Here is a 57,671-nt window from a genome sequence, read left to right on the forward strand (position 1 = left end):
ACGGCTATTACATTCCGTTCGCGCAGATGCGCCGCGCTGCCCAGGTGTTCCGCCAGTCGAGCAACAACAGCCAGGCGTACACGGCCGAGCAGAAGAAGGGCGTGGATGGCTTCACCCACACCTACGAGGCATTGGCTAAGCTGATGATGCTCAACATGCAGGGTGAAAACGGCATCCGCATCGACCTGGATGACCCGCTGAAACCCGGCAAGTTCGTGTCGCAGACGGAGGCTCTGGCCAATATCCGTCAGCTGCTCGATCAGGCCGTTCCGGAGCTGGACGCTGCCGGTGCCACCTTCGGCTTCCCATTGTCGTCGGGCTACGCCGGCTTCAACACGCCTGCTACGTTCAAGCGCTTCAACCGCGGCCTGGCGGCCCGGGTGGCTCTCTACCAGAAAGACTATGCTGGTGCCAAGACGGCGCTGGCAGCCTCCTTCCTGGACGCGGCCGGCAGCCTGACCGTTGGTCCTAAGCTGACGTTCAACCCCGCTATTGCCGGTGACGCTGGCAACCCTTACTTCCAGGTGCCAAGCAATACCGGTTCTACGGTAATCGGGGTGCCCGACAACGTAGTGGCGGAAGCTGAAACGGGTGATGCCCGTTTGGCTAAAATTGGCCGTCGCACGGCTGCCCGTGTAACGGGTGGCATCTCGCAAATCAACGAAGCCCGTGTATTCGCTACCAATACCAGCCCGCTGGATATTATGCGCAATGAGGAGCTGATTCTGATTTCGGCTGAAGCCAAGGCAAATACCAACGATCTGCCCGGCGCGTTGGCCGACGTAAACGTCATTCGCACGCGAGCCGGCAGCCTGCCAGCGCGCACCCGCGCCTTCGCCGACGTAGCTGAGGCTACCGACGAAATCCTGCGTCAGCGCCGCTACTCGCTGTTTTATGAAGGTCACGCCTTCGTGGACCTGCGTCGCACGGGCCGTCTGCGGCCGAATGTGGTGGCTTCCGCTGCTACCACTTTCCCGTACACGCTGGCCTTTAGTAGCACGATTGGCACCAGCGCTTACCGTCTGATTGCGGCCATGCCGCGTCCGGCTGCTGAGAAAGCCTGGGACAGCGTGAACCCGTAATCTGGAGCTGATTTCAGCAAGTAAAAAAGGGTCCTGCGTACTACGCAGGACCCTTTTTTGTGTGAATACTACAGGCAGCGGCCCGACTGGACAGCGCTTTGGCAACGGCTTTAGTTGGCCATCAGGTAGCCCCGGATATACTCGTCCAGGTCGCCGTCGAGCACGTTCTGCACATCGGTGCGCTCGATGCCGGTGCGTAGGTCTTTGATGAGCTTGTAGGGATGCAGCACGTAGTTGCGGATCTGTGAACCGAAGTCGATGCGCTTTTTGCCGGCCTCTACGGCGTCGCGGGCGGCGTTGCGCTTGTCCATCTCAATCTGGTAGAGGCGCGATTTGAGCATACGTAGAGCATGCTCCTTGTTCATGAGCTGGCTGCGCTCGATCTGCACGGCAATGATGATGCCCGAGGGCGCGTGCGTGAGGCGCACGGCAGTTTCCACTTTGTTTACGTTCTGCCCGCCCGCACCACCGGCCCGGAACGTGTCCCAGCTGATATCGGCGGGGTTGATTTCGATCTTGATGGTGTCATCAATCACCGGGTAGGCGAAGATGGAGGCAAAGGAGGTGTGGCGCCGGCCGCTGCTGTCGAAAGGCGACATGCGCACTAGGCGGTGGACGCCTATTTCGCTTTTCAGGTAGCCGTAAGCGAAGGGGCCGTCGATTTCCAGCGAAGCTGACTTGATGCCGGCACCCTCGCCGGGCTGATAGCTGAGCTGACGCACCGTGAAGCCGTGCTTTTCGCCCCACATGATGTACATGCGCATGAGCATCTCGGCCCAGTCCTGGCTTTCGGTGCCGCCGGCGCCGGGGTTGATGTCGATGACAGCCGACAGCTGATCTTCTTCATCGGAGAGCATGCGCTTGAATTCCAGCTGCTCCACGGCCTGCTGCGCGGCGGTGAACTCCTGGGTCATTTCCGCCTCCGTGGCCTCGCCTTCGCGGTAGAAGTCGTAGAGCACCTCCACGTTGCTGACGGATTGCTCCACGGCCTCGTAATCGTCGGTCCAGACTTTCACCGACTTGATGTCGCGCAGGATGGATTCGGCTTTCTTGGAGTCTTCCCAGAAGTCGGGAGCGGCGGCCTGGGCCTCGGTGGCTAGGACCTGTTCTTTGCGGTTATCGTAGTCAAAGATACCTCCTCAGGGCCTCGGCGCGGCCCTTCAATTCCTTTACCTGGTCGTGGGTCATTGGAAAGGTTAAATGGTGAGAGTTGAATGCACAAAGGTCAGGAAAATAAAACGGCCAGCCTCTGGCAGGAAGCTGGCCGTTTGAAACGGAAAAACCGGTAAGGCTGCCGCTGTGCTATACCGTTACCATCCAGCCGTGGCCGTCAGTCGCCTGGCCGGTGCGGATGGCCTGCAGGGCCTCGCTGACGCGCAGGGAGAAGGCATCGGCTGCGGGCTTGGGCAGCTCGTGGTCGTGGCCCTGATAACCGATGACGGCAATGGGAGCAATGGTGGCGGCGGTGCCCACGCCAAAGGCTTCCTCCAGCTTGCCGTCGGCTAGCGCCTGCATCACCTCTACGGCAGATAATTTGCGCTCCTCTACCTGCATGCCCCAGTCGCGGGCCAGCTGCAGTACGCTGCGGCGCGTGATGCCGTCGAGGATGGAGCTGCTCAGGGCCGGGGTCACCACCTTGCCATCGATGACGAAGATGGCGTTCATGGTGCCCGATTCCTCTACGTAGCGGTGCTCGGAAGCATCGGTCCAGATGAGCTGGTTGTAGCCTTCCTGCTGGGCAAGCTTGGTGGGGTACATGGCGGCGCCGTAGTTGCCGGCGTTCTTGGCGAAGCCCGCGCCGCCCTCTGCGGAGCGCACGTACTTCTCCTCGAAGCGCACGCGCAGCGGCTTGTTGTAGTAGAGGCCAACCGGGCAGGTGAAGATGACGAAGCGGTACGACTCGGAGGGGCGCACGCCGATGAACCCATCGGTGGCGTACATGAAGGGCCGGATGTAAAGGGCGCTGCCTGGCGAATTGGGCACCCACTCGGAATCGAGGCGGATGAGCTGGGTGAGGCCCTGCATGAACAGCTCCTCGGGCAGCTGGGGCATGCACATGCGTTCAGCGGAGGCGTTGAGGCGGTGCAGGTTGTCGAGCGGGCGGAACAGGGCAATGTCGCCGCCGGCATTCTTGTAGGCTTTCATGCCCTCGAAAATGGCCTGCCCGTAGTGTAGCGCCGAGTTGGCGGGGCTCACCGTCATGTCGCCGTAGGGCAGCAGCTGGGGTTCCTGCCATTCGCCGTCGCGGTAATCCACCACGAACATATGGTCGGAGAAGATTTTGCCGAACTCAATATGTTCGGGGTCCAGGTGTTCGAGGCGCGAGGCCGTGGTACGCTGGGTCCGGATGGTGAGGGTTTCGAGCATGGAAAAGGGAGGGTAAAGGGAAGGGGATGGGGGAATTTGGGCAGGTAAGCGGGGCGTGGTACTTGAAAAACGCAAGCGGTACGGGAGTAGTTGCCAAGACGGGCGGTATGGCCGGAAGTTGCACCAAAGATGGGGGAAAGGCGCAACTCCCCGCGGCTACATGCGCGGCTTCCAGCTAACTTCTTCGGCGCCAAGGTCGTGGCTCATCTGGCGGCTGAGCACGAACAGGTAGTCGGAGAGGCGGTTGAGGTACATCACCACCAGGTCGGCCACAAACGAGTCTTCGCGCAGGTGAATCACCAGCCGCTCGGCGCGGCGGCACACGCAGCGCGCTACGTGCGCAAACGACACCGACTGGTGCCCGCCGGGCAGAATGAACACCCGGAGCTCAGGCAGGTGGGCATTCATGGCGTCCATTTCGGCTTCCAGCAGCGTCACGTCGGCCTCGTGCAGGTCCGGAATCTTCATCTTCGACTTCTCGGGGTCAGAAGCCAGCGACGAGCCGATGGTGAACAGGCGGTCCTGGATTTCCTTGAGCAGGTCGCGGCGGGCGGCATTCACGTCCTGGTCGCGGAGCAGGCCGATGTAGGAATTCAGCTCGTCGACGGTGCCGTAGCAGTCGATGCGGAGGCTGGACTTGGGCACCCGGGTGCCGCCGATAAGGGAGGTCAGGCCCTGGTCGCCGGTCTTGGTATATATTTTCATGAAGCTGACTTAAGGAAGCGCACCGGCAGGCCAGCGCGGGGTTTGTCGAAAGAAAGAAGGCCTTTCAGCGGCGCTTGTTCCGGGTGAAGGGATAACAGGCAACCAGCAAAAAGGCCTTGCTCTCGACAAAAATACTAGGTTTTACTTGGCAATCTGCGCATGGTGGGTGGCCACATCGAGGTTCTCCAGGTCCGACTCCACCAGCCCGTCGCGCAGGCGCACAATGCGGTGGGCGTAGCGGGCAATGTCCTCTTCGTGGGTCACCATGATGATGGTGTTGCCTTTCACGTAGAGAGCCTCGAACAGGTCCATGATTTCGTGACTGGTCTTGGTGTCGAGGTTGCCGGTGGGTTCGTCGGCCAGGATGATGCTGGGGTCGTTGACGAGGGCCCGGGCAATGGCCACGCGCTGGCGCTGGCCGCCGCTTAACTCGTTGGGGCGGTGCTTGGCGCGCTCGGCCAGACCCACGCTGCGGAGCGCAGCCATAGCCTTTTCCTCACGGTCGGACTTGCTGTAGCCGGCGTAGATGAGCGGCAACGCCACGTTATCGAGCGAAGTGGCGCGGGGCAGCAGGTTGAAAGTCTGGAAAACGAAGCCGATTTCCTTGTTGCGCACGTCGGCCAGCTGGTTGTCGCTCATGCGGCTCACGTCCTTGCCGTTGAGGATGTATTGCCCGCCCGTGGGCGTGTCGAGGCAGCCGACGATGTTCATGAGCGTGGACTTGCCGGAGCCGGAAGGCCCCATGAAGGCAACATACTCACCGCGCTGAATAGTGATGGTAACCGAGCGCAGGGCATGGATTTCCTCGGTGCCCATCCGATACATCTTCGAGATGTCGTGGGTGTCGATAACGGGGTTCAGCATAGCCGGGCCGGGTTAGTTCCAGGGAGCGGCCGCCGCTGCCTGAGCGGCAAGGCGGGCGTCGTACAGTATACGAAAGGTAGCATATTCGGCGGGGGAAAGCAACGACCGCAGTTTGGCGAGCGAAGTAGCAGCGTATTCGGCCAGCCCCGCCGGAATGGCAGCCAGCGCGTAAGCCTTCAACAACGGTACAGACTCCGGGTTTACCTCCAGGGCTGCCTGCAGCGCGCCATAAGCGCCCAAATAATCTTTCTGCCGGTCATAAAACGCTGCTGCCGCCAGCACGCCCGGCTCCACAAAGGGCGCTTCCCGCAGCAAGCGGCGGTAGAGCTGGGTGGCCTGCCGGGTCTGGCCGGACTGGTCGGCCAGGGCTGCCTGGTAGGCGAGGCGGTAGGGCTGATGCGCCGGCGTGAAATGGCCATTGGTCACGAGCTGGCGCAGGCCGGCCGTGTTCTGCTGGCGCAAAAGCAGGTCGCCGCGCACCACGTTCCAGGTAGAAGCTTCCGGGGTTTGCTGGGCTGGGGCCGGGGCAAAACGCGCTACCGCCTGCGCGGCCGCGGCCAGCTGGTCGGCCTGCAACGCGCGGGGCAGTTGCGCCAGCAGTGCGGTTTCGCGCAGTTGGCCTTCGGGCAGCCGTTCGGCGGCAGCCAGCAGGTCGGCGGGGGGCAAGGTATAACCGAGCAAAGCCAGATACTGCGCCTGCACAGCCGCCGGAGCCGCGGCGTATGGTTGCGGGTAGGAGAGGGCCAGCACCTGCTGCAGCTGCCGGGCCGGACGGTGCAGGGCGGTATCAGGAGTGGCCAGCACGGCGGCGGTTGCAGCCCGTGCCGAGTCCGGCTGTTGGTTGAGGGCCAGGGCGTAGGCGCGGTTCAGCTGGGCTTCGGGGTAGCCGTTGCGGCTGGCGTCGGCAAAACTGGTAGCCGCCGAGCCGTACGTGCGCTGCTCCAGCAGCCACAGGGCCTGCAGGTTCTGGTAGTAGGCGGCGCTGGGCGTGTTGCCGGCCAGCAGCGGGGCCAGCGTGGTGCGGGCCGGTATCGGCTGGCCGCCATAGTGCTGCGTGAGGCCCCGCAAAAACGTCAGCTGCTCGAAGTAGTCGGCGTTACTTGGGCGCTGCACCAATTGCGTAAGGACCGGCAGGTAGCTGGTGTCGGCCTGCTGCACCCGCCGGAGCGAGGCGTGGTAGAGGCGCGCAAACTCAGCTACCGTCAGGTTGGCAGCGGGTGAGGGAGCGGGCAGCGCAGGCAGGGCCCCCGCAGTGCGCGGCGACTGTTGAGCCAGCAGCAACAAGTTGCTCTGCCAAGCGGCATCATCCGTGGTCTTGGCTTCCTGCGCCAGCTTGGCGGCATCCGCAAACTGGGCGTTCTGCAGTAGGAAGGCCAGGCGGTTGGTGCTCACCACCGCGCTGCCGGGGTCGGCGGCTTCGGCCCGGTTGAGGTACCAGTTCACCGAGTCGGAGAGGGTGGAGCGGGAGTAGAGGTGGGCGAGGTCGTTGTTGAGGCGCGGGCTGGTGGGGGCGTTTTTCAGGCCCTCGCGCAGCACGGCCAGCCGGTCGAAGAAGTCGTTGGGCTCGTTGTAGAGGGCGGCCAGGCGCAGGGAAATCTTTTCGGAAGGCCGGCGGCTAAGGGCCCGGCGCAGGATGTTGATTTCATTCTGGCGCTGCAGCCGGAACCGATAGAGGGCCGCGCGGCCCAGGCTGGCCTTGTGGTTGTGCTCGTCCAGAATGTCGCTCTCGGCATAATAGCGCTCAGCCAGCAGCGCTAGGGCGTCGCGGTTGGGCTCCTGCTCGCTTTGCAGGCGGGTCAGGTCGCCGAGGTTGTTGTAGTAGCCGGCCTGCACCTGGTACAGCGTGGCGAAGTTGTTGCGGAACTCCACGGCCCCCACGCCACCCAGCAGCAGCACATACACGGCAAACAGCGGCAGCCGGCGCGGCTCATACACCACACGGTACACGCGCAGCCGCTGCCGGATCAGGGGCCCGAAGTTCACGAGCACATACAGCAGATAGGCCGCGCCGCCCACAAACAGCACCAACGCCGTGAAATGGCGGGCGGCCAGCAGCAGCGGGTCGTTCGCGGTGGCAAAAGCGTAGCCCAGGGCCGCAGCCGCCAGCAGCACCAGCACCGGATACAGGTAGAGGGCGCCTTCCCGATACGGTAGCCAGTCGGACGCGGCGGCGGCGCGGCGCGGCAGGCCCAGCCAGCCGATAACCACGGCTGGCAGCAGCAGCACCAGCGGGTCGAGGTGCAGGCCGGGCAGCAGCAGCAGGTCGCCGTCGTTCCAGATGTATAGGCCCAGCATGCCCACGTACAGCACACTGGCCGCCACAAAAGGCAGCAGCCCGAAGCGGCTGGCAGGATTTTCGGCCTGGGTATTGAACCACAGCAGGCCGTTGATATTCTCAAACGCCACCCACACCACCAACAAGGCCACCAGAATGGCGCCGCCATTTGTGAAGAAGCTGGCCAGGTGCAGCGCCGTGGCATCCAGCGGCAGCTCGGAGCGCTGCACCAGCAGCAAACTCACGGCCAGCACCAGCCCGGCAAACAGCAGCAGCCGGCGACCCAGCGGCACTTCCGGCCAGAAAGCGTGGAAGGCGTAGGCCGGCAGCACGAAAGCCGCCAGCATCAGCACCAAAAAATACTGCTTCTGCGAATCAAAAATGCCCAGCAAGTCGGCATTCAGCGACATCAGCAGGAAAATCAGCCCCGCCATGGCCGCCACAAACGTGGGGCGCGGCAGCGCGCTGGCCGCCGCCAGAAAGTACACCAGTGCGCCGGCCAGCAGCAGCAGCAGGCCATACGCGGCTTCCGGGCGTACGTAGGGTCCCACCAAATCGTGGGTTTGGGTGAGCAGGTAGCCGTTGACGCGCACCGGCAGCTCGGCCAGGCCCGCCGCTACCGACGTCAGCACGGTGGGCACGGGCTTGAGCTGGGCTATGGCCTGCACGGGCAGGGCCAGGTCGTCGCCGGTGAAATAGTGGTAAACTGCCAGCAGCACCGCTACGGCTGCCAGGGCCGCCAGCGGCAGCCAGAGGGCGCCGCGCCCCGAAGTGGGGCGGGCAGCAGAAGAAGAGGCCGACACCAAACGCTATTCCAGAACTTTCGGTACGCGGAAATAATCGGAGTCCTTGCGCGGGGCGTTGCGCAGGCCTTCCTGGTGGCTCACGGAGTTGTGCGCCTCATCGGGCCGCAGCACGTTGATTTCGTGCGACAGATGCACCAGCGGCTCCACGTCGGTGGTGTCGAGCTGGCGGAGCTGGTCCACCCAGTTCAGGATCTTGTTCAGGTCGCCGAGCATCTGCTCCTCCTTGGTTTCGTCGAGTTCGAGGCGGGAAAGGTGGGCCAGTTGGCGCAGGGTGGCTAAGTCGGTGCTCACGGAGGAAATTAAAAATTAGAAAGTAAAAATTAAGAATTGGTGGAAGCCAATTCCTGGGTTTGCGGCGTCTTTGCGCCTGATTTAGGTGCCGGGCCGGAAGGTGCCGCCGGAAACTGCCGCCACGTGCTCGGCTCCGGAATGCCCCGGGCGTCGGGGCGGAAGCCGCTGGCGATGGTGTCGTAGGCTTGCTGCCGGAGCCGGGGGGCATCGGCGGCGGTGAGGCCGGTGGTGAAGATAGGCGCGTGCAGCGTGATGGCCAGCGGCGAGTAGCGCACCCGCAAGCCTCCAACGTCGGGCATGAAGCGGTGGTTCAGTGGCATCGTGACGGGCACCAGCGGCACGCCGGCCGCAATGGCCAGCTGAAACGCGCCGTCTTTGAACTCGCCCATCTCCTCGCCGGGCTTTTTGGAAATCGAGCCTTCCGGAAAGATAACCACCGAGCGGCCGGCTTCCAGCGAGCGGCGCGCCTGCACCATGGCCCGGCCCCGGCTCATGGCATTGTCGCGATCGACGGTGATGTAGGCGCGCCCGAAAATGGGGCCCCACACCGGCACGCGGGCCAGCGAGAGTTTGCCCATGATGTTGAGCCAGCCCGGAATGGTGCGGAACAGCAGCGGAATATCGATGTAGGAGCTATGGTTGGCCACGTACACGCAGGGCTGGCCGGCGGGCAGCGGGCTGTGGCGCACCACTTCCACCGGCATGCCCCACATCCGGATGAACAGCCGGCTCCAGGCGCGGTTGAGGCTGTGCAGGTGGCGGTGCCCGGCGGGCCGGCGGCTCAGGGCCCACTGCAGCGGGTAGGTAACCACAAACGGCATCACAAACCAGAACGTCGCCCAGGTGGTGTACAGCCGATGACCAAGATAGCGCAGAAAGTGCCGCATGGCTGCAAAGGTAGGAACTTGGGTAGGTTCTGTCATCCTGAGTGAAGCGAAGGACCTTATCACGCCGGAGTAGTCCTCGTTACAACGCTTTGTGCTGGTGTGACAAGGTCCTTCGCTTCACTCAGGATGACAGGCCATTTGCTAAGCCTTCCTTCCCGCCAGCACCTTTTCCGCTTTCAGCAGGCCGGCCACGCTCACGGCGTCGGTGATGCGGTTGTCCATCACCATCTGCACGGCCTCGGCGAGGGGCAGCTTCCAGAGGCGTAGGTCTTCGGTTTCTTCGGGTTCCAGCTCGCCGGCAGTGAGGTCTTCGGCCAGAAACACGAAGCCTTCCTCATCGGTGACGGAGTTGGAGGTGTGCAGGCGGGCAATGTTGGTCCAGCGGCGGGCCGTGAGGCCGGTTTCCTCGCGCAGCTCCCGCTGCGCCGATTCCAGCACGTCCAGCTCCACGGGGCCGCCGCCCATCGGAATTTCCCAGCTGTACTCGCTCAGCGGGTAGCGGTACTGGCCCACCAGCCAGGTGTTGCCCTCGTCATCCACCGGTACAATGCCCAGGGCCTTGTTTTTCATGGTGACCACGCCGTAGATGCCGCGCCCGCCGCCGGGGTTGAGCACCTGGTCTTCGCGCACCGAAATCCAGGGGTTGTGGTATTTCACTTCGGTGCTGAGCACCTGCCAGGGGTTGTGATTTTCGTCGAGCGACGGATCGGGGTAGTGCATGAGCGGCAGCCTGATAAACGGTAGGCGGCAAAGGTACGGGCGGGGCGTAATTGGCATCCGTCGGGCGAGCGGGCGGCTTGGTCGGCGAAATCAGGCAGTTGGCCAAATAATTTAGGCCAAGCTGCTGATGGTGAGTAGTTTTGTTTCATTCAAGAAGGCGCGGGGGAGTTTTGTGGAAAGGAAGGCCTCTCCCGTACCGAGTCGGATGAATGATAAGAGTAGGGTGGATGATTACTAAAGTCGTCCGGCGCCGAATGCAAAAGACCGTTGCCGCCCCGCAACGGTCTTTTTGTTTGGGGCTTGGCTGAAGGCAGAGGGCTGGCGCCGGGCCGCCGGCCAAGATTCTGTTTCAACCTGCGTTCTGATGCCGCCGTACCAGTACTACGCCGGCTGCTCACATTCCGGTCGGCGTTGCATGTGTATGGCCAATCAGCCCAAAAACCAGCCCAACCAGAATGCTCAACCCGGCGACCCGCTCTTCAACCTGAAGCACGCGCAGGCCGAATCGGAGCTGACCGCCCAGACCGGTGGCCTCGGCCCCACCACCAACATCTACACCAGCACCGACGAAGACGCGGAGCTCGACGAAGGCCCACGCGACAAACAAGGATTACGCCGCGGCGAAACCCCACCCAGTGAAGGTTCTGCCGCCGGCAGCCACAAATAAGCAGCGAGTATTGAGTGCCTAGCATGGAGTATTAAGCATTGAGCAATTGGTGCTCAATGCGGAGTAATCTCTTCCAACTACTCCATACTCTCTACCAGTTACCCAATACCAGAAAGGGCCTCTCCGGGTGCGTCAGCCGCCGGGGAGGCCTTTTTGTTGGGCGCTGCGCCGTAGGTGGCCTTACCTTTGGGGCTATGTTGCTTGCTTCCTACACTGACCATCCGCTCGAAGCGGGCCTCGATGAAGCCGGGCGCGGCTGCCTGGCCGGCCCGGTATTCGCGGCGGCCGTGATTCTGCCGCCCGATTTCGCGCCCGCCTACCTCAACGATTCCAAGCAGCTAAGCGCCCGCCGCCGCACGGCGCTACGGGCCGAAATCTGTGAGCACGCCGTGGCCTGGGCCGTAGCCGAGGCCTCACCCGCCGAAATTGCTACCGTCAATATTGCCCAGGCCAGCTACCTGGCCATGCACCGCGCTGTGGCGGCGCTCGGCGTGGTGCCCACCCACCTGGCCGTCGATGGCAACCGGTTCAAGCCGTACGCGGGCATCGAGCACACCTGCCTGATCAAGGGCGACACCCGCTTCCGGCACATTGCAGCGGCCTCCATCCTGGCCAAAACCTTCCGCGACGAGCGGATGGCCGAGCTGGCCGAGCTGTTTCCGGGCTACGGCTGGGAGCAGAATGCCGGCTACCCCACGCCTGCACACCGCGCCGCCATCCGCCAGCACGGCCCCACCGAGCACCACCGCATGGGCTTTCGGTTGCTGTGAGTGGGTGAGGAGGTGATGAGGTGAAGTGGTGATGGAGTGATGAGGACGAAATAAAAAGAACGTCATTTCGAGCGGAGCGAGGAATCTCGCCAGTGTAGTAACTGATTCTACCACACTGGCGAGATTCCTCGCTCCACTCGGAATGACGTTCTTACTTCTTCACTCCATCACCTCATTCCTTCATCACCTCACTACTCTTTCATCTTCAGCAGATCCAGAAACAGGCTGAAGCCGTCGACGGTCGTGCCGCCTTCGCCGAAGCTGTCGAAGCTTAGGGGCTTGATGATGTAGCCGCTGACGGCCAGATTCTGGGCTTTCAGCCGCTCCGACTCCAGGTCGGAGGTGGTGGTGATGAACACGTTCAGGTTGACAAACTCTGGGTCGGAGCGCAGCTGCTCCAGCAGTTCCAGGCCGTTCATGCGGGGCATGTTGATGTCGAGCATTACTACGCTGGGGTGCTCAATCTTGGTCTGGTCGGCTTCGCCACGCAGCATGTTCAGGGCTTCGCGGCCGTTGCGGGCAATGTGCAGTGGCACGGTAATGTTATTCTTCCGAAGCTCACGCTGCACATTCATGATGTCCATTTGGTCGTCTTCGACTAGAAGGATACTAGGCATAGCGGGTGTTGGTTGGTAGGGGCGGAAAACGTAAAACGAAAGCCATATGGCCAAAGGCTATACGGCAATCAGGGGTTTGGGGGCTGAACTGCCGAGGCCGGGCCGGCTGGCTGACGGCTGGCGAGGCCAGGTGAAATAGAACGTGGCACCCTGTCCTTCGGCCGACTCGATGCGGATGGTGCCGCCCTGCCGCTCCACAATTTTCTTCACAATGGCTAGTCCCACGCCTGTGCTTTCCAGCGTGTCGCGCTCGGTCAGGGTCTGGAAAATGACGAAAATCCGCTCGTGGTATTCGGGCGCAATGCCGGGACCATTGTCTGCCACGGAGAAGGTGAAGAAGCTTTTTTCTTCGGTGCAGCCGATGCGCACGACGCCGGCTTCGGGGTGCGGGTGGTATTTGGCGGCGTTGCTGATGAGGTTGGTGAACACCTGCTGCAGCTGCACCCGGTTGGTGACCAGAGTGGGCAAATAAAACGGCAACTCCACCTCAAACCCATCTGGCAACTCCAGCGAGTCGATGATTTCGCGCAGCAACTGCCGCACAAACACGGGCTCGTCAGCCTGGGCGGTGCGGCCCACCCGCGCCAGATCCAGGATGCCCGTGATAAGGTGCTCCATGCGCCGCACCCGTGTGCGCATCAGCAGCAAAAATTCTTGAATGTGGGGCGGCGTGTCCTGGCCCAGGTCTTCTTCAATCCAGCGCGAGGCACTCTCGATGCCTCGCAACGGCGCTTTCAGGTCGTGCGACACCACGTAGGCAAACTGGTCGAGCTCCTGATTGCGGCGCTCCAGTTGTGTGATGTTGCCGTTGATGGTAGCCGCCATCTGATTCAGCGACACCGACAAAGCGCTGAGCTCGTCGCCGGCCGTATCGGTGAGCTGCGTGTGGTACTCGCCGGCCGCAATCTGCGACGACAGCGACACCATGGTCTGGATGCGCCGCCCGATGAGGCGCGTGAGGTACAGGGCCCCGGCCAGCCCCAGCGCAATAGCCAGCAGCGTAGTGCCCACCGAAATCAGGCGGGTTTCGCGGATGCTCTCCTGCAGTTTGATGCCCTGCTTTTCGCGCAGCAGTAGCTCCTGATGGGCAAAGGCGGCAAACAGCACCCGAATCTGGTCGGTGAGGCGCTTGCCGGCCAGCCCTTCGGCCTGAGGGCGGTGGAGCATGCCCTGCAGGCCAGCTTGGTCGGGCAGGCGGCGGCGGGCTTCGCGCTTTTCCTGAATGAGGCTGTGCGAATACACCAGCCACTCGCGGAAAATATGGCGGGCCCGCAGAATGCGGGCATGCTGAGCCGGGTTGCCGTCAAGGTCGGTCAGCAGCTGCTCGAAGTGCGTAATCAGGTACCGCTCGCCTTCGTGGTAGGGCTCCAGGGTTTCTTCCTTGCCAATCAGCAGAAAGCCCCGAAAGCCGTTTTCCATGTCCACGATGCTGCGCAGCAGGGTAGAGGCCTCCGAGGAAGTGCGCTGCGAGAGCTGCACGCGCCGGGCGTTGCGCAGCACCTTACGCGAGAGCTGGTAGTTGACGAATACCACCCCCACAAACAGCAGCAGAATAACCAGAAAACCGGTGAAGAGCTTGGTGGAGAGCTTGAGCTTCATGAGCAACGAAAAAAAGACGGCAGCCGCAAATCTGCTGTCGGGTACGCAGGCGCCCGGCCAGAGTTGGCGGCCGGCGCGGGCCAGGCGCTGCCGCCATGCCCGCCCGGCGAAGATACCCGATACCGACTGCCGCGCGGAAATGGCTAATTTCGCCCCGCCGCCGGGCGGCGCCCTCACCTTCCCACCCACTTCTATTTACTGATGAGCGAAAATCTCAAAACCGTAGTCCTGAATGACGTGCACCAGCAGCTGGGTGCCAAGATGGTGCCCTTTGCCGGCTACAACATGCCCGTGCGCTACTCCTCCGACCTCGACGAGCACCACACCGTGCGCCGGGCGGTGGGCATCTTCGACGTGTCGCACATGGGCGAGTTCCGGGTGCGCGGCCCGCAGGCCCTCGACCTGATTCAGCGCGTAACCAGCAACGACGCCAGCAAGCTCACCGACGGCAAGGCCCAATACTCCTGCCTACCCAACGCCGACGGCGGCATCGTGGACGATTTGCTGGTGTACAAGCTGGCCGACGAAGACTACATGCTGGTGGTGAATGCCTCCAACATCGACAAAGACTGGAACTGGATCAGTAAGCACAATACCCAGGGCGCCGACCTGGAAAACGTGTCGGACCAGATGAGCCTGTTTGCGGTGCAGGGCCCCAAAACCAGCCAGGCGCTACAGTCCCTCACCGACGTTGACCTGAGCACCATTCCGTACTACTCGTTCGTGCAGGGCACATTTGCCGGTGTTGACGACGTGATTATCTCGGCCACGGGCTACACCGGCGCGGGCGGCTTCGAGCTGTACGTGCCCAACGAGCACGCCAAAGCCGTGTGGGACAAGGTAATGGAAGCCGGTCAGCCCTACGGCCTGAAGCCCATCGGCCTCGGCGCCCGCGACACGCTGCGCCTGGAAATGGGCTACTGCCTCTATGGCAACGACATCGACGACACCACTTCGCCGCTGGAAGCCGGCCTAGGCTGGGTGACCAAGTTCACCAAGGACTTCACCAACGCCGAAAGCCTGAAGCAGCAGAAAGAAGCGGGCGTAGCACGCAAGCTGGTGGGCTTCCTGATGGACGGCCCCGGCATCCCGCGCGGCCACTACGAGCTGGTAAACGAAGCCGGCGAGAAAATCGGGGACGTGACCAGCGGCACCCAGTCGCCGAGCTTGAGCAAGGGCATTGGCCTGGGTTACGTGCAAACCGAGCTCAGCAAGCCCGGCAGCAAGGTGTTCGTGCAAATCCGGGGCAAAAACCAGCCAGCCACGGTGGTGAAGCTGCCCTTCGTGCCCGGCACGGAAGAAGCGTAAGCTGAATAGTAAATATCTGTCATCCTGAGGCGGCAGCCGAAGGAGCTTATTGCGTCAGGACGAGTAGTCCAGCTGTATTGCAGGCGCACTAAGGTCCTTCGGCTACCGCCTCAGGATGACAGCTTTTTTGTAGCATTCCTGATTGACCTTATGCCCACGATTGATATCTGCTTCTCGCCGGAGCTGTTGCCGCTTTTCAACCTGCAGGGCCGCGTGGCGGTGGTGGTCGACGTGCTGCGCGCCACCTCTTCCATTGTGGCGGCGCTGGCGTCGGGCGTTACGCACCTGGTGCCGGTGAGTGAGCTGGCCGAATGCCGCGCGCTGGCCGCCGAGGGCTACCTCACCGCCGCCGAGCGCGACGGCCGCCAGGCCGAAGGCGTGGACCTCGGCAACTCGCCCTTCGGCTACCTCGATGGCGTGGTGCCGGTGCGCGGCCGCGCCGTGGCCATCACCACTACCAATGGTACCCGTGCCCTGCACCTCGCCCAAACGGCCGATGCCGTCGTGGTGGGCGCGTTCCTGAACCTGCAGGCCGTGGCCGACTTCGTGCGCCAGCAGCAGAAAGATGTGGTAGTGGTCTGTGCCGGCTGGAAAGGCCTGTTCTGCCTCGAAGACACGCTCTTCGGCGGCGCCCTGGCCGCCCGCCTCGCCGACACCTTCGACACCACTGCCTCCGACGCCACCCTGGCCGCCCTCGACCTGTGGCAAGCCGCCGAAGCGGACGTAGCCGGCTACCTGCTCAAATCGTCGCACGTGCGCCGCCTCAACAGCCTGGAGCTGCACAAAGACATGGAATTCTGCGTGCGCCCCGACGTGTACAACCTCGTGCCGCTGTTTCGGGAGGGGAAGATTGAGGTGGTTTGAGTGGTTTGAGGTGATGAAGTAATGAAGGGATGAAGTGATGAGGTGAATAGCAGAACGTCATTCCTCGCAAGCTCGGAATGACGTTCTGCTATTCACCTCATCACTTCATCACCCCATCACCTCAAACCACCCCATCCCTTAATTCAGCTTCTTATTATTGCGGTGGCGGTCGGCGTCGCGGAGGGTTTTCTTGGCTAGGTTGCGCTGCAGGGCGTCGGTGAGGTTGATGCCGGTCTGGTTGGCCAAGCAGATAACCACGAACAGCACGTCGGCCAGCTCATCGGCCAGCACCTTGTCCTTGTCGGATTCCTTGAACGACTGCTCGCCGTACTGCCGGGCAATGATGCGGGCCACTTCGCCCACTTCCTCGGTAAGCATGGCCATGTTGGTCAGCTCGTTGAAATACCGGACGCCGGTGGTCTGAATCCAATGGTCGACGGTTTGCTGGGCTTCTTCGATGGTCATGGGGGAGTAACTGAGTAGTTGAGTAACTGAGTAGTTGAGTAACTGAGTAGTTGAGTAACTGAGTAGTTGAGTAACTGAGTAAAGAGTAGCCGAGTAGTTGGGTAAGGGAGTAACTGCTGTTACGCAGCGGCAGTAGCGCGAACTTTGTAGTTCGCGTCTCCGCGCCGTTCAAACGATTCCAGCGGCGCAGTAGCGCGAACTACAAAGTTCGCGCTACTGCCCTCAACGTTCTGCGCAAGCCGGAATAGCCTACTCAGTTACTCCCTTACTCAGCTACTCTCAGGCGAGTCCAGCACGATGGTGACGGGGCCGTCGTTGAGCAACTCCACCTGCATGTCGGCCCCGAATTCGCCGGTGGGTACGGGCTGGCCCAGCAGCTGCTCCAGCTGTTGCACAAACTGCTCGTAGAGCGGAATGGCAATCGGCGGCGGGGCGGCGCCGGTGTAGCTGGGACGGTTGCCTTTGCGGGCATCAGCCAGCAGCGTAAACTGGCTCACCACCAGCACCTGCCCGTCCACGTCCTGCACCGAGCGGTTCATCTTGCCTTCCTCATCGGAGAAGATGCGTAGCTGCGTGAGCTTGCGCGCCATCCAGTCGAGCGACGTAGCGGTGTCGGTGGGGGAGAAGCCGGCCAGCACCAGCAGGCCCGGCCCGATCTGGCCCGTAATGCGGCCTTCGACGGTAACGCTGGCGTGCCGGACGCGCTGAATAACGGTGCGCATAAGGTGGAGTGTGGGGTTGGTGGAGTGGTGGATTGGGGCAAAGATAGCGCTCCATGATCCGCCCGGGATGACTGTATCTTTGCCAACCCATCAACCCATCAACCCGCCATCTTGCGTCTGTCGTTTCGGTTGTCTGCTTTCTGGTTGCCGCTGCTTGCCCTGCTGGCCGTGGTGGCGGTGCGCCTGCACGGCCTGGGCCAGGTAGCGTTACCCGACTACGACTCAGTGCGCAACTGGCAGATTGTGCAGGAAGTGGCCCACGGCAACCTGCGCAACCTGTTTCACCACGGTAGCCCCGGCTTCTCGCTGCTCTACGCCCCGGTGGCCTGGCTAACCTCCGACTACCACGTGTTCCAGGGCCTGAACGGGCTGGTGGCCGTGGCGGCGCTGGGCTGGCTGGTGCAGTGGGTTGCCCGCGAATGGCGCCTCACCGCGCCGGAAACTGCCCTGCTGCTGCTGTTCACGGGTACCTCCGTGTTCCTCACCTTCTCCGGCCGCGACTTCACCATGGGCTCGTGGAGTTTGCTGCTGTTTGTGGGGCTGCTGCGGGCGCACTACCGGCGGCTGCAACAGCCCAGTGCGGCGGCGCTGCTGCGGGCGGCCGTGTGGCTGGCGGCCGGGCTCAGCATCAACTACAAATTTCTGCTCACGCTGCCCATTCTGCTGGTGCTGGAGCTGTTCTACGGTGGCCGGCTGCTCTGGCAGTGGCGCAACCTGGGGCGGGTGCTGCTGGTGCTGGCCGCGCCCTACGTGTTGCTGGGCGCGCTGGGCGCCGCCGGCGGAGTGCCGTGGTACCGGTGGCCGGCCGTGTACTACAACCTGGTGTTTCCGGGCGCCCAAAACGCCGCCGGCCGCACCGGCCACCTGCGCTTCGACGGGCTCTACTACCTGCGCTTCCTGCGCGACTTCGAGTCGCCGGTGCTGGGGCCAGGGCTGGCGGCGGGGCTGTGGCTGCTGAGGCGACGACTAGGGCGGTTAGGGCAGCTGGCGCGGCCGCGCTGGCCGTGGCCCGCGCCGGGGCTGGCGCTGTATCTGACGGTGTGGGCCGGTTGCTTTCTGGTGGGCATGTCGTTGCTGCTGAAAGCGCCGCGGGGGATGCTGCTGGCGTATCCGCTGCTGTACGTGCTGGCGTTTCTTGGGCTGCGGGAGCTGCTGCGCCGGTGGGCGGGGCCTGCGGTGGGGCAGGGGCTGCTGGCGGCCGTGATGCTGCTGGCCGTGGCGTTCAACCTCTTCCGGATTCAGCGCGAAATCTACGCTTACGCGCCCACCCGCTATGGGCAAGTGGCCGCCTGGCTGCAGCAGCAGCAGCCTGGGCCGGTGCGCGTGGCCAGCACCCTCAGCCTGGGAGTGGCCCCCTTCCTGGCTGCGTCTGACACTGTTTCGGTCATCGTGAAGGAAGCCGACCTCGCCCAGGCCCGCCGCCAGGGCATACAGTACGTGCTGCTCGACGCCACCTGGCGGGTCGTCAATGCCACCGCCTTCGACTCATTGCGCCGCCAGCCGCCGCTGGTCGCCTGGCCTGAGCCGCTGCTCACCGCGCCGCTGCTGTTCCTGGAGCATTCCGAGTACACCGGCCTCGGCTACGAAGAAACCCTGCAGCTGCAGCGCGCCGCCCAGGATTCCGCCCAGCTGCGCCTCTACCGCCTGCGGCCCTGATTATGATCTGGCCGGCGGCAGCCGCTGTTCAACTAACTGCCGGCCGCGCCTCTTCCACGATTCCACCAGCACAACGTCAACTGGCGACAACCGGTCGGACGGCTAACACCGTCTGACCGGCATATCTGCTTTGAACCCAGCAACAAAAAAGCAGCCCGAAGGCTGCTTTTTTACAAAAGGGAAGTACCAGCTGGCGGCTTACGGATTGGCCTGCGTGGGCAGGTTGTTCACGTTGATCAGCGGAATGCTGGTGTTGTAGCTTTCGTTGATTTTGCGTAGAAACACGTTGGCCAGCAGCGCATTGCCACGGGGCGTCAGCGTGGTGCGGTCCAGCGAGTAGAAGTTGCCGCGCACCAGCTCCGGCGTGTAGTTCACCCCGTTGATATTGATGTTGCCGGCCACCTGCGAAAACAGCGCGTCGTTGGTGTCGATGAGCGGCAGCTTGAACGTGGTGTTGGCCAGCGCCGCCATTCCCGTGCGGAAGTCCTCGGCCACCTGGCTGATGCGGGCTACTTCGAGGTAGTCCAGCACGTCGGCCCCGCTGACCGGGTTCTGGCGGCTGCCGTAGGGGCGGGTCTGGGGTGCGCCCGTCACCGACTCCAGCCGCCCGATGCGGCGCTGGCCGCTGGGCAGCACGTAGTCTTCACCCGAAACCACCTGAATGGCCCCTGTGAAGGCGCGCACAAACAGCGTGTCGTTGGCAGTAGCGGTGTTCTGGCGCAGACGCTGCTGCACGTCGAGGCCGCGGCTCAGGCGCAGGACAGGCAGGGTAGCCAGGGAAGGCGGCAGCGCCACCACGCCGGCGCGCCCGCCCGCCGACAGCTGGGCCAGCAGCAGCCGGGCATTGGCTGTGAGGGTCGATGCGGAAGGCAGCGGACCGCAGTTGCCGCCGCTCACCACGTAGGGCAGCAGGTCATCGAGGCCCGCGAAAAACGTGAAGAACGAGGCGTTGGCGCTGGCCGTCGTTACCACCTGCAGGTAAGTGCGGTTGTCGTTGGCCGGCAGCAGCCGCTCGAAATAAGGGTTGAACAGACCGATGCGGGTGAGGTTGGCCGTGTTGCCAAGGCCCGCGATGCTGATCTGGCTGAGGCGCAGGCCAGACACGCCCAGGTTCTGCGGCAGCGTGGCGCCCGCACGGGGGTAGAGGTACAGCGTATCGGCGCCGTTGCAGCCGGTGGTGTTGACGAAGCGGGCCAGCGTGGCGGCCGGCTTCACGCGGGTCGTGCGGGGCAGGCCGTTGGCCTCAAACCCGGCCAGCGTGAGGTAGCCGGTGCCGGCTCCGTCGGCCAGCAGCGGCTGGGTGAAGGTGGCGTTGGCATCTACCTTGGCAAACTGCCCGGCAATCAGGTTGGCGTAGGAATACGACTGGCTGGCGCTCGTCAGGCCGCCATCGGCAAAACCAGCCGTGTAGGAGTCGCCGACGGCCAGGTAGCGGGTCAGGTCGAGGCCATTGCTGCTCAGGGCGGGCACGGGCTGGTCGGGCGAGCAGCCCGCCAGCAGCAGCAGGGCGCCGGCCGTAGCGGGCAGCGCCGCCCGCAGAATTGAAGTAGAAAAAGTATGCACTAAAGTCAGGCCTTAAATGAGAAGGGAAGCGGGCATGAGCCGCCGACTACTTAACCGGGCTGGCCGCACGGCCCCCAAACGAGTAGGAAAGCCCCACAGCCGCCGTCTGTACCGCCGTGCGGTACGAGCCGTCGATGTTGCTTACCACGTCGCGCGACGGGTTCACGCGGGCGCGCCGCTCGCCGCCCTGGGCGTAGCTGTAGGCCAGATCCAGCAGCAGGTTGGATTTCAGCGCCAAACTCAAGCCCACGGAGCCCCCGAGCAGGTTGGCGTCGGGTAGGTCGGGCGAGATAAACTCGTCGCGCACGGGCGTTTCGTCGTAGCTCACGCCGCCGCGCACGCTCAGGTTGGGCGTTACGGTATACTCGGCGCCTACGCGGAAGGCCATGGCGTCTTCGTAGCGGCGGCCGGCCGTCACGCGGGAAGCATTATCCAGCTCGAAGTTCAGCGAATCGTAGCGGCTCCAGCTGGTGAGGTGAAAGTCAAACGTCACCAGCAGGTTCTTGGTCATGCGGTCGGCCATACCCACGGCCAGGGTGGAAGGCAGCTCCAGATCGGTGCGGAAGCCGGCCCGGGCCGGGAACTGCGCGGCATCCCGCTCCGGAATGTTGGCGTAGGCGGCCTCGCCGTTGCGTACTTTCAGCGTCACGGGCGTACGGTAGCTGATGCCGAAAGCCAGGTTGTCGGCGGTGCGGCCATACAGGCCCACATTGGCGCCGTAGCCGCTGCCGCTGCCCGTAAACAGGGCCTGGGCGGTTGGGTCGTCGTACTGGCCCAAAGCGCGCTGCTGGCGCATGTCGCCGTAGGCATAAATCATGCCGGCACCCAGGCTGAAATTCTCGCTGAGCTGGTAGCCTACCGTGGGCTGCACATACAGGCTGGTAAAGCGGGCTTCCTGCACCACGCTACGGCCCTCCCAGTTCGAAGGCCACTTAGTGTTGTAGCCGAAGGGCTGATTAACACTCAACCCCACGCTGAATTTGCTGTTGAGGCGCGTGGCGGCGTAGAAGTAGCCGCTCGGCTGGGGCTGCAGCTCCTGGCGCGTAAGGCGCCGCGAGTCGGTGCCTACAAACGAGGACAGCCGCGCCGTGCCCAGGCCGCCCACGCTCACGTGGGTCAGCGAGTCGAGGTGGCCCAGCGCCCCAGGATTGTAGTAGAGCACGGCAATGTCGCGCACGTACGCCGTACCAGCCCCGCCCAGCCCCAGCAGGCGCGCACTCTGCGGCGCCGACTGAAAGCCGCCAGCGGTGGCGGAAAGCGAAAGAAACAGAAAACCAGAAAGAAAGTAATGACGCGCCATGCAGACAGGGTTTCGGACAATAGGCCGCAAAGGTAGCGTTCTGAGGTGATTAAGTGAGTAGGCCGCTAAGGGATTACGCGGGAAATTCCACCGGCCGCTTCTGCGGTCTGCAGCGCCCCGGATACGCCCTGCCGCGCGGGCTTTTTCCAACGTTTCCCGCGCGTGCTCCGGGCTAGCGCTTCACGCCGAGGCTGTCCAGCGCGTGCTGGTAGCGGCGGGCGTTCTGGCGGTGCTCGGCGTAGGTTTCGGCGAAGTCGGAGAAGCCGCTCAGGTCGGCGCGGGCGCAGAAAAACAGGTAGCGGTGCGCCGCCGGCCGCAGCACCGCATCCAGGCTCTGGCGGTTGGCCGACGTGATGGGGCCGGGTGGCAGGCCCTTGTGGCGGTAGGTGTTGTAGGGCGAGTCCACCAGCTTGTCGCGATTGAGCACCCGCTTCACCCCAAAGTTGCCGATGGCCCACAGCAGCGTAGGGTCGGCCTGGAGGCGCATGCCGCGCCGCAGCCGGTTGAGGTACACGCCCGCAATAACCGGCTTGTCCTCTTTCTTGGCCGTTTCGCGCTGCACGATGCTGGCCAGCACGTGCACCTCGGGCACGGTCAGCTGCAGCGAATCGGCCCGCTGGCGGCGCTGCGCGGTCCAGAAGCGGCGGTGCGTGGCCGCGGCTGAATCCAAGAACGTGCGCGCCGAGGTGTTCCAGAAGGCCCGGTAGGGGCCGGGCAGAAACAGCGTCAGGATGGTGGTGGTGTCGAGCTGGTAGCGGCGGCGCAGGTAGGCATTGTTCTGCAGCAGCCGGCGCAGCTCCAGCGAGTCGGCCTCCAACTGCCGGCTGATCTGGCGCGTGAGCTGGGGCTTGTACTTGAAGGCGTCGAGCGTGAAGGCCACCGTGTCCTGGCGGCCGGCCAGCAGCATCTCCAGCAGCGCGGCGTTGCCGAGGCCGGGCGCCAGCCGGTAGCGGCCGGGGCGCACGTGGGCCGGATACTCGCGCTGCGTGGCCAGCCACTCAAACGTGCCGGGGTCGCGCAGCAGCTCCTGCCGCCGCAGCGAGTCGCGCACGGCCGGCCAGCCCGCGCCCGTCCGGATGTACAGATACGCGGCCCCGTACGGCGACTCGGCCACGTTGGGCTGCCACAGCACGCGCCACGCGCCGTATAGCGCCGCGCCGCCAGTTAGTAGCAGCACAACAAGCACAAACCAAAGCCAAGAGCGGGCAGCAGTAGTCAAAAGCAGCAGAGAACAGTGAAACCAAAGTCCCAAAGGTAACGCGCCGCGCGGCTGTGGCCCGGACTTCAGTCCGGCGCCCGAAACCGTTCGAACGGCGCGGGGACGTCAACTGCACAATTCGCGCTACTGCCAATCGCGCTGCTCAAGGAAGGGTGCTGCGTGAAAGTGATGTTCAGTAGCCACGGGCTCCGGACTAAAGTCCGGGCCACAGCCACGCGGCGCGGTTCCGCATGGCCGCTACGCGGCCGCCGGTTCGGAAACCGGCCCGGCGGGGCGGCGTACGGTCTTGCCGACTTTGTCGGCGCAGACCGTCGCCAGCGCAGTCGTCGCCACCACTACGAACTACGAGCGACTAATAACTAACAACGAGCAACCAAAAACCTACTCGCCGTTGACCAGGGCCGCAATGGCTTCAGCGGCTTCCTGCTGGCTCTGGCGGCGCGCAATTTCCACGGGCGGCGCGGCCCGTACTTCGCAGTCGGGGATGGAGCACCGCTCGCAGGTTTCGTTGACGCGCTTCTGTACGATGGCCGGGTCGTTGAGGAACTGCACTTTCTGGCGCAGGTTGTCGTCGCAGAGCAGGCCCACGGTTACGCTCACCGCCGGCTCGTTGGCTGTGCCGGCGCGGGCCAGCGAGAGGCACAGGTACTCGTCTTCGTTGGGGTAGCGCGAGCGTTGGGTGCCCAGCACGAAGGCCGGCGCCGGGCCGGCCGCCTGCTCCCGCGCCTCCCGGATCAGGCGAATGGACACCCAGCGGCGGCAGTATTTCTCGTGCAGCTCGTTGCCGTGCGGGTTGTGCAGGCGCGACAGATGCAGCTCCTTGCTCAGCAGGTAGGCCGCGTCGGCATCGGCTTGGTCGAAGCGCAGGAAAAACAAACTCTGGATACCGAAGTAGCGCGGCAGCAGGTTGGTGATGCGCTGCATGAACATCTCCGGCGACACGTCATACTTCGTGAGCATAGCCTGCAGCAGCTCCGGTTGCCAGGTGGCCTGCCCGAAAAAGTCCTGCAGGTCGCGCACCAGGCTTTCTTCCTCCATCAGCAGCGCCCCGGCGAAATAAGACGCCTTGAAGTTGTTGAGCACCTCATCGAAGGAATGCACCGGGAAGGTGGCATTCACGTAGGGCCGCTCCTTCAGATTGAGGTAGTTGAAAGCCACCTCCCGGCCCAGCACAAACGACTCCTGTGCCTTGCTCAAACCCGGCCGCAGCAGCAGCGTGCGGGTTTTGGGCTGGAACACCGACCGCAGCCGGCCCAGCGCCGCGTACTCCGCCAGCTTCTCCCGGTCGAGGCGGTAGCCGTATTTCTGGCTGAGCACCCGCTCCAGCTGGGTGGTGTCGAAGGGAGCCCGGGTGCTCAGGTTCTGCTCGCCGCAGAAGGTTCGTACGTCCTGCTCCAGCTCCTCGAAGTAGTTGTCGTGCATCTCCTGGTAAGAGCGCAACGCGGCCAGAAAAAAGCTTTCCTGCCGCATTTCGTAGTTGCGGGCTATTTCGAAGATGGTGCTGATGAAGGCGTTCATCTTGGCCGGCGCGTCGGCAATCAGCTCCACGATGCGCAGCGGGTCCAGCCCGAACATCTCCAGCGGAAATTCCTTCAGCAGATCCGACTGCAGCAGCTCCGAAATCGGCTCCAGCCGCCGGCTCAGCGTCAGAGACGTGAGCTGGTCGTAGCTGACGCCCAGTACCTTGCTCAGGCCCAGAATCTTGTCAGCCTTGGGGTATTTCTTGCCTTTCTCAATCTCATTGAGGTAGGATACCGACACGTCGCAGGCCCGGGCCAGCTCGGCGGGCGTGAAGCCGCGCTCCTGGCGCAGCTCGCGCAGTTTCAGCCCGAAAATGAGTCGGACAACCTGACCGTGGCTTAGCATTTATATAGGAGAGATGGGTAGAAGCAGGAGAGGAGAGCGGACGGGGAGCGGCGCGTGCCAGCAAAAAATGGCGGCGGTGCGGCATCCGGAACCGCGCAAATCAACGCAAATTCAATGGGTTATAAAAATTAGCGAAAATTCGCTTGTTTAATAAAATTCGCTGAGCTACGTTTGTTCTGTCCTCAGCGTAGGGCCCCGATTGTTCTCACATTCAACCGATTCCCCATGTTACCCTTCGCCGACCTCGAACCTGCCGTAGCTGCTCCCGCCTTCCTGACGCCGGAGCGCGTGAAAATCACTGGGGCGTATTCGCCGGAGTTTGCTGAAATCCTGACGCCGTCGGCGCTGGCGTTTGTGGCCGAGCTGCACCGCCGCTTCGACCACACGCGGCAGGCGCTGCTTAAGCGCCGCGAGGAGCGGCAGCAGGCATTTGAGGCCGGCCAGCTGCCCGACTTTCTGCCCGAAACGCGCCTGATCCGCGAAAAGCCCTGGACCGTGGCCCCCATCCCGGCCGACCTGCAGGACCGCCGGGTGGAAATCACGGGGCCCGTCGAGCGGAAGATGATCATCAATGCCCTGAACTCGGGGGCGAAGGTGTTCATGGCCGATCTGGAGGATTCCAACTCGCCCACCTGGGCCAACGTGGTGGAAGGCCAGCGCAACCTGCGCGACGCCGTGCGGCGCACCATTTCGCTGAGCACGCCCACCAAAGAGTACAAGCTGAACGAGCAGACCGCCGTGCTGATGGTGCGCCCCCGCGGCTGGCACCTGCTGGAAAAGCACATGCTGGTGGATGGCGAGCCGGTCAGTGCCGCCTTCTTTGATTTCGGGCTCTACTATTTCCACAACGCCCACGAGCTGTGCGCCCGCGGCACGGCCCCGTATTTCTACCTGCCCAAAATCGAGAGCCACCTGGAAGCCCGCCTCTGGAACGACGTGTTTGGGTTTGCGCAATGGTCGCTGAAGCAGCAGAAGTGCACCATCAAGGCCACGGTGCTGATTGAAACGCTGCCGGCCGCCTTCGAGCTCAACGAAATACTGTATGAGCTGCGCGAGCACAGCGCCGGCCTCAACTGCGGCCGCTGGGACTACATTTTCAGCTACATCAAGCGCCTGGGCCTGAAGCCCGAATTCCGCCTGCCCAACCGCGCCGACGTGACCATGGCTGTGCCGTTCATGGCCTCTTACTCGCAGCTCGTCATCCAGACCTGCCACCGCCGCGGCGTGCATGCCATCGGGGGCATGGCCGCCCAGATTCCCATCAAGAACAACCCCGAAGCCAACGAAGCCGCGCTGGAGAAAGTCCGGCTGGACAAGGTGCGCGAGGCTCGCAACGGCCACGACGGCACCTGGGTGGCCCACCCCGGCCTGGTGCCGGTGGCGCTGGCGGTGTTTGATGAGCTGATGCCCGAGCCCAACCAGATTGCCAACAAGCGCGAAGATCTGGTGGTAACGGCCGAAGACCTAGTGCGCGCCCCGCAAGGCCAGATCACCGAGGAAGGCGTCAAGCTCAACATCGACGTGGCGGTGCAATACTTGGAATCGTGGCTGGGCGGCAACGGCTGCGTGCCCATCTACAACCTGATGGAAGACGCCGCCACCGCCGAAATCAGCCGGGCGCAGGTGTGGCAGTGGCTGCACACGCCCGGCACCGTACTCGCCGACGGCCGTCCGCTCACGGTGGAGCTCTACCGCAGCCTGGTGCCCGGCCAGCTGGAGAAAATCCGGGCGCTGGTAGGGGAGGAGCGCTACGCTGCTGGCCGCTACATCGAAGCTGCCCGTCTGTTCGATAAGCTGGTGATGAGCGAGAAATTCATCGAGTTCCTGACCGTAGCCGCCTACGAGCAGCTGCTCTAGCTGTCATTCCGAGCGGAGCGAGGAATCTGGGTAGCCTCGCAGCACGGCTACCAGATTCCTCGCTTCGCTCGGAATGACACTCGACACTTCCTGACTTAAAAAAGCCGCTCCGCGAGCCGGCCGGCTACGCTTTTGCCTTCACTTTCACCCTTTTATTCCAACTACCATGAACAAGCAGGAACGCATTGCCGCTATCAAGCAGGACTGGGCCACAAATCCGCGCTGGAAAGGAATCGAGCGGCCCTATACCGCCGAGGAAGTAATGAAGCTGCGCGGCTCGGTGCAGATTGAGTACTCGCTGGCCCGCCAGGGCGCCGAGCGGCTCTGGCAGCTGCTGCACACCGAGCAGTATGTGGCCGGCCTCGGCGCCCTCACCGGCAACCAGGCCGTGCAGGAAGTACAGGCCGGCCTCAACGCCATCTACCTGAGTGGCTGGCAAGTGGCGGCCGATGCCAACGGCGCCGGCCAGATGTACCCCGACCAAAGCCTGTACCCTGCCGACAGCGTGCCGGCCGTGGTGAAGCGCATCAACAACGCCCTGCTCCGCGCCGACCAGATTCAGAGCGTATCCGGCGAGGGCGACGTGCACTGGATGGTGCCAATTGTGGCCGACGCCGAGGCCGGTTTCGGGGGCAACCTCAACGCCTTTGAGCTGATGAAGATGATGATTGAGGCCGGGGCCGCTGGCGTGCATTTCGAGGACCAGCTGTCGTCGGCGAAGAAGTGCGGGCACCTGGGCGGCAAGGTGCTGGTGCCCACGCAGGAGGCCATCAACAAGCTGGTGGCGGCCCGCCTGGCAGCCGACGTGATGGGCGTGCCCACCCTGGTAGTGGCCCGCACCGACGCCGACGCCGCCGACCTGCTCACGGCCGACGTGGACCCGCGCGACCAGCCGTTCATTCTGCAGGAAGCCGAGCGCACCTCCGAGGGCTTCTACCGGGTGCGCTGCGGCGTGGAGGCCGGCATTGCCCGCGGCCTGGCCTACGCCCCCTACGCCGACCTCATCTGGATGGAAACCTCGCACCCCGACCTGGAGCAGGCCCGCCAGTTCGCTGAGGCTATTCATGCGCAGTTTCCAGGCAAGCTGCTGGCTTACAACTGCTCGCCCTCGTTCAACTGGGCCGCCAAATTGAGTGTGGAGCAGATGGAAACCTACCGCGAGGAACTGGCTGCCATGGGCTACAAGTTTCAGTTCATCACGCTGGCCGGTTTCCATGCCCTCAACACCAGCATGTTTGAGCTGGCGCTGGCCTACAAAGCGCGGGGTATGGCCGGATACTCTGAACTGCAGGAGCGGGAGTTTGCGCTGCAGAAGCACGGTTTCAAGGCCGTGAAGCACCAAAGCTTCGTGGGCACCGGCTACTTCGATGCCGTGCAGAACGTGGTAACCAGCAACCTCACCAGCACCGCCGCCCTGGTCGGCAGCACCGAGGAAGCGCAATTCTAGAACGCGGATTTTGTGGATTAAGCGGATTGGTCGGATTTCGGTGACGATTGACGGACCATTAAAAACAGAAGAGGCTTGCCACACGGCAAGCCTCTTCTGTTTTTATGTGCCCAGGGACAGTGAAACTGGCAACAAACGAATCGTCACCGAAATCCGACCAATCCGCTTAATCCACAAAATCCGCGATTCAGAAAGCAGTGGCGATGCTCTGGTAGTCGAGGCCGTGGCGCTGGGTGGTTTCCTGCAGGATGGTTTTCTGCCAGGGGCGCAGCACCTGGTCGGCACCCAGCTCGATGATGTCGGCCACGAGGCGGTTGGACAGCACCAGGTTGGCCACGTAGCCATTGTGGTCAGTGGTGATGTGGTTTTTGAGCTGAAGCAGCAACTGCTCGCGGGCATCGGCGCGGTTGGCCTTCTCGCCGCTGAGGCGGCGGCGGAACGGGAAGCGGCGCTGTTCGCCCGTGGCGGCCGGCTCCGGTACGGCCACGAAATTGTCGGGCGAGAGGGCCGTGAGCTGCTCCAGATATGGGGTACGCTTCAGCTCAGGGTGCAGGCCGCGGGCGTTTTTCCAGTCGTTGAGGCTGCGGGGCGTGTCGCGCACCAGCTCCGGCAGCCGCTCGTTGGCAAACACCATGTAGGGCGGCCGGTCGATCTGGCGGGCTACCTGGTCGCGGAGCATGTACAGGTCGCGGAACAGGGGCATTTCCTGGGGCAGGATGCGGTATTTGCCGGCCACGCGCAGGTACGGGCGCTCGTCGCGGGTGTAGCGCACTTCTTCCAGGGCCGCGTTCTCCTCGTCGGCCCAATGCAGGCGGCCCAGGGCGGCCAGCTTGTCGCGAAGGCGGTCGGCCAGCTCGAACAGGTAGAGCACGTCGTTGGCGGCGTAGAGCTTCTGCGCTTCCGTGAGCGGACGCTTCAGCCAGTTGGACTTCTGCTCGCCCTTGTCCACTTCCAGCCCCAGCTCGGCCTGAATCAGGCGGCCCAGCGAGATATTGTTGTCCGACTCGGCTAGCAGGGTGTATTGCACGCTGGTATCGGTGATGTTGCGCACGTGCACGCCGTAGAGCTCATCGAGCAGCAGAATATCCGACTTGCAGGAGTGGAACACCTTTTCCACGGCCGGGTCGCGCAGAATGGCCCAGAGGGGCTCCAGGTCGTGGGCGGGGTTGGTGAGCGGCAGCGGGTCGATGAGCAGCATAGCTTGGCCATCAAAAATCTGAATCAGCGCCAGATTGCGGCCATAGCGGTGGCGCATGTCGTCAAACTCCAGGTCGATGGCAATGCGGGGGGCCGTGCTGAGTGCCAGGGCGGCCTGCTGCACTTCTGCAGCGGTGGTAAGGTACTGAATGGCAGACATTCGCAAACAGGGGAAGAGAGCGGCAGACAACGCCGGCCGCTGGGTACTGGCCGGGCCAACTCCGGTAAAGGTAGCTAGTCGCTACACGCAAACCCAACCAGTTATTAAAGGCCGGTTAAAGTCAGTAAGTAGCATGTTAAAAAATATATGATGATTTTGCGTGCAAATTTGTGGCCTTGAGCATCTAGTGAAAGGTGTTGTAGGCTTTAGTTGTCATTGTTTTTCCATCTGGCGGTCTTGCCGGATATTTTTCACTCTAATAGGCTCTTATCAGAGTCAGGTAGTATGAAACAAACTTCACTCATTCCTATACTGTGCGCCGTTGCAGCGGCTACGTCGGTGCCCGCTATGGCGCAGACGCGGGCCGTAACCGGCCGCATCACGGGTGCCGACGGCACCGGCCTGCCCGGTGTGACGGTGCTGGAGCGCGGCACCACCAACGGCGCCAGCACCAGCGCCGACGGCAGCTTCTCGCTGACCGTGCAGCCCGGCGCCACGCTGGTGGTTAGCTCCATCGGCTACAACACCCAGAACATTGTGGTAGGCGACCGGACCACGGTGGCCATCACGCTGCAGGAAAACTCAGTGGCCCTGAGCGAGGCTGTGGTTATCGGCTACGGCAGCCAGGCCAAATCGGAGCTGACCGGCTCCGTGACGCAGGTAATGGCCAAGGACGTGCAGAACGTGCCGACCGTGAGCTTCGAGCAGGCCATCCAGGGCCGCACGCCGGGCGTGCAGATCAACCAGGGCTCGGGCAAGCTGGGCGCCGGCGTTAACATCCGGGTGCGGGGTTCGTCGTCGGTGACGGCCTCCAACCAGCCGCTGTACGTTATCGACGGTATTCCCGTGACGTCCAACGACGTGGGCGTGGCATTTGGCGAAACCACCAACCCGCTGGCCGACCTCAACCCCAACGACATTGAAAGTATCTCGATTCTGAAGGATGCCGCCTCGTCGGCCATCTACGGCTCGCGCGCTTCCAACGGCGTGGTGCTGGTGACCACCAAAAAAGGCCGCCAGGGCCAGACCCGCGTGAACGTGGGCGCTTACTTTGGCCGCAGTGAGGCTACCCGCACCCGCGAATTCCTCAACGCGGCCCAGTACAAGGAGCTGTTCGGCGAAGCCATCACCAACGCCTCGCTGATTGACGACTCCTACATCAACTTCTTCTACGGCGCGAATCCGGACCTGGCAGAAGTGTTTGCCAGCGAAGCCGGCATCGACTACAACTCGACGCTGGACACCGACTGGGCCGGGGCCGCGTTCCGCAAGGGCAAGGTGGCGCAGTACGATTTCAACGTGAGCGGCGGCGACGCCAAGACGCGTTTCTTCATCAGCAGCACCTACAACGACCAGACCGGTATCATCATCGGCAACCGTTACCGCCGGGGCAGCTTCCGCGCCAACCTCGACCACAGCATCAGCGACAAGATGCGCGTGGGCGTGAACGTGTCGCTGGTACGCTCCATCAACGACCGGGTAGCCGACGACAACGACTTCGCCAACCCCGTGCAGCTGAACGCCCTGCCGCCGCTGCAGGCCAAGTACCTGGCCAACGGCAAGGTGAACCAGAGCACGCTCTACTACAACAACTTAGCGGAGTTGGGCTCCACCAACCGTTCGGGCAACTACCGCTCGTTCAGCTCGGCCTACCTGTCGTACAACCCCATCAAGGAGCTGACGCTGCGCACCGAAGTGGGCGGTGACTTCCTCAACATCAACGAGGAGCTGTACCGCGGCGTGGAAACCGAAACCGGCCGCTCGCGCAATGGCTACGCCTTCGAGAGCCAGGGCAACGTGGTGAACTACACCACCAACAACACGGCCACCTACGCCACCAGCTTCAACGAAGACCACTCGGTTGAGGCCCTGGCTGGTTTCTCGTTCCAGCGCTACAACCAGAAGTCGGTATCGTCGGAGGGCACCACGTTCCCGAACGACCAGTTCCGCAAGATTGCCAGCGCCGCCAAAATCACGGCCGGCGACTCGCGCGTGAACGAGTACGTGTTCCTGTCGTACTTCGGCCGCCTGAACTACAACTTCCGCGAGAAGTACCTGCTGTCGGGTAGCATCCGGGCCGACAAGTCGTCGCGCTTCGGGGCCGACAAGCGCACCGGCATTTTCCCGGCCGGCTCGGCAGGTTGGGTGGTTTCCAACGAAGACTTTCTGCGCGACAACAGCGTGGTGAGTTTGCTGAAGCTGCGCGCCTCATACGGCCTGACCGGCAATGCCGAAATCGGTAACTACTTCTCGCGCAGCCTCTACGAAGCCGTACCTTACGCTGACCAGGCCGGTATCCGGCCCACGCAGCTCGGCAACGACGTACTGACCTGGGAGAATACGGCGCAGGCCGACCTGGGCCTGGAGTTCGGCTTCCTCAACAACCGTATTTCGGGTGAGGTGGACGTGTACCAGAAAAACACCAGCGACCTGCTGCTGGCCCGCCAGCTGCCCTACACCGGCGGCTACAACAACATCTACAAGAACCTGGGCGAGATGCGCAACCGGGGCCTGGAGGTGTCGCTGAACACGCGCAACATCGACAACGCGTTCAAATGGACCACCAACTTCAACATCTCGTTTAACCGCAACGAAATCACGGACCTGAGCGGTCAGGAAATCGTGTCGGGCGGCCGCAACCTGAGCCGCGTGCGCGTGGGTGAGCCTATCGGCGTGTTCTACGGCGTGAAGTACGCCGGCGTAGACCCGGAAAACGGCGACGCCCTGTTCTTCGACGCCGACGGCAACACCACCAATGTGTACAGCCAGGGCGCGGTGCAGCGCATCGGCAACCCCAACCCTAAGTACACGGGCGGCTTCAACAACACGTTCAGCTATAAAGGCTTCGAGCTGGGCGTGCTCACGCAGTTCACTTACGGCAACGACATCTACAACATTGCCGGGGTGTACCAGTCGGTGAACGGCGACTACTTCGACAACCAGACCCTCGACCAGCTGACGCGCTGGCAGAAGCCGGGCGACATCACCAAGGTACCGCAGGCCCGCTACTTCGAGAGCAACGGCACGCAGGTATCGTCGCGCTGGATTGAGGACGGCTCGTTCTTCCGCCTCAAAAACGTAACGCTGGGCTACACCGTGCCGGCCGAGCTGGCCAAGAAAGCCTTCCTGCAGTCGGCCCGCGTGTACGTGACCGGCCAGAACCTGCTGACCCTGACCGACTACAACGGCTACGACCCCGAGGTAAACACGGGCTTTGTGGGCGGCAACACGGCGGCAGGCGTGCAGAGCGGCAACTATATCCTGGGCCACGACTTCTACACGCCGCCACTGGCTAAAACGTGGCTGGTGGGTCTGAACCTCGGTTTTTAAATCTTAACGACGACCTTCCTCATGAAAATATCTTCTTTTAGCCGCACTGCCGCCCTCGGGCTGTTCCTGACGCTGGGCCTGTCGGCGTGCGAAAAGCAGCTGGACCTGGACCCCCGCCAATCCGTTGACGCCGCCACCGCTCTGGACTCGCCCGAGAAGGTGCAGAGCGCGCTGGTGGGCGCCTACGCCCGCCTGGGCACCGGCAACCTCTACGGCACCAACTTCACGCTGCTGCCCGAGCTGCTGGCTTCCGACAACTATGTGCTGTGGCAGGGCACGTTCACCAGCTACCGCGACGTGTTCCGCCGGCAGCTGACCAACAACAACACCGAGGCCACCCGCACCTGGCAGCTGGCCTACCAGACCATCAACTTCACCAACCTGATTCTGGAGGCCCTGCCCGTGGTGACGGACGCCGACGATAAGGCCCAGTACGAAGGCGAGGCCCGCTTTATCCGCGGCGCCTTGTTCTTTGAGCTGGTGCGCCTCTACGGGCTGCCCTACCAGGCTGGCCTGGCCAACCCCGGCGTGCCCCTGGCCCTGACGGCCAACAAAACCGAAGAGCAGGCTTCCCAGCAGATTGCCCGCGCCACTGTAGGCGAAGTATACACGCAGGTGCTGGCCGACCTGCGCGCCGCCGAGCAGCTGCTGCCCGAGGAAAACCCGCGCGGCAACGGCCGAGTAAACAAATTCTCGGCGAAAGCCATGCTGGCCCGGGTATACCTGCAGCAAGGCAACTACGCGCAGGCCCGCAACCTGGCCAACCAGGTGATTGAGGACGGCGCCAATGTGGGCCTGGACCTGACGCCGTCGGTGACGGCGCCGTTCCGAGTGCGCAACTCGTCGGAGTCGCTGTTTGAGATTCAGCAAAACGACCAGTACAACGCCGGCACCGCCAACGACGGGCTGACCACCTTCTTTGCGCCGTCCAACAAAGGCCGCGGCGACGTAGCCGTGCTGGACCCGTTCCTGGCTCTGTTTGAGCCCAACGACCTGCGTGGGCCGGACGCCGGGCTGCTGTTCACGGAAGATACCGGTGGCCGTGCCGGCCGCATCCGGACCACCAAGTGGAACGAGTTTGGCCAGAACCTGCCCATCATCCGTTTGGCTGAGATGTACCTGACGCGCGCCGAAGCCAACTTTGAGTTGGGCTCTGCCGTGGGCGCCACGCCGCTGGTTGATATCAACACCATCCGGGAGCGGGCCAATGCCACCCCGCTGACGACTGTCACGCTCAACGACATCCTGCTGGAGCGTCAGCTGGAGCTGGCCTTCGAGGGCGTCCGGATTCACGACATCAAGCGGCGGCAGCGCACCACCGGTACGCTGGCCTGGAACAGCCCGCGCCTGGTGTTCCCGATTCCGCTCTACGAGCTGAACCTCAACAAAGCCCTGGTACAGAACCCCGGCTACTAGCCGACGCTCCGCGCTTCACTAAAAAAAGCCGCTCCACATATGTGGAGCGGCTTTTTTTAGTGGCAAACCCAGCCCGCTGAGCGCTCAGGCAATCAGCAAAATCATGTGGCGGTATAAAACCTGACCACTGAGTACCCGGCTCAGGCTGTGGAGTAGCCCCGGTGGGGCCTGGTTGCGTTGCTTACTCGTAGTCGTCTTCGTCGCGCTCGAAATCCAGGGTGGCGGCCAGGGCGGTGGCCTCCCGGATGACGTCGTCCATCAGGGCCTGGGAGTCGGCGTCGAGGGTGCGCTCGAACAGGTTCAGCAGCAGCTCGCCTTCGTCGTTGACGTAGAGGTTGGTGTAGAGGCGCTCGAAGGCCTTGGCCTCCTTGTGCATCACGTTGTCGATTTCGGCGATGGAGCGGGCCTGCAGGGCGCGGTTCAGGGCCTCTACCACTTTGCGGCTGTCATCGTTGTCGCCGAGGTCGGAGAGCAGCTGCAGGATGCTCATGGCCGTAGCCAGCCGCACCCGCTCAAACCGAAACGACAAGTCGCGGGCCGGAGCCTGCTGCAGCTCGCTGTAGGCGGCCAGGGTGGTTGGAGCAAGAAAAGGGGCCGGGTTGGGCACGCGGCGAAACGCTTCATGCAGTAAGTCTTCGAATGCGGGCATAGCAGCAGGGAAACCTGGCGCCAGCTGCCTGAAAAAAGCCGCTGACGGTTACGGAAAAGGAAAAGCAGGCAGGATATTTTGTAACCCTACGCCGCAAAGGTACGATTGGAAATAAAGCAGGCCGGCACGGTTTTTCCTGCGGTTTCGTCCTTACCTTCATCATCCCTTCCAAATTCCCGCCCTCTAACCTCCGTTTCCCGATGACGCACAAGAAAAAATGGCTGCTGTTTGCCCCCAGTGGACTCATGGTAATCGGTTTGGGTTCCTGCCTGGTACAGTGGGCAGCCAGCAAAAAGCAGCACGGTGCTCCCGCCAGCGAATGGGTAGTAGCCGGTACCCTGGCCCTGGGCGTGCTTAACGCCGGCATCAGCCTGTTTGGGCGTGGCGTGGCGGAAGGGGTGCTGTATGAACTCAAAGAAAAAGAGCAGGAAGAAAGCTTCGACTACAACAACGTAGCCCGTTTCTAGCGTCAGGCTCCACAAAAAAAGCTTCCCGGCATTGGCCAGGGAGCTTTTTTTGTGCCGTTCTAATGCCGCCTACAGCACCTTCAGGGTGAGCTGCGAGGCGTGCTGTGGCGAGTGGTAGAGGCGGTGCGTGGCCGTCTGGAAGTCCTTCTCGTCGGCCTCGAAGATGTTGGGCACGAAGGTTTGCGGGTTGCGGTCCACCATCGGGAACCAGGTGCTTTGCACCTGCACCATCAGGCGGTGGCCTTTGCGGAAGGTGTGGCACAGGTCCTGCACCGTAAATGGCACGGCCGTCACCTGGCCTGGCACGAAGGCCTCGGGCTTCTCGAAGCTGTTGCGGAACCGGCCGCGCATCACCTCCGAACGGACCATCTGCTGGTAGCCGCCGAGGCGCACGTTGGGCAGCAGGCGCGGGTTATCGGGCGTGTCGTTGGGGTACACGTCGATGATTTTCACCACCCAGTCAGCGTCGGTGCCGGTGGTGGCCACCTGCAGCAGGGCCTGAATGGGGCCGGCCAGCGTCATGTCCTCAGTCAGCACGTTGGTCTGGTAGGTCAGCACGTCGGGGCGGCGCGAGGCAAAGCGCTGGTCGTCGGTCATGTACTCTTTGGTCATGCCGGTGGCCATGTTTTCGTTGGACGGCACCGGGTGGGCCGGGTCGCTCAGGTACTGGTCGAACTCGGCGCCGCTGGCGGGCTTCTCAAACGAAATCATGCCGTTGGGCTGGAAGTACAGCACCTCTTCCTTGGCTTCTTTGGGCGGCCAGGCATCGAAGGTGCGCCAGCGGTTGGTGCCGCTTTCGAACACAGTGGCCTCGGGCGTGGCGGCGGGCTTGCCGTCTTTCAGGTTGGCTTTGAAGAACGGCGCCTCGATTTCCGTCTGGTAGTACTGCGACGGCGACGGGCCGTAGTCGACGTTGCCGACCAGCTCGCCCAAACCGCGGGCCCAGCCGCCGTGCACCCACGGCCCCATCACGAGGCCGTTGCGCTGGCCGGGGTTCTGCCGCTCGATGCTCTTGTAGATTTCCAGCGCCCCAAACAGGTCCTCGGCATCGTTGAAGCCGCCCACGGTGAGGATGGCGGTGCCTTTGTTGAGGTTTTTGAGGTGCGGGCGCAGGTTGCGCTCCTGCCAGAACTGGTCGTAGTTGGGGTGGCTCATCAAGTCCTTCCAGAAGGCCACCTGGCCTTTGTAGTAGCGGGCATCGGCGTTTTTCAGCGGCCCCATCTTCAGGAAGAAGTCGTAGCCGTCGGGGGTGCCGTGCTTGAAGCCGGGGTTGCCGGTGGGCGTAGGCGTGGGGCGCGGCAGCCCGAAGCTGGCGTAGAAGTTGAAGGCGTGGGGCAGGAAAAACGCGCCGTTGTGGTGGAAATCGTCCCAGAACCAGTCGGCAATGGGGGCCTGGGGCGAGGCGGCTTTCAGGGCCGGGTGGCGGCTGAGCAGGCCGGCGGCGGTGTAGAAGCCGGGGTAGCTGATGCCCCACTGGCCCACGCGGCCGTTGTTCTTGGGCCCGTTCTTCAGCAGCCAGGCAATGGTATCGAAGGTGTCGGTGCCCTCGTCGATGTCGTTTTTGCCGTTGTGGGTGTCCTTCTCGGGCCGCATATCCATAAATTCGCCTTCTGACATGTAGCGGCCGCGCACGTCCTGGTAGGCGAAGATGTAGCCGTCGCGCATCATGGTGCTGCTCGGGCCCAGCACTTTCTTGTAGGTGCCCGGGCCGTAGGGGCCCACCGCGTAGGGCGTGCGGTTGAGCATAATCGGGTACTTCACCTTGTCGGCGTCGTTGGGCGCGTACACGATGGTGTAGAGCTTGCGGCCGTCGCGCATCGGAATCTGGTATTCCGTTTTGGTGTAGTGCTGCCGGATGTAGAGCGTATCGGCCATCATCTGGGCCTGGTAGGCTTTTTCGGCGGGCGTGACGAGCTGGGCGTGGGCCGGGGCGGCAGCCGCCAGCAGGATTCCCGCCAGCAGCGCCGTACGGAGGTAAGTGTGGGTCATGGGAAGAGAGAAAAAGAACGGCTAACAGACACCCCAAACTACCATAGGCTGCGCAACTTTTCCGCGCCGGGCGGGACTTTCAGCGAATCCGGGTGCCGCGCAGCCGACTTTCGCGGTACCCGGCATCTGTCACCCGCTGCTTACCTTGCCGCCTTCAATCCTTTCCGCTACCTGATGAGAGAAGTGTACTGCCTCCCCCGTAGGCTTACCGCTATGCTGGCCTGCGGGCTGGCGCTGCTGGGTGGCCCGGCCGCGCTGCCGGCCCACGCCCAGACCACCCCCGCCACCCCGGCCGAAACCGGCGCGCTGCTCACGCCCGCGCAGTTTCTGGGCTACGAGCTGGGTGCCCGCTTCACGCCGCACGCCACGCTGCTGCGCTACGTAGAGCACGTGGCCGCCCACTCCACCGGCCGTATGCGCGTGCAGCCCTACGGCAGCACCTACGAAAACCGCCCGCTGGAAGTGGTGCAGGTCGGGACGCCCGAAAACCTGGCCCGCCTCGACGATATCCGCCAGAACAACCTGCGCCTGGCCGGCCTGCAGTCCGGCACCGCCCGCACCGAGGCGCCGGCCGTGGTGTGGCTCAGCTACAACATCCACGGCAACGAGGCCGTGTCGTCGGAGGCCGTGATGCAGGTGCTGTATGACCTGGCCAACCCCCAGAACGAGCAAACCCGTGAGTACCTGCAGCACACCGTGCTGCTGATTGACCCCTGCGTGAACCCCGACGGCCACGAGCGGTACGCGCAGTGGTATAACCGCGTGCGGGCCCAGTCGCCGAACGCCTCGCCCTACGCCTGGGAGCACCACGAGCCCTGGCCCGGCGGCCGCTACAACCACTACTACTTCGACCTGAACCGCGACTGGGCCTGGCAGACCCAGCAGGAGAGCCGCCAGCGCCTCACGCTCTACAACCAGTGGCTGCCCCAGGTGCACGCCGACTTCCACGAAATGGGCCCCGACGACCCGTACTACTTCTCGCCGGCCGCCAAGCCCTATCACGAGGATATTACCGACTTCCAGCGCAAGTTTCAGGGCATTATCGGGGACTACAACCGCACGGTGTTCGACAAAAACAACTGGCTGTACTTCACCCGCGAAACCTACGACCTATTCTACCCCAGCTACGGCGACACCTATCCGTCGTTCAACGGCGCCATCGGCATGACCTACGAGCAGGGCGGCTCGGGCCGCGCCGGCGTGCGCTACGCCAAGGCCGACGGCGACACGCTCACGCTGGCCCAGCGCATCAGCCACCACCACGCCGCCAGTTTGGCTACCATCCGCGCCGCTTCCGAGCGCCAGCCCGAGCTTATCCGGGAGTTCAAGAAATACTTCGATGATGCCCGCACCAAGCCGCGCGGCACCTACAAGACGTTCGTGGTAGCCGGCGCCGGCGACCCGGGCCAGCTGAAGGCTTTCACGCAGTATCTGGAGCGCCAGCAGATTCAGTACGGCTACGCGCCGCGCCGCCAACGCACCCGCGGCTTCAACTACTTCTCTGGCAAAGAGGAAAACGTGCAGGTGGAAGCCCAGGACGTGGTGGTAAGCATGTTTCAGCCGAAATCCACGCTGGTAAAGGTGCTGTTTGAGCCCCGCCCGGCCCTGGAAGACTCCCTGACGTACGACATCACCGCCTGGGCGCTGCCGTACTCGTTCGGCCTGAAATCGTACGCCCTGAAAGACCGGATTGCCACCGACGGCAAGGCCCCCAGCAAAGCCACGCTCAACAACTCGGCCGCCACCGGCCAGCCCTACGCCTACGTGGCGCGTTGGAACAACCTGCAGGACGTGCGGTTCCTGAGCCGCCTGCTGCAGCAGAAAGTGAAAGTGCGCGTGGCAGGCCGGGCCTTTGAGGCCGAAGGCCAGAAGTACCTGCCCGGCACGCTGGTTATCACCCGCACCGGCAATGAAACCATGGGCGCGAAATTCGACCAGCTGGTGCGCGCCCAGGCCGATTCGTCGGGTGTGATGCTGCAGGCCGTGAAATCGGGCTTCTCGACCTCCGGGGCCGACCTGGGCTCGGGCTACGTGCGCAACGTGGCGCGGCCCAACGTGGCCGTAGTGGCCGGCGAAGGCGTATCGTCGACGGCATTTGGGGAGGTGTGGCACTTCTTCGAGCAGCAGATCGGCTACCCCGTCACGGTGCTGGGCTCCGATTACCTGCGCTCGGTGCCGTTGGCTAAGTTCGACGTGTTGATTCTGCCCGATGGCGACTATTCCGACATCTACAACGAGCGGCAGCTGGAAGCTCTCAAAACGTGGGTGCGCGGCGGTGGCCGCCTCATTGCCATGGAAGGTGCCTCGGCGTTCCTGGCCGGCAAAAAAGACTTCCTGCTGCGCGTGAAACCCGCCGACAGCTCAGCCACCAAAAAAGCCAATCCTTACCGCCTGCTCAAACCCTACGCCAACGCTGAGCGGGAGCAGATCGGGCAGCGCGTGCAGGGCAGCGTATACCGCGTGCAGCTCGACAACACCCACCCGCTGGCCTTCGGCTACGGCGACACCTACTTTGCCTTGGTGCGCGACACCCTCAACTACCGCTACTTGGGCGAAGGTGGCTGGAACGTGGGTGTGCTCAAGCGCGACAACTACGCCGCCGGTTTCGCTGGCCGCCAGGCCCGCCGCAAGCTCACGGATACGTTCGTGTTCGGCGCCCAGGACATGGGCCGCGGCCAGGTCATCTACATGGCCGACAACCCGCTGTTCCGGGGCTTCTGGCAGGGCGGTAAGCTGCTGTTCGGCAACGCCCTGTTCTTCGTGGGCCAATAGCAGCACGGATTTTTGCGGATTATCCGGATTTCACGGATTTCGTGGATGGCGCGGGCGAATTTCGCTGCCGTAGAACAACAAAAAGGGCTTGCCAGATGGCAAGCCCTTTTTGTTGTTCTACGAATAAGTCAGACCATCCGGGAAACCCGGTTGGTCCGGCTGATACCGTGATTTAGTCAACCACGTCTTCAGCTTTGTTTTTCACGGCTTTGGCGCCTTTCTTGATGCCACGGCCGGCTTTTTTAGCGCCTTTCTCTACAGTACGGCCGGTTTTTTTACCAGCGTACTTAACGTCTTCTTTGGTGTTGTAGGCCTTCTGACCAGCTTCCGTACGGCCGGTGCGGGTTTCAGTTTTCACCGTACCGTTGTCGCGCACGGTGGTTTCGGCTTTGGCGCCGGTAGCTTCGTCACGCACAACTACTTTGTCGCCTTGGGCGAAGGCGGCAGTGGAAAAGGTAGCTGCAGCAAGCAGCATGAGCATCTTTTTCATGATTTCTGATTTTAGGAGAGGTTTAGCTAAACCTGAGCCCTTATACGGCGCCCCTGAAATAGGTTGCTGAAGCGGATACAAATGCGGTTTTCACGCCCGCAAAAGCCGAACTGACCTTCCCGGGTTACGGCAGAAGCAGTGAAGAGTCGCCGTAGCTCAGGAAACGGTAGCCTTTGGCCAGCGCGTGGTCGTAAACGCGGCGCCAATCGGGGCCGAGCAAGGCGGCTACCAGCAGGAGTAGCGTGCTTTCGGGCTGGTGGAAGTTGGTAACCAGCCCCTGAATGAGGCGGAAGCGGTAGCCGGGCGCGATGAGCAGCTGGGTGGTAGCGTGCAGCGCGTCCTGCTGCTGCTGGTCGAGGTGGTGCAGCAGGGCCTGCAGGGCAGCGGCCGTGGGCAGGTCGGAGCCGGGCTCGTAGGGCTGCCACTGGCTTACGTGGGGCGTGCTGTCGGTCGGGAGCAGGCCCTGCGCAGCCTGCACGCCCAGCCAGTACAGGCTTTCCAGCGTGCGCAGGCTGGTGGTACCCACGGCAATAACCGGGTGCGGGGCGTGGTGCAGCAGTTGCTCCAGTACCGCCCGGCTCACGCTGATAGGCTCGCCGTGCATGGCGTGGCCGTCCATGCGGTCGGCTTTTACAGGCTGGAAGGTGCCGGCGCCCACGTGCAGCGTCACGCGGGCCTGCTGGTGGCCGCGTTCAGCCAGTTCGGCCAGCACGGCCTCGGAGAAGTGCAGGCCGGCTGTGGGGGCCGCTACGGCGCCTTCGTGGGCAGCGTACACGGTTTGGTAGCGCACGGCGTCCACGGCGGTGTCGTCGCGGTTGAGGTAGGGGGGGAGGGGCAGGTGGCCGGCGCCGCGCAGCACTTCGGCAAAGGGCAGCGTGGCCGGCTCCCAGCTGAACTGAATCAATGAATAGCCCTCGGCGGTGGCTTCCAGCCGCTCGGCCGTGAGGGTGGCGGGCGCACCCAGCGCCTCAAACTCCAGCAACACCGGCCCGGATTTCCAGCGCTTGCCATTCCCGACCAGGCATTTCCAGACGCAGCTGCCCGTTTGCTGCATGGCGGGCTCCAAAGCCCGGTGCGGCGCTACCGGCTCCAGGCAAAACAGCTCGATCTGGCCGCCGGTGGGCTTGTGGCAAAACAGGCGGGCCCGCACCACTTTGGTGTCGTTGAACACCAGCAGCGAACCGGCCGGCAGCACGACCGGCAGCTCGTGAAACGTGCGGTCTTCAATAGCGCCCTGGCGGCTCAGCAGCAGCCGCGACTGGTCGCGCTGGGCCAGGGGCTCGGGTGCAATCCGCTCGGGCGGGAGCTGGTAGGTGAAGTCGTGGATGGAAAGCTGGCGCGGGTCGGGCAGGGAACTGGACATGGGCGCAAAGGTAGCCCAGGGCCGTCATTGCGCCTATATTCCGGCCAGCGCTTACTTGGCGCGCCGGAAAATCAGCAGGTGCTGCTGCGGCAGCGTCTGGCGGTTTTCCACGAACTCCAGGCCGGCGGCCTCCACTTCCTTGCGGGCCTGGGCCTCGCTCATCTTGTGGATGCGCTTGATGGGCACGTTGGGGTCTTCGGCGCGGTACTCCACCAGCGCCAGCCGTCCGCCCGGCCGCAGCGACTTGTAAATCGACTGCATCATTTCGCGCGGGTGGTCGAATTCGTGGTAGGCGTCCACAATCAGCACCAGATCCACGCCGGCGGCCGGCAGGTTGGGGTTATGCACGGTGCCGAGCACGGGCTGCACGTTGGGCGCCTTGTTGCGCGCTTTGTTGTCGCGCAGGTACTCAATCATCTCCGGCTGAATATCCACGGCCAGCACCTTGCCTTTCGCTACCAGCGGGCTGATGCGAAAGGAAAAGTAGCCGGTGCCCGCTCCAATGTCGGCCACCACATCGGTGGGTTTCAGCTGTAGCTCGCGCAGCAGAATGTCGGTGCCTTCCTCTTCCTGCCGGTCGTTGCGCTCCAGCCAGTCGGCCCCTTCGTGGCCCATTACGTGGGCAATCTGGCGGCCCTGGTAATACTTGCCGATGCCGTTGGGGTCCTGCGGGGCTGCTATCCGGTAGCCGGAGGTATCGGGGGCAGCCGATGGGTTGTCCTGCAGCCGGCGCTCTGCGCTCATGGCGGCAGAGCTTTCCATAGGCGTTTGGGTGCAGGCGGTTGGAAGCAGCAGGGCAGACAGCACAGCTGCCTGAAACAAGGGGTAAGAAGTCATACGCACAGGTGCAAATAAACTGTGTTCCGCTCAACATTCCAGCTGGCGGAAGCGTTCGGCAGCGTTTGGTAGGCAACAAGTACTACACGTAAATCGGGGCTGAAATGGCTATACAGCGTACTTTTTTTTCGCCGTGTTCTATTTTGTATCGTACAAAGTCCGTTCTTAACACTTTCACCAACCTTTCTACTTCTTATGAAGCACCTCTTCCAACACCTGCCCAAGCTGGCGGCCGTTGCCGCCATTGCCCTGAGTATGAGCAGCTGCAACCGCGCCGAGTACGCTATGCTGCCCAAGACCACGCCCTACCACGCCACCTACCATGGAACTGCCAAGCCGGCTCCGGCTCCCGTAGCTCAGCAGGAAGAAGTAGCAGTAGTGGAAGCGCCAGCTACTGCAGTTGAAGAAAAAAATATGGCTACTGCCGCCGTGGTAGCGCCCGCGGCTGCTCCGGCAGTTGCCGAGAAGCCTGCTACGGTAGCTGCTGCTAAGCCAGCTCCCGCCACGGCCGCCCCGCAGAAGCTGCGTCTGGCCGAGCGTATAGCCCTCAACAAAGTGGCTAAGAAGCTCGATAAATATGCTCCAAAGCTGCAGATCAAGCAGAAGAGCGAGACGGCCAAAGCCAATGCCATCAGTGGCAACTTGCGCACTGGTATCATCCTGTTGCTGATTGGTCTGTTGGTGTCGCTGTTCGGCGGGATTAGCGGTATATTCAGCCTCATCGGTGGTATCATTGCTATCGTCGGCCTGATCTTCATCATCCTCTGGCTGCTCGACGAGTTGTAAGTCTAGGTTTCTTATTTGTAAAAAAGGCCCTTCCGGTACACCGGAAGGGCCTTTTTTGTGGGTTGCAGCCGCATTACGTTAGCTATATTCCGGCTGTCTGATACAAGCAGGAGGGAATAACGCTTTCTTGCGCCGTATTCTCCCAGATTATTATGAAAGGTTATTCATTAGTGGCATGGTTAAGTGTTGCACTGCTGTTGGGCAGCTGCCAGAGCCAGCAGGCTTTCCTATTTCACCCAGCCTCCACCACGCACTCTTCGGTATCGGCAGTGGCACATGAGCCACTGGAGCCAGCTGCGGGGTATGCCGTTGCGCCGGAGCTGACGGCCGAATTGCCGACATCGGCTGCCAGCAGCAACCCGGTTAGGTCCGCTCGCACGGTACCGACTCCACCGTCAGCAACAACTGCAACGCCGTTGGCGCTCGAACGCGTAACGCCAGCTAAGCTGCAAATCGCGCCGGATACCTCTCTAATACGGCCGGCCGTTGACATCCCACTTCGCAAGATCAAGGAAACTGACCTGTTTACGAAACTGGTGCGGGTAGTGGGTGTACTCGTGCTTTTAGCCGCAATTGCGCTGTTCATCACTGCCTTTACCACTACTTCAACCGGCTGGACCGCTTTTGCCTTTTTGCTGTATGGGAGTACTGCGCTCTTAATGAGCATTCCGTTCTTCCTTTTCAGGGGCAAGAACAGCCCGCGCCGGCAGGAATTGGAACGGCGCCGCGCTGCCCGCAAAGCTGCGGCCGGCTAAAAGGGCAGTGGCTTCCACTACATCGGGTCCACATCGGCCACGAAGCGGGCTTGCTTGTAGTCCTTCTGGTCACGGATTAGGTTGATGGCGTCCAGGATGTCGGCTTTGGCGGCCCGGAGCACCGTATGCTCGCGGCTGAGCTTGATGGTGATTTCCTGCAGGTAGAAGTTGCGGATGCGGAAGATGTAGGGCGCTTCGGGGCCCAGCACGGCCTCGCGGCCCAGGCGCTCCACCAGCTCGCCGGTGAGCAGGATGGCGGCCCGCTCGCACAGCAGTTGGTCCATGTGCTTGACCGTGAGCCGGATAATGCGCATGAACGGCGGGTAGCCATGCTCGCGCCGCTGCAGGATTTCGTATTCGTAGAACTCCAGGTAGTCGTTGCGGATCACCTTGTCGAAAATCACCTGCTGCGGGTCGGCGGTCTGGATGATGACCTTGCCTTTTTTGCCCTTGCGGCCCGCGCGCCCGCTCACCTGCACAAACATCTGGAAGGCCCGCTCGTGCGCCCGGAAATCGGGGTAGTGAATGATGCTGTCGGCGTTGATGATGCCTACCAGGCTCACGTTGGCGAAATCGAGGCCCTTGGTTACCATCTGGGTGCCCACCAGCACGTTGGTGGCCTGCTGCTCGAAGTCGGAAATGATCTGCTGGTAGGAGTTTTTGGCGCGGGTGGTATCGAGGTCCATGCGCTGCACGTTGGCTTGGGGCAGCATCACCTTCAGGTCGTCCTCAATCTTCTCGGTGCCGAAGCCCACGGTTTTGATATTGCGCGAGCCGCAGGCCGGGCACTGCACCGGCATCCGGTCATGGTGGCCGCAGTAGTGACAGCGCAGCTCATGGGCCTGCTTGTGGTAGCTGAGGCTCACGGCGCAGTTGGTGCACTTCGGAATCCAGCCACAGTCCAGGCAGTTGATGAAAGGGGCGTAGCCGCGGCGGTTCTGGAACAGAATCACCTGCTCTTTCTGGGCAAGCTTGCTTTCCATTTCCGCCATCAGCTCGGGCGTGAAGTGGTTGAGCAGGGTTTTGGCTTCGCGGGCCTTGCGGGTGTCTACCAGCTCAATTTCGGGCAGGCCGGCCTCGCCGTAGCGCTTGGTGAGGCTCACGAGGCCGTAGCGGCCGGTGCGGGTCTGGTAGTAGGTTTCCACCGACGGCGTGGCTGAGCCCAGCAGGGTTTTGGCGCCCTGGAAGTTGGCCATCATCAAAGCCACCTCGCGGGCGTTGTAGCGCGGGGCGGGGTCGTACTGCTTGTAGCTGCTTTCGTGCTCTTCATCCACAATCAGCAGCGCCAGGTTGTCGAAGGGCAGAAACACCGAGGAGCGCACGCCCACCACCACCTGGAAGCGGCCCGACAGCACGCCGTTCCACACTTCCACCCGCTCGTTGTCGGAGAACTTGGAGTGGTACACGCCCAGCCGCGAGCCGAACACGCGCATCAGGCGGGTTACAATCTGGGCCGTGAGGGCAATTTCGGGCAGCAGGTACAGCACCTGCCCGCCGCCGTCCAGCGCCTGCCGGATCAGCTCGATGTAGATTTCCGTCTTGCCCGCGCCCGTCACGCCGTGCAGCAGCACAATGTCCTTGGTGTTGAACTGGTCGAGAATGTCGTCGTGGGCCGCCTGCTGGGTTTCGCTGAGGCGGAAGTGCATATTGGCCTCCGTGGCATCGTCCAAGGGAAACCGCGACACAATCACATCAAACTGCTCCAGCACGCCGTTTTTGATGAGCGTATTCACCGCCGACGGCGACAGGTGCGGCGCCGACGACAAGTAGGCCTTCTCGATGCCGTTGTGGTTGGCGTGCTCGTTCTGGTACACGGGCACCTTCTGCAGGTAGCGCATCAGCACGTCGAGCTGCTTGGCGCGGCTGGCCAGCTGCGCAAACAGGCCTTCCAGCGCGGCCTCGGCCACGTAGTGATGGGCCAGCCGCACCTTCTTCACCACCTTCGGCGAGTATTTATCGGCCAGGTGCTCGAACAGGAAGATGGTTTCCTTGTGCATCAGACTCTTGATGACCTTATGGAAGGACGCAATGCCCAGCACGTCGCCCACTTCCGTGAACGTCATCGACTTGCCTTCCTCGCCGTCCAGCAGGGCTGCCACTACTTTCTGCTCCTGCTCGCTGAGCGGGTAGCGGTCGGCCTCGTCGGTGTTTAGCCACACCGGATGCAGCTGCACGCGGCTCTCGGAGTTGAGCTTGAGGGCGGCCGGCAGCGCGGCGTTTATCACCTCGCCCAGGGTGCAGAGGTAGTAGTCGGCCATCCAGCGGAACAGCTTGAGCTGCGGCTGGGTCACGACAGGTGTTTCGTCGATGAACTCCAGGATGTACTTGGCCTGGTAGTCTTTGGGCGGCGTTTCGTGCACGGCCGCCACAATGCAGCTCAGGGTGCGCTTGGCCCCAAACTGCACAATCACGCGCCCGCCAATCACGACCTGGTCGTTCAGCTCGAAGGGCACGCGGTAGGTATAGAGCTTGGGCAGCGGCAGCGGCAGAATCACGTCGGCGAAGAGCGTAACCCGGTCGGCGGCCGGCTCCGGCTGCGGCTGAACAAAGTCGAACGTAAGGCTCAAAGGAAAATCAGTCAGAAAGCGAAAGGTAAAGATACACGCTAGCCCGGCGCGGTGCTGCAGAAGTTCGCGCTAGAGCTGCGCCAGCGCCTCGGCCACGGTGTGCACCGGCCGCTGGCAGGCGTGGTGGTGGCAGACATACAGTGTGGTGAGCCCCTGCAGGGCAGTGCGGCCCGCCAGCAACGGCAACGATGAGCCGCCTTCCATGGCGCCGGCCACTACCACATTGGGCAGAAAGTGCTGGCCCAGCTCCTGTCGGTAGGCCTGCGCCTCGGGCCCGACGATGGTGATTTCGGCGATGGGGCGCAGCAGCGTGGTGTAGAGGGCGGCCCAGTTGGCAGTGGCCTGGGGCTGCTGCACCACCAGCGCCTGCACGCGGCGCAGCATGGCGGCGGCCAGCTCCCCGTACTGTGTATTGCCGAGGTGCAGACCCAGCCGGTGCAGGTTGTGCGCCATCACGGAGTTGGAAGAAGGCAGGACGTTGTCGAGTAGTTCCTTTTTGCGGGCTATGAGCTGCTCACTGGTATCGTCGGTGTAGAAGAACAGGGCTTCGGCGGGGTCGAAAAAATGCGTAAGCGTGTACTGGGTCAGCTGGTTGGCTTCGTGCAGCCAGCTTTCCTGGAACGTGGCTTCGTAGAGGCTGATGTAGGCCTGAATCAGGAAAGCATAGTCGTCGAGGAAGCCGCCGATGGTGGCGCGGCCTTGCTGATAGCTGCGCCACAGGCCCGGGCCCCGGCGCAGGTGGGCCTGCAGGAAATGGGCGTTGCGCAGGGCCAGCGCCAGAAACTCTGGCTCCGCGAAGGCTCGGTAGGCGTCGAGCAGACCCTGCAGCAGCAGCGCGTTCCAGCTGGTCAGGATTTTGTCGTCGAGGGTGGGGCGGGGGCGCTGGGCGCGGGCCGCCAGCAGCTTCTGCTTCCAGCCCTGCACCAGCTCGGCCAGTACGGCTGGCTGCAGCTGATGGGCTTCGGCAAATACTTCCGGGCTCTGGCGGCGGTGCAGGATGTTGCGGCCATGCTCCCAGTTGCCGGTTGCCGTGCAGCTGTAGTAGGCCGAGGCCAGCGGCTGCTCATCGCCCAGAATGTCCTGCAGCTCTTGCTGGGTGAAAACGTAGAACCGGCCTTCTTCGCCCTCGCTGTCGGCATCCAACGAAGCGTAGAAGCCGCCTTCGGGGCTGGTCAGCTCCCGCTGCACGAAGGCCACCGTGTCGTATACCACTTCGCGCAGCAGCTCATCGGGCTGCAGCTGGTAGGCTTCGGCGTAGAGGCTGAGGAGCTGCCCGTTGTCGTAGAGCATCTTCTCGAAATGCGGCACCAGCCAGTTCTCATCCACGGCGTAGCGGGCAAAGCCGCCCCCAATCTGGTCGTAGAGGCCGCCCCAGGCCAGGTGGCGCACCGTGCGCATGGCCTGGGCCAGCAACGCCGTGTCGGGGAGGATGCTGCTGGCGCGCAGCAGCAGGCGCCACACGCCGGGCAGCGGAAATTTGGGTGCCCCGCGCAGCCCGCCCGCGTCCAAATCAAACCGGGCAGCCAGCTGGCCCAGCGCCTCCGCCAGCTGCGCTTCCGACAGGCCTTCCGCGGAAGCGGAAATGCGGTATTTGTCCAGCTCAGTGGTCTGCAGCGCCCGGGCAATCTGCTCGGCGGAATCCTCCAGCTCCTGGCGGTCGGCGTTCTGGTAGGCTTCGCCGATGCTGGTGAGCAGCTCCGTCCAGCTGCCGGGCGCGAAGTAGGTGCCGCCGTAGAAAGGCTTGGCTTCCGGGGTCAGAAACACGTTCAGCGGCCAGCCACCCTGCACGCCCATGGCCTGCAGGGCCTCCAGGTACACTTGGTCTACATCGGGCCGCTCTTCCCGGTCGACCTTGATGCACACGAAATGCGCGTTCATCAGAGCCGCCACTTCGGCGTTTTCAAACGACTCCCGCTCCATCACGTGGCACCAGTGGCAGGCGGCATATCCAATGCTCACCACGATAGGCTTCTGCTCGGCGCGGGCCCGCTGCAGCGCCCCCTCGCCCCACGGATACCAGTCGACGGGGTTGTGCGCGTGCTGGAGCAGATAGGGGCTGGTTTCCTGGGCCAGACGATTGGGAACGGCAGCGGACAACATGAGCAGGAGAGGAAGTGAAAAACAAAACCCGGCCGCTGGGGGCCGGGTTTCGAATTACAAAGGATTAAGCATTTTCCGGCGGAGTATCCGGTTTGGCAGGCTTCTTACGCGGTGGCCGGGCGGGCTTGTCGGCCGGTTCCGGTTTAGCGGCCGGGGCTACTTTCTTCGCTGGGGCGGCCTTCTTCGCCGCCGGGGCTTTCGGGGCCGTAGGCTTCTTGGCGGCTGCCTGCCGAGCTGGCTTAGCTGGCTTCGAAGCCGGGGCCGCTGGCGCCACGACTGCTTCCGTCACTGGTTCGGGGGCTTGCGGGGCGGCCGGTGCCGGCTTGGCCTTGCGTGGTGGCCGGGCCGCTTTGGGCTTGGTGGCTGATGGAGCGGCGGATTCCGGGGTTGCAGGGGCTTCCGCCGCAGCTTCCTGAGAAGGAGCTGCGGCGGCCGACACGTCCGGTGCCGGTACGGCGGCAGGAGTGACTTTGGCCTTGCGGGCTGGCGCCCGGCGTGCCTTGGGCACTGCTGCTATGGCCGCAGGGGCACTGCTGGTTGCTTCTGCGGCAGGCGCAGGCGTCCGTGCGGGTTCTGGTGCTTCTGCTGCCACAGGCGCTGCGGGAAGCGGCGAGAGGGCAGGAGCTGGAACAGCAGCAGAGCGGGCACTGAGAGTTGCCTTGCCGGATTCTGTCAGGCGGCCGGAAGCACCGGTGCCTACCGTTACCGGAATGGCGGGCGCAGCTTTGGGCGCCGGCTCTGGTGCAGGAACTGATGCAGCAGGCTCAGGGCTTTCCGGCGCCGGCTCTCCGGCGTACAGTGGCTTTTGACGCGCGCCGCCCCGATGTGGCTTCCGCAGCGCATCGGCGCGCTTTTCGCTGGCCGAGCGGCCCGTGCGCGCCGGACGTTGCGCAGCATCAGCTTCCTCAGGCTCCTGGTTTGTAGCGGGTGCCGTGGCTTCAGTCAGCTGGATGGCTGGCTGCTCCTGGGGCACGGCAGCACTGGTAGGGGCTGGCTCAATGCTGGTGGGTTCAGTGGCGGCCGCCGGAAGCAACTCCTCTGGAGCGTCTACGGTCACCATGGCCTCGGTATTGTCGGTGGCCTGCGCGGCATTCTGGCCTCGGCCTCGTCCACGGCGCGAGTTGCGTTTCCGCCGCTCGAGTGCCGTTTGCGGTGCCATTTCCGGGTCGGCCATAACCGATACTGCCGGGGCCGCGGGAAGTGGGGTAGGGGCTACTGCCTGCTCAGCTGGTAGCGCACTGCCTTCGGCGGCGGCCAACTCTGCGGCCAGGCGGGCGGCATGCTTCTTCTTGTTGCGTTTGGCGCCACCGCGGCTCCGGCGCTTCTTCTTTGGCGCAAGGGCATCCAGCACGTCGGCAGCATCCGATTCAGCTGTGGCGGCATCGTCGTCTTCTGCGTCCTCGTCGTCTACCGCCAGCACATCCGGGGCAGCGGTATCGTCACCCCGAACAGACTCGAATTCCTCGAACTCTTCCACTTCCTCGGCCGCTACGGGCGCGGGTGCCGCTGCCTGAGCTCTTGCCGGCGCAGCGTATGCGCCAATGTCAATCCGCTCCTCGCCGTCGTCTTCCAGCTCCGGCTCGGGCTTGGCCACGGGCAACGGCAGATTCTGCAGTTGATGGCGCACTTCCAGCAGCTCCATCCGCACATCGGTTTGCGAAGCCAGACGCTCCAGCTTGGCCAGCGTGCTTTCCAGGAACTGGCGATGCTCCGGCGCGGCTGCGTGCAGCGGACGGTGGCTGAGGGCCTGGCGCACAGCCTCCCATTCCTTGCGGAAGCGGCCGAAGCCCGCATCAAAGTAGGTGCGGGCAAACCGCTCCCAGATGTAGTCTTCCGCCACCTTCGATGGGTGCAGCATATCTTCCGCGTAGAAGCGGTAGTCGCGCAGATCGTCCAGCAGCAGCTCGTAGGCCGGGAAGTACGATACGTCGGGCAGCAACTCGCTCAGGTAGTGGCAGGCCACCCGCAGCACCGATTTACTTACGGCGTTCAGCGGCAGCGTATCCTTGGCGTGGCGCACCGGGCTTACCGTCAGCACAAAGCGCAGCTTCGGATTGTGCAGCCGCAGGTAGGCGTGCGTTTCCGCTACTGTATTGATGATTTCATCCGGCGTCAGAAGCTCTTTCTCGAACTTCTCGGCGGGTAGCTTGTGGCAGTTGCTCACCAGCTCGCCGGTTTCCTTGTAGCGGTACACCCACGCCGAGCCCAGCGTCAGCACCACCACATCGGCGGTGGCCACAAATACGCCCGTATCGCGCAGTAGCTGCTGGGTTTGCTGCAGCAGCTCCACCGGCGAGTCGGCGCCGTGCGTGGCGTGCAGGTCGAGGCTCTGCCAGCGGCCCCGGGCCTCTACCACGTGCTGCTGCCAGTCCTGCTCTTCGCCCGCGGCGGCGCGCAGCAGGCGGCAGGCGGCCAGCGGATTGAAAACGGTGCCAAACGGGTTAACCAGCGTCGCCACCTTGTCGGCAGCGAGGCGCGAGCCAATGCTGTCGGAAAAGCAGGAGCCGATAGTCAGCACGCGCGCGGAGAGCGGCAGCTGCTGCGGGTGCGGAGTAAGCGGTAATTCAGTGCGAAACATTCCTAAAAGATACGGCCAAAACAAGCCAACGGACGGGCAACCTACTCAACATCGTGCGTTCAACCAAACACGCTGCTCCCGGAGCCATGTTCCTGCAGGGAAAGCAGGCAGTGCCGAAGCAGGTAAAAAAAAGGCCCGACTGTGCAAACAGCCGGGCCTTTCTTCAAGAGAATGAGCTTATTCAGCTACCACGTTGAAACGCACTTTGTGCTTCACTTCGCGGTGCAGGTCCACCGTAGCGGTGTACTCGCCTACCGAGCCGGGCTCCTGGTCGAAGGAGAGACGCTTGCGCTCTACGTCGATACCTTTAGCCTTCAGGGCGTCGGCCAGCTGCAGCGTGGTTACGCGGCCGAAGATTTTGCCGCTCTCACCTACTTTGGCTGGGATGTCCAGAACTACGTCACCGATTTTGTCGGCAATAGCCTGAGCGTCGCCTTTCACTTTGTCGGCTTTGTGAGCAGCCTGACGGATGTTTTCAGCAACGATTTTCTTGTTGGTCTTGTCGGCCAGGATAGCCAGACCCTGCGGGAGCAGGTAGTTGCGACCGAAGCCGGGCTTCACCGTTACGGTGTCGTTCTTGTAGCCCAGGCCCTTTACGTCGTCTTTCAGAATTACTTCCATGTCTTTATAGAGTTGTTAGTTGCTGGTTGCTGGTTGTTAGTCACTGTGCAGGCACAAGACCGTTAACTGACAACTGACAACTAAACACTGACAACTTATTTCAACGAGTCGGTTACGTAAGGCATCAGGGCGAGGTGGCGAGCCTTGGCCACAGCCTGAGCTACCTTGCGCTGGAACTTGAGGCTGGTGCCCGTGATACGGCGGGGCAGAATGCGGCCCTGCTCGTTCACAAACTTCAGCAGGAAGTTCGGATCCTTGTAATCAACATACTTGATGCCGTTCTTCTTGAAGCGGCAATACTTCTTGCGGGTATCCTGCTTGTGGATACGTTCGTTGGCGAGACTCATCTTCTTAGGCTTACTGGGCAACGGCTTCCGATTGTTTAGCTTTCTGCTGGTTCATTTCGCCCTTACGACGACGCTCGGCGTAGGCTACTGCGTTTTTGTCCAGCACGGTGGTGAGGAAGCGGATGATCCGCTCGTCACGACGAAACGCGAGTTCCAGCGTGTCCACAATGTTGCCCGAGCCAGTGAACTCCACAAGGAAGTAATAGCCGGTGTTTTTCTTCTGAATTGGGTACGCCAGTTTTTTGAGGCCCCAAGCTTCAGTGTTGATGATGTCGGCGCTATTTTCCTTAAGCACCTGCGAGAACTTCTCGACCGTCTCTTGCACTTGGCTCTCGTTCAGAACGGGAGTCAGAATGAAGACCGTCTCGTAATTTCTTACTTCCATTACGACGGGGTGAAATATGATGTGAAAAAAATCAATGAGCCGGCAAAGATACGCTTTTTATCCTATTACCAGCACAGTCATTTCAGAATATACCTGGCGGGCCGCAGAAGCCTAATAGCTTATTTATCAGCAGGCAAACCTTATGCGTAGGCAGTAGTTAACAAAAGCAGAGAAGGAAAGCCCTGAGTAGCAAGCCTGCATCACCTATATAGAGAGGAATCAGAATTCCTTTTAGAATGCTTCCAGACAAGCTTCGCAGGGCGAAAATTAGCCCGAACGGGTTTGTTCTCTGGGTTTCCCGACCTACATTTGTGGCCTTGAAGCACCCCCCGCGTTTCTTTTTTCCAGTCAATTTGTGCTATGAATAGCATCCGACTTCGTCCCCTTTCCCGCCTCTTTCTCGCTCTTTTCCTGACGTTTGCTGCCGTAGGTAACTCTTCGGCGCAGGATGTTGGGTCGGCCCCGGCCGTGAGCAAAGAAGGTGTGGCACCCGGCGCTACGGCTGCCGCCACTCCCGCCACGGCTACTGCCCCCGCTGCTGGCGGTGGTGATGCTGCCGCCATTGCCGCCGGCGATGCCCTTTTTAAAGGCAACTGCGCCCAGTGCCACGCCATCAACGACGTGGTGGTTGGTCCGGCTCTGGCCGGTATCACCAAGCGCCGTCCGGTATCCTGGTTGATTCCATGGATCAAGAATTCCAGCAAAGTAGTAGCCAGCGGCGACGAGTACGCCGTGAAAATCTACAACCAGTACCAGAAGCAGCAGATGCCCAGCTTCCAGCTGAGCGACACGGAGATTACCTCGATTCTGGCCTACGTTACGGCTGAAGAAGGTAAAACTGCTGGCGCCCCTGGTGGTGCAACCGGCATCAAGCCCGGCGACGGCGACAAAGCCGCAGTTGACGGCACGGACGCTGCCAATGGCGAAGCCGGCGGTGGCAAATACATGGATATCCTGCTCATCGTACTGGTAGTGGTGCTGATTGTGCTGGTGGTAACGCTGGTTATCATTGCCAACATTATGAAGGACGTGCTCCGCGGCCGCAAAGACCTCGACGGTCGCGACGTGGAAGTGCTGGAGCAGCGCACCGATTGGAGCAAGCTCTACAAGTCGCCGGTACTGCGCGGCATTGCCGGTGTGGTATTCGTGCTGGCTATCCTCTATACTTCGGTACAGGGTGCCATGGGTGTGGGCCTGACCCAGGGCTACCAGCCTACCCAGCCAATTGCCTTCTCGCACAAACTGCACGCCGGTGAAAACCAGATCAACTGCGCTTACTGCCACACCTCGGTGTACAAGAGCAAGTCGGCTAACATTCCTTCGGCCAACATCTGCATGAACTGCCACTCGCAGATCAAGACGGAGTCGCCCGAAATCAAGAAGATCTACCGCGCTATTGAGCGCAAGCAGCCTATCCAGTGGGTGCGTGTGCACAACCTGCCCGATCTGGCGTACTTCAACCACTCGCAGCACACGCAAGTGGGTGGTATCGAGTGCCAGACCTGCCACGGTCCGATCCAGAACATGGAAGTAGTGTATCAGTACTCGGCCCTGACCATGGGCTGGTGCATCAACTGCCACCGCGAAACTCCGCTCAACACGAAGGGCAACGGCTACTACAACAACCTGGTGAAGCTGCACGACAGCGCCAATGGTGCCGCTCCTTTCACGGTGTCGTCGAACGGCGGCACGGAGTGCTCGAAGTGCCACTATTAATCGCCTGACTGAATCCTGCGCCGCCGGAAAGCTTATCTTCCCGGCAGCGCAGGATTCTCCGCCGAAACGCCCTTAAAAAAAGCCTTCAACTTGCCGGCGGCGCCGACTCAGAAAACCCGGCCCGCGCCCGCAAGACCCTAAGTCCCCATAACAAATGCAAGAGTCGCCCAAGTACTGGAAGGGAATTGAGGAACTGGAGAACTCACCGGAGTTCATGAAGAATGCACTCACCGAGTTTGCAGACTTCCTGCCGGTGAAGGAAACCTATGGCTCTTCCGACGCTACGGTAGCCCCGCGCCGCGACTTCCTCAAGCTCATGGGCTTCGGCCTGGCCGCCGCTACCCTCGCCAGCTGCGAAACCCCCATCAAAAAGGCTATTCCTTACCTGAATAAGCCGGAAGAAGTAGATCCAGGCATCGCCAACTTCTACGCTTCCACTTATTTCACGGGCCAGGACTACAACAGCGTGCTGGTGAAGACCCGCGAGGGTCGTCCGATCAAGCTGGAAGGCAACCCCGAGTCGCCGATTACGCGTGGTGGCCTGTCGGCCCGCGCCCAGGCTTCGGTTCTGAGCCTCTACGACGGTGCTCGTCTGCAGCACTTCGCTATCAAAGGCGCGAAGAAGGACAAAGACCAGGTTGACCAGGAAATCCGCACGGCTCTGGCCGCGGGTGGACGCGTCGCCATCGTGTCGCCGACCATCATCAGCCCCAGCACCAAGAAAGTTATTGCTGAATTCGCGAGCCGCTATGCTGGTACCGAGCACGTCATGTATGACGTGAATTCGGCTTCGGGCCTGCTCCGCGCCAATGGCGGGGTGCTACCCAGCTACGATTTCAGCAAAGCCGACATTATTGTAAGCCTCGGTGCCGACTTCCTCGGTACCTGGATTTCGCCAGTAGAATTCGCGCGCCAGTACGTGACCAACCGCAAGGTTAGCTCCGACAAGCGCTCCATGTCGCGCCACTACCAGTTCGAAAGCGCCCTGACCCTGACCGGCTCCAACGCCGATGTACGGGTGCCGGTGAAGCCTTCGGAAATGGGCGCTACCGCCATTGCCCTCTACAACGGTATTGCTGGCGGCGCTGCTGCTGGCAGCCCACAGCTAAAAAAGGCCGTTGCTGACCTGAAAGCAGCTGGCAGCCGTGGCCTCGTGGTTTCAGGTTCCAACGACCCGGCTGTTCAGGCCCTCGTTACCGCCATCAACCAGAGCCTCGGCAGTGCTGCCGTCGACGTGTCCACGCCCTCGATGGTGCGCCAGGGCGACGACGCCCGCATGGACCGGCTGGTGAAGGATATCATCGGTGGCCAGATTGCTACGGTGATTTTCTACCACGCCAACCCTGTGTTCGACCACCCCATGGGTGCTCAGTTGGCCGAAGCGCTGAAAGGTGGCAAAGTGAAAACCACCATTTCGCTGAACGACCGTCTCGACGAAACCGGCAGCCTGTGCACCTACGCCGCTCCCGACCACCACTGGATGGAGTCGTGGAACGACTACGAGCCGAAGCGTGGCTACCTGAGCCTGGCCCAGCCGGTGATTTCACCGCTGTTTGCCACGCGTCAGGCGCAGGATTCGCTGCTGACTTGGGCCGGTAACCCAACCAGCTATTACAACTACCTCCGCACTCAGTGGCAGGCCATAACCGGCGGTGATGCCAAAGCCTGGGACAAGGCTGTACACGATGGTGTAGCCATGGGCTCGGCCTTGGCTGCTACTCCTGCACAAGGTGCTGCTATGGGTGCCGCCGAAGCCATCAGCGCTATCAATTCGGCTCCCAAGCTCACGGGCACGGAGCTTTTTATCTACGAGAAAGTAGGCGTGGGCAACGGCTCGGAAGGCAACAACCCCTGGCTGCAGGAGCTGCCCGACCCGGTATCGAAAGCCACCTGGGGCAACTACGTGGCCGTGCCGCGCAAGATGGCCGAGGAAAAAGGCTGGGCCCAAGGCGACGTGCTGAAAGTAACGGCCAATGGCAAGTCCATTGAGCTGCCCGTACTGATTCAGCCCGGCCAGGCCGCTGGCTCGGTTTCGATTGCCCTTGGCTACGGCCGCACGAAAGCTGGCAAAGTAGGCGACAAAGTAGGGGAGAACGTACTGCCCTTGGCAGTAATGCGCAACGGTGCTGTTCAGTACTCCAACTCGGTGACGCTGGAGAAAACCGGTGCTACCTCGCCTATCGCCCAGACCCAGACCCACCACACCATCATGGACCGCAAGCCGGTGGTGCAGGAGTCGACGCTGGCCCAGTACATCAAAAACCCGAAAGAGGTAACCGAGTACGAGCTGCTCACGACGCCGGAAGGCAACGTGAAACCTAATAAGGTTTCGCTGTGGCAGGACTATGAGTACAAGAACCACCACTGGGGCATGGCCATCGACCTCAACTCCTGCATCGGCTGCGGCTCGTGCGTAGTTGGGTGCCAGGCTGAAAACAACGTGGCCGTAGTAGGCAAGCAGGAGGTTATCAACCGCCGCGAGATGCACTGGATGCGCATCGACCGCTACTACAGCTCCGACGCCAGCAAGGAGGACTTCGAAACCAAAGGCAAGCTGGCGACCTACGCCGCTATGGAAGACCCTTCCGAGAACCCCTCGGTTATCTTCCAGCCGATGATGTGCCAGCACTGCAACCACGCTCCGTGCGAAACGGTGTGCCCCGTACTGGCTACCACCCACAGCTCGGAAGGTCTCAACCAGATGACCTACAACCGTTGCGTTGGTACCCGCTATTGCGCTAACAACTGCCCGTACAAGGTGCGTCGCTTCAACTGGTTCTCGTACTACTCCAACGAGAAGTTCGAAGCCGTGAACGGCCACATGTTCACCGACCTCGGCCGCATGGTGCTGAACCCGGACGTAACGGTACGTGCCCGTGGTGTGATGGAGAAATGCTCGCTCTGCGTGCAGCGTATCCAGCTCGGCAAGCTCGAAGCCAAAAAGGAAAAGCGTCGTCCGAAGGATGGCGAGATTGTTTCGGCCTGCGCCCAGTCCTGCCCCACGCAGGCTATCGTATTCGGCGACATGCGTGACCCCGAGTCGCGTCTGTCCAAGCTGTTGCGTCGGGAAGACGGTGAGCGTGCGTTCCACGTGCTCGACGCCATCAACGTGCAGCCGAACATGACCTATTTGACGAAAATCCGCAACACGGAAGAAGTTCGCAACGCGTAAATCAGTAGTTGGGGGCTTGGGAGTTTGGGGTCTTGGTTTTACCAGATACCACTGCCG

44 protein-coding genes (1 of these 44 cut by a window edge) are annotated in these 57,671 nt (G+C 62.5%); 16 read left to right on the forward strand and 28 right to left on the reverse strand.

The window, feature by feature from the left end; genetic code table 11:
• On the forward strand, nucleotides 1-1,082 hold the 3' portion of the coding sequence (locus N008_RS12960) for a RagB/SusD family nutrient uptake outer membrane protein (RefSeq protein WP_052381520.1). It extends 334 nt beyond the left edge of the window; the window shows 1,082 of its 1,416 coding nt (coding positions 335-1,416); its start codon lies off the left edge, out of view; it ends in the stop codon at nucleotides 1,080-1,082.
• A gap of 110 nt (nucleotides 1,083-1,192) precedes the next feature.
• On the opposite strand, the gene prfB is transcribed toward N008_RS12960, so the two are convergent.
• From prfB to N008_RS13000, 8 genes are all read right to left on the reverse strand, one after another.
• Nucleotides 1,193-2,270 (reverse strand): peptide chain release factor 2 gene (gene prfB, locus N008_RS12965; protein WP_156109308.1). Its coding sequence is split into 2 segments (ribosomal slippage): nucleotides 1,193-2,218 and nucleotides 2,220-2,270, totalling 1,077 coding nucleotides; the frame shifts between segments, so codons are not numbered across the junction.
• Nucleotides 2,271-2,384: 114 nt separating this feature from the next.
• Nucleotides 2,385-3,449, reverse strand: coding sequence for a branched-chain amino acid aminotransferase (locus tag N008_RS12970; protein ID WP_044016557.1), 1,065 nt, complete (start codon nucleotides 3,447-3,449; stop codon nucleotides 2,385-2,387).
• Between the two features lie 156 nt (nucleotides 3,450-3,605).
• Nucleotides 3,606-4,154 (reverse strand): cob(I)yrinic acid a,c-diamide adenosyltransferase, encoded by a 549-nt coding sequence (locus N008_RS12975; protein WP_044016559.1) that lies wholly within the window; start codon nucleotides 4,152-4,154, stop codon nucleotides 3,606-3,608.
• Between the two features lie 141 nt (nucleotides 4,155-4,295).
• The gene (locus N008_RS12980; protein ID WP_197062854.1) at nucleotides 4,296-5,018 is read right to left on the reverse strand and encodes an ABC transporter ATP-binding protein; all 723 of its coding nucleotides are present in this window, start codon (nucleotides 5,016-5,018) and stop codon (nucleotides 4,296-4,298) included.
• A 12-nt stretch (nucleotides 5,019-5,030) separates the two neighbouring features.
• Entirely contained in the window at nucleotides 5,031-8,096 is a 3,066-nt protein-coding gene (locus tag N008_RS12985) for a tetratricopeptide repeat protein (RefSeq protein WP_156109309.1), read from the reverse strand.
• 6 nt (nucleotides 8,097-8,102) lie between these two features.
• On the reverse strand, nucleotides 8,103-8,390 hold the full coding sequence (gatC, locus tag N008_RS12990) for an Asp-tRNA(Asn)/Glu-tRNA(Gln) amidotransferase subunit GatC (protein ID WP_044016563.1): 288 nt from the start codon (nucleotides 8,388-8,390) through the stop codon (nucleotides 8,103-8,105).
• A 29-nt stretch (nucleotides 8,391-8,419) separates the two neighbouring features.
• The gene (locus N008_RS12995; protein WP_052381521.1) at nucleotides 8,420-9,277 is read right to left on the reverse strand and encodes a lysophospholipid acyltransferase family protein; all 858 of its coding nucleotides are present in this window, start codon (nucleotides 9,275-9,277) and stop codon (nucleotides 8,420-8,422) included.
• A 141-nt stretch (nucleotides 9,278-9,418) separates the two neighbouring features.
• Nucleotides 9,419-9,997: an NUDIX domain-containing protein gene (locus tag N008_RS13000; protein ID WP_044016565.1), complete on the reverse strand. Its 579-nt coding sequence runs from the start codon at nucleotides 9,995-9,997 to the stop codon at nucleotides 9,419-9,421.
• A gap of 421 nt (nucleotides 9,998-10,418) precedes the next feature.
• Between N008_RS13000 and N008_RS13005 the strand changes: the two genes are divergently transcribed.
• Nucleotides 10,419-10,664, forward strand: a complete 246-nt coding sequence (locus N008_RS13005) for a hypothetical protein (RefSeq protein WP_044016567.1) — start codon at nucleotides 10,419-10,421, stop codon at nucleotides 10,662-10,664.
• 194 nt (nucleotides 10,665-10,858) lie between these two features.
• Nucleotides 10,859-11,434 carry a ribonuclease HII gene (locus tag N008_RS13010; RefSeq protein WP_044016569.1) on the forward strand — a complete coding sequence of 192 codons (576 nt, stop codon included), beginning with the start codon at nucleotides 10,859-10,861 and terminating at the stop codon, nucleotides 11,432-11,434.
• Between the two features lie 191 nt (nucleotides 11,435-11,625).
• Here the strand turns inward: N008_RS13010 and N008_RS13015 are convergent, their stop codons facing one another.
• Both N008_RS13015 and N008_RS21680 read right to left on the reverse strand, forming a co-directional pair.
• Nucleotides 11,626-12,051 (reverse strand): response regulator, encoded by a 426-nt coding sequence (locus N008_RS13015; protein WP_044016571.1) that lies wholly within the window; start codon nucleotides 12,049-12,051, stop codon nucleotides 11,626-11,628.
• Nucleotides 12,052-12,108: 57 nt separating this feature from the next.
• The gene (locus N008_RS21680) at nucleotides 12,109-13,650 is read right to left on the reverse strand and encodes a sensor histidine kinase (RefSeq protein WP_071884535.1); all 1,542 of its coding nucleotides are present in this window, start codon (nucleotides 13,648-13,650) and stop codon (nucleotides 12,109-12,111) included.
• Between the two features lie 201 nt (nucleotides 13,651-13,851).
• Between N008_RS21680 and gcvT the strand changes: the two genes are divergently transcribed.
• Nucleotides 13,852-14,958, forward strand: coding sequence for a glycine cleavage system aminomethyltransferase GcvT (gene gcvT / locus N008_RS13025; protein ID WP_044016573.1), 1,107 nt, complete (start codon nucleotides 13,852-13,854; stop codon nucleotides 14,956-14,958).
• A gap of 150 nt (nucleotides 14,959-15,108) precedes the next feature.
• Nucleotides 15,109-15,822, forward strand: a complete 714-nt coding sequence (locus N008_RS13030) for a 2-phosphosulfolactate phosphatase (protein ID WP_044016575.1) — start codon at nucleotides 15,109-15,111, stop codon at nucleotides 15,820-15,822.
• A 138-nt stretch (nucleotides 15,823-15,960) separates the two neighbouring features.
• On the opposite strand, the gene N008_RS13035 is transcribed toward N008_RS13030, so the two are convergent.
• Both N008_RS13035 and dtd read right to left on the reverse strand, forming a co-directional pair.
• The gene (locus N008_RS13035; protein ID WP_044016577.1) at nucleotides 15,961-16,287 is read right to left on the reverse strand and encodes a nucleotide pyrophosphohydrolase; all 327 of its coding nucleotides are present in this window, start codon (nucleotides 16,285-16,287) and stop codon (nucleotides 15,961-15,963) included.
• Between the two features lie 269 nt (nucleotides 16,288-16,556).
• Complete coding sequence (gene dtd / locus N008_RS13040; protein ID WP_044016578.1) at nucleotides 16,557-17,009, reverse strand: D-aminoacyl-tRNA deacylase; 453 nt, start codon at nucleotides 17,007-17,009, stop codon at nucleotides 16,557-16,559.
• A 111-nt stretch (nucleotides 17,010-17,120) separates the two neighbouring features.
• Here dtd and N008_RS13045 point away from each other — a divergent pair, with 111 nt between their 5' ends.
• Nucleotides 17,121-18,665: a hypothetical protein gene (locus tag N008_RS13045; RefSeq protein WP_156109310.1), complete on the forward strand. Its 1,545-nt coding sequence runs from the start codon at nucleotides 17,121-17,123 to the stop codon at nucleotides 18,663-18,665.
• A gap of 198 nt (nucleotides 18,666-18,863) precedes the next feature.
• Here the strand turns inward: N008_RS13045 and N008_RS13050 are convergent, their stop codons facing one another.
• The 4 genes from N008_RS13050 to N008_RS13065 form a co-directional block, all read right to left on the reverse strand.
• The gene (locus tag N008_RS13050; RefSeq protein ID WP_044016582.1) at nucleotides 18,864-20,228 is read right to left on the reverse strand and encodes a hypothetical protein; all 1,365 of its coding nucleotides are present in this window, start codon (nucleotides 20,226-20,228) and stop codon (nucleotides 18,864-18,866) included.
• Between the two features lie 46 nt (nucleotides 20,229-20,274).
• Nucleotides 20,275-21,528 carry an OmpP1/FadL family transporter gene (locus N008_RS13055; RefSeq protein ID WP_044016584.1) on the reverse strand — a complete coding sequence of 418 codons (1,254 nt, stop codon included), beginning with the start codon at nucleotides 21,526-21,528 and terminating at the stop codon, nucleotides 20,275-20,277.
• Between the two features lie 172 nt (nucleotides 21,529-21,700).
• Complete coding sequence (gene mltG, locus N008_RS13060) at nucleotides 21,701-22,705, reverse strand: endolytic transglycosylase MltG (RefSeq protein WP_052381522.1); 1,005 nt, start codon at nucleotides 22,703-22,705, stop codon at nucleotides 21,701-21,703.
• Between the two features lie 423 nt (nucleotides 22,706-23,128).
• Nucleotides 23,129-24,613, reverse strand: coding sequence for a helix-turn-helix domain-containing protein (locus tag N008_RS13065; protein ID WP_044016588.1), 1,485 nt, complete (start codon nucleotides 24,611-24,613; stop codon nucleotides 23,129-23,131).
• 225 nt (nucleotides 24,614-24,838) lie between these two features.
• On the opposite strand from N008_RS13065, the gene aceB reads away from it, so the two are divergent.
• Both aceB and aceA read left to right on the forward strand, forming a co-directional pair.
• The gene (aceB, locus tag N008_RS13070; protein ID WP_081910789.1) at nucleotides 24,839-26,470 is read left to right on the forward strand and encodes a malate synthase A; all 1,632 of its coding nucleotides are present in this window, start codon (nucleotides 24,839-24,841) and stop codon (nucleotides 26,468-26,470) included.
• Between the two features lie 166 nt (nucleotides 26,471-26,636).
• On the forward strand, nucleotides 26,637-27,917 hold the full coding sequence (gene aceA / locus N008_RS13075; RefSeq protein ID WP_044016590.1) for an isocitrate lyase: 1,281 nt from the start codon (nucleotides 26,637-26,639) through the stop codon (nucleotides 27,915-27,917).
• Nucleotides 27,918-28,104: 187 nt separating this feature from the next.
• On the opposite strand, the gene N008_RS13080 is transcribed toward aceA, so the two are convergent.
• A complete protein-coding gene (locus N008_RS13080; protein ID WP_044016592.1) occupies nucleotides 28,105-29,274 on the reverse strand; it encodes a ribonuclease D in 1,170 nt (389 codons plus the stop codon).
• A 285-nt stretch (nucleotides 29,275-29,559) separates the two neighbouring features.
• On the opposite strand from N008_RS13080, the gene N008_RS13085 reads away from it, so the two are divergent.
• Nucleotides 29,560-32,604: a SusC/RagA family TonB-linked outer membrane protein gene (locus tag N008_RS13085; protein WP_044016594.1), complete on the forward strand. Its 3,045-nt coding sequence runs from the start codon at nucleotides 29,560-29,562 to the stop codon at nucleotides 32,602-32,604.
• 21 nt (nucleotides 32,605-32,625) lie between these two features.
• Nucleotides 32,626-34,020 carry a RagB/SusD family nutrient uptake outer membrane protein gene (locus tag N008_RS13090; protein WP_044016596.1) on the forward strand — a complete coding sequence of 465 codons (1,395 nt, stop codon included), beginning with the start codon at nucleotides 32,626-32,628 and terminating at the stop codon, nucleotides 34,018-34,020.
• 181 nt (nucleotides 34,021-34,201) lie between these two features.
• Here N008_RS13090 and N008_RS13095 read toward each other — a convergent pair whose 3' ends face one another.
• The gene (locus N008_RS13095; RefSeq protein WP_044016598.1) at nucleotides 34,202-34,669 is read right to left on the reverse strand and encodes a hypothetical protein; all 468 of its coding nucleotides are present in this window, start codon (nucleotides 34,667-34,669) and stop codon (nucleotides 34,202-34,204) included.
• A gap of 200 nt (nucleotides 34,670-34,869) precedes the next feature.
• Between N008_RS13095 and N008_RS13100 the strand changes: the two genes are divergently transcribed.
• Nucleotides 34,870-35,136: a hypothetical protein gene (locus tag N008_RS13100; RefSeq protein WP_044016600.1), complete on the forward strand. Its 267-nt coding sequence runs from the start codon at nucleotides 34,870-34,872 to the stop codon at nucleotides 35,134-35,136.
• A 69-nt stretch (nucleotides 35,137-35,205) separates the two neighbouring features.
• On the opposite strand, the gene N008_RS13105 is transcribed toward N008_RS13100, so the two are convergent.
• Entirely contained in the window at nucleotides 35,206-37,125 is a 1,920-nt protein-coding gene (locus tag N008_RS13105) for a CocE/NonD family hydrolase (RefSeq protein WP_044016602.1), read from the reverse strand.
• Nucleotides 37,126-37,338: 213 nt separating this feature from the next.
• Here N008_RS13105 and N008_RS13110 point away from each other — a divergent pair, with 213 nt between their 5' ends.
• Nucleotides 37,339-39,897, forward strand: coding sequence for a M14 family metallopeptidase (locus tag N008_RS13110; protein WP_044016604.1), 2,559 nt, complete (start codon nucleotides 37,339-37,341; stop codon nucleotides 39,895-39,897).
• A gap of 172 nt (nucleotides 39,898-40,069) precedes the next feature.
• Here the strand turns inward: N008_RS13110 and N008_RS13115 are convergent, their stop codons facing one another.
• The 3 genes from N008_RS13115 to N008_RS13125 all read right to left on the reverse strand — a co-directional run bounded on the left by N008_RS13115 (nucleotide 40,070) and on the right by N008_RS13125 (nucleotide 42,587).
• A complete protein-coding gene (locus N008_RS13115) occupies nucleotides 40,070-40,387 on the reverse strand; it encodes a hypothetical protein (RefSeq protein ID WP_044016606.1) in 318 nt (105 codons plus the stop codon).
• A 124-nt stretch (nucleotides 40,388-40,511) separates the two neighbouring features.
• Nucleotides 40,512-41,750: an S-adenosylmethionine:tRNA ribosyltransferase-isomerase gene (locus N008_RS13120; RefSeq protein WP_044016608.1), complete on the reverse strand. Its 1,239-nt coding sequence runs from the start codon at nucleotides 41,748-41,750 to the stop codon at nucleotides 40,512-40,514.
• 51 nt (nucleotides 41,751-41,801) lie between these two features.
• Entirely contained in the window at nucleotides 41,802-42,587 is a 786-nt protein-coding gene (locus N008_RS13125; protein ID WP_052381523.1) for a class I SAM-dependent methyltransferase, read from the reverse strand.
• 195 nt (nucleotides 42,588-42,782) lie between these two features.
• Here N008_RS13125 and N008_RS13130 point away from each other — a divergent pair, with 195 nt between their 5' ends.
• Together N008_RS13130 and N008_RS23195 are read left to right on the forward strand one after the other, a co-directional pair.
• Nucleotides 42,783-43,373, forward strand: a complete 591-nt coding sequence (locus tag N008_RS13130) for a hypothetical protein (protein WP_044016610.1) — start codon at nucleotides 42,783-42,785, stop codon at nucleotides 43,371-43,373.
• 152 nt (nucleotides 43,374-43,525) lie between these two features.
• Entirely contained in the window at nucleotides 43,526-44,128 is a 603-nt protein-coding gene (locus N008_RS23195; RefSeq protein ID WP_156109311.1) for a hypothetical protein, read from the forward strand.
• Between the two features lie 17 nt (nucleotides 44,129-44,145).
• On the opposite strand, the gene priA is transcribed toward N008_RS23195, so the two are convergent.
• From priA to rpsF, 6 genes are all read right to left on the reverse strand, one after another.
• Entirely contained in the window at nucleotides 44,146-46,695 is a 2,550-nt protein-coding gene (priA, locus tag N008_RS13140) for a primosomal protein N' (RefSeq protein WP_044016614.1), read from the reverse strand.
• Nucleotides 46,696-46,764: 69 nt separating this feature from the next.
• Complete coding sequence (locus N008_RS13145; protein ID WP_044016616.1) at nucleotides 46,765-48,795, reverse strand: thioredoxin domain-containing protein; 2,031 nt, start codon at nucleotides 48,793-48,795, stop codon at nucleotides 46,765-46,767.
• Nucleotides 48,796-48,859: 64 nt separating this feature from the next.
• Nucleotides 48,860-51,373, reverse strand: coding sequence for a GSCFA domain-containing protein (locus N008_RS21685; protein WP_052381524.1), 2,514 nt, complete (start codon nucleotides 51,371-51,373; stop codon nucleotides 48,860-48,862).
• A gap of 177 nt (nucleotides 51,374-51,550) precedes the next feature.
• A complete protein-coding gene (rplI, locus tag N008_RS13160; RefSeq protein ID WP_044016618.1) occupies nucleotides 51,551-51,994 on the reverse strand; it encodes a 50S ribosomal protein L9 in 444 nt (147 codons plus the stop codon).
• A 95-nt stretch (nucleotides 51,995-52,089) separates the two neighbouring features.
• Entirely contained in the window at nucleotides 52,090-52,341 is a 252-nt protein-coding gene (gene rpsR, locus N008_RS13165; protein WP_022822548.1) for a 30S ribosomal protein S18, read from the reverse strand.
• A gap of 10 nt (nucleotides 52,342-52,351) precedes the next feature.
• Entirely contained in the window at nucleotides 52,352-52,726 is a 375-nt protein-coding gene (gene rpsF / locus N008_RS13170; protein WP_044016622.1) for a 30S ribosomal protein S6, read from the reverse strand.
• A gap of 360 nt (nucleotides 52,727-53,086) precedes the next feature.
• Here rpsF and N008_RS13175 point away from each other — a divergent pair, with 360 nt between their 5' ends.
• Both N008_RS13175 and N008_RS13180 read left to right on the forward strand, forming a co-directional pair.
• Nucleotides 53,087-54,442 (forward strand): c-type cytochrome, encoded by a 1,356-nt coding sequence (locus N008_RS13175; RefSeq protein ID WP_081910790.1) that lies wholly within the window; start codon nucleotides 53,087-53,089, stop codon nucleotides 54,440-54,442.
• A gap of 154 nt (nucleotides 54,443-54,596) precedes the next feature.
• A complete protein-coding gene (locus N008_RS13180) occupies nucleotides 54,597-57,614 on the forward strand; it encodes a TAT-variant-translocated molybdopterin oxidoreductase (RefSeq protein WP_044016623.1) in 3,018 nt (1,005 codons plus the stop codon).
• Nucleotides 57,615-57,671 lie beyond the last annotated feature (57 nt).

The sequence above is a fragment of the Hymenobacter sp. APR13 genome, assembly GCF_000737515.1.
Classification (GTDB): Bacteria; Bacteroidota; Bacteroidia; order Cytophagales; family Hymenobacteraceae; genus Hymenobacter.

What these genes read in the sequence shown, in the direction of transcription:
- N008_RS12970 (WP_044016557.1), bottom strand. Translation starts at nt 3,449, where the DNA reads ATGCTCGAAACCCTCACCATCCGGACCCAGCGTACCACGGCCTCGCGC.
- N008_RS12975 (WP_044016559.1), bottom strand. Translation starts at nt 4,154, where the DNA reads ATGAAAATATATACCAAGACCGGCGACCAGGGCCTGACCTCCCTTATC.
- N008_RS12980 (WP_197062854.1), bottom strand. Translation starts at nt 5,018, where the DNA reads ATGCTGAACCCCGTTATCGACACCCACGACATCTCGAAGATGTATCGG.
- N008_RS12995 (WP_052381521.1), bottom strand. Translation starts at nt 9,277, where the DNA reads ATGCGGCACTTTCTGCGCTATCTTGGTCATCGGCTGTACACCACCTGG.
- N008_RS13000 (WP_044016565.1), bottom strand. Translation starts at nt 9,997, where the DNA reads ATGCACTACCCCGATCCGTCGCTCGACGAAAATCACAACCCCTGGCAG.
- N008_RS13005 (WP_044016567.1), top strand. Translation starts at nt 10,419, where the DNA reads ATGGCCAATCAGCCCAAAAACCAGCCCAACCAGAATGCTCAACCCGGC.
- N008_RS13010 (WP_044016569.1), top strand. Translation starts at nt 10,859, where the DNA reads ATGTTGCTTGCTTCCTACACTGACCATCCGCTCGAAGCGGGCCTCGAT.
- N008_RS13015 (WP_044016571.1), bottom strand. Translation starts at nt 12,051, where the DNA reads ATGCCTAGTATCCTTCTAGTCGAAGACGACCAAATGGACATCATGAAT.
- N008_RS21680 (WP_071884535.1), bottom strand. Translation starts at nt 13,650, where the DNA reads ATGAAGCTCAAGCTCTCCACCAAGCTCTTCACCGGTTTTCTGGTTATT.
- gcvT (WP_044016573.1), top strand. Translation starts at nt 13,852, where the DNA reads ATGAGCGAAAATCTCAAAACCGTAGTCCTGAATGACGTGCACCAGCAG.
- N008_RS13030 (WP_044016575.1), top strand. Translation starts at nt 15,109, where the DNA reads ATGCCCACGATTGATATCTGCTTCTCGCCGGAGCTGTTGCCGCTTTTC.
- N008_RS13035 (WP_044016577.1), bottom strand. Translation starts at nt 16,287, where the DNA reads ATGACCATCGAAGAAGCCCAGCAAACCGTCGACCATTGGATTCAGACC.
- dtd (WP_044016578.1), bottom strand. Translation starts at nt 17,009, where the DNA reads ATGCGCACCGTTATTCAGCGCGTCCGGCACGCCAGCGTTACCGTCGAA.
- N008_RS13055 (WP_044016584.1), bottom strand. Translation starts at nt 21,528, where the DNA reads ATGGCGCGTCATTACTTTCTTTCTGGTTTTCTGTTTCTTTCGCTTTCC.
- N008_RS13065 (WP_044016588.1), bottom strand. Translation starts at nt 24,613, where the DNA reads ATGCTAAGCCACGGTCAGGTTGTCCGACTCATTTTCGGGCTGAAACTG.
- aceB (WP_081910789.1), top strand. Translation starts at nt 24,839, where the DNA reads ATGTTACCCTTCGCCGACCTCGAACCTGCCGTAGCTGCTCCCGCCTTC.
- aceA (WP_044016590.1), top strand. Translation starts at nt 26,637, where the DNA reads ATGAACAAGCAGGAACGCATTGCCGCTATCAAGCAGGACTGGGCCACA.
- N008_RS13080 (WP_044016592.1), bottom strand. Translation starts at nt 29,274, where the DNA reads ATGTCTGCCATTCAGTACCTTACCACCGCTGCAGAAGTGCAGCAGGCC.
- N008_RS13085 (WP_044016594.1), top strand. Translation starts at nt 29,560, where the DNA reads ATGAAACAAACTTCACTCATTCCTATACTGTGCGCCGTTGCAGCGGCT.
- N008_RS13090 (WP_044016596.1), top strand. Translation starts at nt 32,626, where the DNA reads ATGAAAATATCTTCTTTTAGCCGCACTGCCGCCCTCGGGCTGTTCCTG.
- N008_RS13095 (WP_044016598.1), bottom strand. Translation starts at nt 34,669, where the DNA reads ATGCCCGCATTCGAAGACTTACTGCATGAAGCGTTTCGCCGCGTGCCC.
- N008_RS13100 (WP_044016600.1), top strand. Translation starts at nt 34,870, where the DNA reads ATGACGCACAAGAAAAAATGGCTGCTGTTTGCCCCCAGTGGACTCATG.
- N008_RS13105 (WP_044016602.1), bottom strand. Translation starts at nt 37,125, where the DNA reads ATGACCCACACTTACCTCCGTACGGCGCTGCTGGCGGGAATCCTGCTG.
- N008_RS13110 (WP_044016604.1), top strand. Translation starts at nt 37,339, where the DNA reads ATGCTGGCCTGCGGGCTGGCGCTGCTGGGTGGCCCGGCCGCGCTGCCG.
- N008_RS13115 (WP_044016606.1), bottom strand. Translation starts at nt 40,387, where the DNA reads ATGAAAAAGATGCTCATGCTGCTTGCTGCAGCTACCTTTTCCACTGCC.
- N008_RS13120 (WP_044016608.1), bottom strand. Translation starts at nt 41,750, where the DNA reads ATGTCCAGTTCCCTGCCCGACCCGCGCCAGCTTTCCATCCACGACTTC.
- N008_RS13125 (WP_052381523.1), bottom strand. Translation starts at nt 42,587, where the DNA reads ATGACTTCTTACCCCTTGTTTCAGGCAGCTGTGCTGTCTGCCCTGCTG.
- N008_RS13130 (WP_044016610.1), top strand. Translation starts at nt 42,783, where the DNA reads ATGAAGCACCTCTTCCAACACCTGCCCAAGCTGGCGGCCGTTGCCGCC.
- N008_RS23195 (WP_156109311.1), top strand. Translation starts at nt 43,526, where the DNA reads ATGAAAGGTTATTCATTAGTGGCATGGTTAAGTGTTGCACTGCTGTTG.
- N008_RS13145 (WP_044016616.1), bottom strand. Translation starts at nt 48,795, where the DNA reads ATGTTGTCCGCTGCCGTTCCCAATCGTCTGGCCCAGGAAACCAGCCCC.
- N008_RS21685 (WP_052381524.1), bottom strand. Translation starts at nt 51,373, where the DNA reads ATGTTTCGCACTGAATTACCGCTTACTCCGCACCCGCAGCAGCTGCCG.
- rplI (WP_044016618.1), bottom strand. Translation starts at nt 51,994, where the DNA reads ATGGAAGTAATTCTGAAAGACGACGTAAAGGGCCTGGGCTACAAGAAC.
- rpsR (WP_022822548.1), bottom strand. Translation starts at nt 52,341, where the DNA reads ATGAGTCTCGCCAACGAACGTATCCACAAGCAGGATACCCGCAAGAAG.
- rpsF (WP_044016622.1), bottom strand. Translation starts at nt 52,726, where the DNA reads ATGGAAGTAAGAAATTACGAGACGGTCTTCATTCTGACTCCCGTTCTG.
- N008_RS13175 (WP_081910790.1), top strand. Translation starts at nt 53,087, where the DNA reads ATGAATAGCATCCGACTTCGTCCCCTTTCCCGCCTCTTTCTCGCTCTT.
- N008_RS13180 (WP_044016623.1), top strand. Translation starts at nt 54,597, where the DNA reads ATGCAAGAGTCGCCCAAGTACTGGAAGGGAATTGAGGAACTGGAGAAC.